At 60.6% G+C, this 44,996-nt stretch carries 37 protein-coding genes; 20 read left to right on the top strand and 17 right to left on the bottom strand.

The window, feature by feature from the left end; genetic code table 11:
* Positions 1-274: 274 nt before the first annotated feature.
* Together pdxT and pdxS are read right to left on the bottom strand one after the other, a co-directional pair.
* Complete coding sequence (pdxT, locus tag DW180_RS07975) at positions 275-862, bottom strand: pyridoxal 5'-phosphate synthase glutaminase subunit PdxT (RefSeq protein ID WP_118238338.1); 588 nt, start codon at positions 860-862, stop codon at positions 275-277.
* Positions 863-882: 20 nt separating this feature from the next.
* The gene (gene pdxS / locus DW180_RS07970; protein WP_118238337.1) at positions 883-1,773 is read right to left on the bottom strand and encodes a pyridoxal 5'-phosphate synthase lyase subunit PdxS; all 891 of its coding nucleotides are present in this window, start codon (positions 1,771-1,773) and stop codon (positions 883-885) included.
* Between the two features lie 145 nt (positions 1,774-1,918).
* On the opposite strand from pdxS, the gene DW180_RS07965 reads away from it, so the two are divergent.
* A complete protein-coding gene (locus DW180_RS07965; protein ID WP_118238336.1) occupies positions 1,919-3,334 on the top strand; it encodes a PLP-dependent aminotransferase family protein in 1,416 nt (471 codons plus the stop codon).
* A gap of 71 nt (positions 3,335-3,405) precedes the next feature.
* Here DW180_RS07965 and DW180_RS07960 read toward each other — a convergent pair whose 3' ends face one another.
* On the bottom strand, positions 3,406-3,969 hold the full coding sequence (locus DW180_RS07960) for a ferritin family protein (RefSeq protein WP_070097113.1): 564 nt from the start codon (positions 3,967-3,969) through the stop codon (positions 3,406-3,408).
* A gap of 254 nt (positions 3,970-4,223) precedes the next feature.
* On the opposite strand from DW180_RS07960, the gene DW180_RS07955 reads away from it, so the two are divergent.
* The 6 genes from DW180_RS07955 to DW180_RS07930 all read left to right on the top strand — a co-directional run bounded on the left by DW180_RS07955 (position 4,224) and on the right by DW180_RS07930 (position 10,302).
* On the top strand, positions 4,224-5,444 hold the full coding sequence (locus DW180_RS07955) for an iron-containing alcohol dehydrogenase (protein WP_118238335.1): 1,221 nt from the start codon (positions 4,224-4,226) through the stop codon (positions 5,442-5,444).
* 8 nt (positions 5,445-5,452) lie between these two features.
* A complete protein-coding gene (locus tag DW180_RS07950; protein WP_118238334.1) occupies positions 5,453-6,832 on the top strand; it encodes an aldehyde dehydrogenase in 1,380 nt (459 codons plus the stop codon).
* A gap of 425 nt (positions 6,833-7,257) precedes the next feature.
* On the top strand, positions 7,258-7,584 hold the full coding sequence (locus DW180_RS07945) for an HIRAN domain-containing protein (protein WP_118238333.1): 327 nt from the start codon (positions 7,258-7,260) through the stop codon (positions 7,582-7,584).
* 18 nt (positions 7,585-7,602) lie between these two features.
* The gene (locus DW180_RS07940; RefSeq protein WP_118238332.1) at positions 7,603-7,782 is read left to right on the top strand and encodes a hypothetical protein; all 180 of its coding nucleotides are present in this window, start codon (positions 7,603-7,605) and stop codon (positions 7,780-7,782) included.
* A gap of 66 nt (positions 7,783-7,848) precedes the next feature.
* Positions 7,849-8,394, top strand: a complete 546-nt coding sequence (locus tag DW180_RS07935) for a metallophosphoesterase (protein ID WP_118238331.1) — start codon at positions 7,849-7,851, stop codon at positions 8,392-8,394.
* Positions 8,395-8,544: 150 nt separating this feature from the next.
* A complete protein-coding gene (locus DW180_RS07930) occupies positions 8,545-10,302 on the top strand; it encodes a DUF2130 domain-containing protein (protein ID WP_118238330.1) in 1,758 nt (585 codons plus the stop codon).
* 79 nt (positions 10,303-10,381) lie between these two features.
* Here the strand turns inward: DW180_RS07930 and DW180_RS07925 are convergent, their stop codons facing one another.
* The 3 genes from DW180_RS07925 to DW180_RS07915 all read right to left on the bottom strand — a co-directional run bounded on the left by DW180_RS07925 (position 10,382) and on the right by DW180_RS07915 (position 15,245).
* Entirely contained in the window at positions 10,382-13,063 is a 2,682-nt protein-coding gene (locus DW180_RS07925) for an RNA helicase (protein ID WP_118238329.1), read from the bottom strand.
* Positions 13,064-13,372: 309 nt separating this feature from the next.
* Positions 13,373-14,212: a tRNA (guanosine(46)-N(7))-methyltransferase TrmB gene (locus DW180_RS07920; protein ID WP_118238328.1), complete on the bottom strand. Its 840-nt coding sequence runs from the start codon at positions 14,210-14,212 to the stop codon at positions 13,373-13,375.
* Positions 14,213-14,324: 112 nt separating this feature from the next.
* A complete protein-coding gene (locus DW180_RS07915; protein ID WP_158570965.1) occupies positions 14,325-15,245 on the bottom strand; it encodes a hypothetical protein in 921 nt (306 codons plus the stop codon).
* Between the two features lie 219 nt (positions 15,246-15,464).
* Between DW180_RS07915 and DW180_RS07910 the strand changes: the two genes are divergently transcribed.
* The 4 genes from DW180_RS07910 to DW180_RS07895 all read left to right on the top strand — a co-directional run bounded on the left by DW180_RS07910 (position 15,465) and on the right by DW180_RS07895 (position 19,969).
* On the top strand, positions 15,465-16,187 hold the full coding sequence (locus DW180_RS07910; protein WP_118238326.1) for a helix-turn-helix domain-containing protein: 723 nt from the start codon (positions 15,465-15,467) through the stop codon (positions 16,185-16,187).
* Positions 16,184-17,083, top strand: coding sequence for a DUF4097 family beta strand repeat-containing protein (locus DW180_RS07905; RefSeq protein WP_118238325.1), 900 nt, complete (start codon positions 16,184-16,186; stop codon positions 17,081-17,083). The genes DW180_RS07910 and DW180_RS07905 overlap by 4 nt, the downstream gene beginning before the upstream one ends.
* 102 nt (positions 17,084-17,185) lie before the next feature.
* Positions 17,186-19,090: an elongator complex protein 3 gene (locus tag DW180_RS07900; RefSeq protein ID WP_118238324.1), complete on the top strand. Its 1,905-nt coding sequence runs from the start codon at positions 17,186-17,188 to the stop codon at positions 19,088-19,090.
* Positions 19,091-19,969, top strand: a complete 879-nt coding sequence (locus DW180_RS07895) for a spermidine synthase (RefSeq protein ID WP_118238322.1) — start codon at positions 19,091-19,093, stop codon at positions 19,967-19,969.
* 27 nt (positions 19,970-19,996) lie between these two features.
* Here DW180_RS07895 and DW180_RS07890 read toward each other — a convergent pair whose 3' ends face one another.
* From DW180_RS07890 to DW180_RS07870, 5 genes are all read right to left on the bottom strand, one after another.
* Positions 19,997-22,441, bottom strand: a complete 2,445-nt coding sequence (locus DW180_RS07890) for a DEAD/DEAH box helicase (protein ID WP_118238320.1) — start codon at positions 22,439-22,441, stop codon at positions 19,997-19,999.
* Between the two features lie 116 nt (positions 22,442-22,557).
* Complete coding sequence (locus tag DW180_RS07885; protein ID WP_118238318.1) at positions 22,558-23,862, bottom strand: ATP-binding protein; 1,305 nt, start codon at positions 23,860-23,862, stop codon at positions 22,558-22,560.
* Complete coding sequence (locus tag DW180_RS07880; RefSeq protein WP_233545228.1) at positions 23,855-25,594, bottom strand: TerB N-terminal domain-containing protein; 1,740 nt, start codon at positions 25,592-25,594, stop codon at positions 23,855-23,857. The genes DW180_RS07885 and DW180_RS07880 overlap by 8 nt, the downstream gene beginning before the upstream one ends.
* A gap of 87 nt (positions 25,595-25,681) precedes the next feature.
* Positions 25,682-26,398, bottom strand: a complete 717-nt coding sequence (locus DW180_RS07875) for a DUF554 domain-containing protein (RefSeq protein WP_199411025.1) — start codon at positions 26,396-26,398, stop codon at positions 25,682-25,684.
* 118 nt (positions 26,399-26,516) lie between these two features.
* Positions 26,517-27,947, bottom strand: coding sequence for a hypothetical protein (locus DW180_RS07870; protein WP_118238316.1), 1,431 nt, complete (start codon positions 27,945-27,947; stop codon positions 26,517-26,519).
* Between the two features lie 39 nt (positions 27,948-27,986).
* On the opposite strand from DW180_RS07870, the gene DW180_RS10285 reads away from it, so the two are divergent.
* A complete protein-coding gene (locus tag DW180_RS10285) occupies positions 27,987-28,199 on the top strand; it encodes a hypothetical protein (RefSeq protein ID WP_233545226.1) in 213 nt (70 codons plus the stop codon).
* A 31-nt stretch (positions 28,200-28,230) separates the two neighbouring features.
* Here DW180_RS10285 and DW180_RS07860 read toward each other — a convergent pair whose 3' ends face one another.
* The 3 genes from DW180_RS07860 to DW180_RS07850 all read right to left on the bottom strand — a co-directional run bounded on the left by DW180_RS07860 (position 28,231) and on the right by DW180_RS07850 (position 29,723).
* On the bottom strand, positions 28,231-28,830 hold the full coding sequence (locus tag DW180_RS07860) for a hypothetical protein (RefSeq protein WP_089573324.1): 600 nt from the start codon (positions 28,828-28,830) through the stop codon (positions 28,231-28,233).
* A gap of 90 nt (positions 28,831-28,920) precedes the next feature.
* A complete protein-coding gene (locus DW180_RS07855; protein WP_118238314.1) occupies positions 28,921-29,430 on the bottom strand; it encodes a hypothetical protein in 510 nt (169 codons plus the stop codon).
* A complete protein-coding gene (locus tag DW180_RS07850; RefSeq protein ID WP_089573322.1) occupies positions 29,427-29,723 on the bottom strand; it encodes a hypothetical protein in 297 nt (98 codons plus the stop codon). The genes DW180_RS07855 and DW180_RS07850 overlap by 4 nt, the downstream gene beginning before the upstream one ends.
* A gap of 346 nt (positions 29,724-30,069) precedes the next feature.
* Here DW180_RS07850 and DW180_RS07845 point away from each other — a divergent pair, with 346 nt between their 5' ends.
* Genes DW180_RS07845 through DW180_RS07835 form a run of 3 tightly spaced genes read left to right on the top strand, consistent with a single transcriptional unit; the run spans position 30,070 to position 33,695 of the window.
* Positions 30,070-31,671, top strand: a complete 1,602-nt coding sequence (locus DW180_RS07845) for an FAD-binding oxidoreductase (RefSeq protein WP_118238312.1) — start codon at positions 30,070-30,072, stop codon at positions 31,669-31,671.
* A 2-nt stretch (positions 31,672-31,673) separates the two neighbouring features.
* Positions 31,674-32,489 carry an electron transfer flavoprotein subunit beta/FixA family protein gene (locus DW180_RS07840; RefSeq protein WP_118238310.1) on the top strand — a complete coding sequence of 272 codons (816 nt, stop codon included), beginning with the start codon at positions 31,674-31,676 and terminating at the stop codon, positions 32,487-32,489.
* On the top strand, positions 32,490-33,695 hold the full coding sequence (locus DW180_RS07835; protein ID WP_118238308.1) for an electron transfer flavoprotein subunit alpha: 1,206 nt from the start codon (positions 32,490-32,492) through the stop codon (positions 33,693-33,695).
* Here DW180_RS07835 and DW180_RS07830 read toward each other — a convergent pair.
* A complete protein-coding gene (locus tag DW180_RS07830) occupies positions 33,692-34,504 on the bottom strand; it encodes an HD domain-containing protein (RefSeq protein WP_118238306.1) in 813 nt (270 codons plus the stop codon). The genes DW180_RS07835 and DW180_RS07830 overlap by 4 nt on opposite strands.
* Here DW180_RS07830 and DW180_RS07825 point away from each other — a divergent pair.
* The 4 genes from DW180_RS07825 (at position 34,406) to DW180_RS07810 (ending at position 38,141) form a co-directional block, all read left to right on the top strand.
* Complete coding sequence (locus tag DW180_RS07825; RefSeq protein WP_118238341.1) at positions 34,406-35,323, top strand: AzlC family ABC transporter permease; 918 nt, start codon at positions 34,406-34,408, stop codon at positions 35,321-35,323. The two genes, DW180_RS07830 and DW180_RS07825, sit on opposite strands and share 99 nt — an antisense overlap.
* Entirely contained in the window at positions 35,313-35,636 is a 324-nt protein-coding gene (locus DW180_RS07820; protein ID WP_118094228.1) for an AzlD domain-containing protein, read from the top strand. Before DW180_RS07825 ends, DW180_RS07820 begins: the two co-directional genes overlap by 11 nt.
* Before the next feature lie 150 nt (positions 35,637-35,786).
* Entirely contained in the window at positions 35,787-36,809 is a 1,023-nt protein-coding gene (locus DW180_RS07815; RefSeq protein ID WP_118238304.1) for a 2-keto-3-deoxygluconate permease, read from the top strand.
* Positions 36,810-36,998: 189 nt separating this feature from the next.
* Positions 36,999-38,141: a diguanylate cyclase gene (locus DW180_RS07810; RefSeq protein WP_118238302.1), complete on the top strand. Its 1,143-nt coding sequence runs from the start codon at positions 36,999-37,001 to the stop codon at positions 38,139-38,141.
* A gap of 100 nt (positions 38,142-38,241) precedes the next feature.
* Here the strand turns inward: DW180_RS07810 and DW180_RS07805 are convergent, their stop codons facing one another.
* Together DW180_RS07805 and DW180_RS07800 are read right to left on the bottom strand one after the other, a co-directional pair.
* Entirely contained in the window at positions 38,242-39,177 is a 936-nt protein-coding gene (locus tag DW180_RS07805; protein WP_118238300.1) for a DMT family transporter, read from the bottom strand.
* Between the two features lie 99 nt (positions 39,178-39,276).
* Complete coding sequence (locus tag DW180_RS07800) at positions 39,277-43,023, bottom strand: phosphoribosylformylglycinamidine synthase (protein ID WP_118238298.1); 3,747 nt, start codon at positions 43,021-43,023, stop codon at positions 39,277-39,279.
* Positions 43,024-43,207: 184 nt separating this feature from the next.
* On the opposite strand from DW180_RS07800, the gene DW180_RS07795 reads away from it, so the two are divergent.
* Positions 43,208-44,770: a cation:proton antiporter gene (locus DW180_RS07795; protein WP_118238296.1), complete on the top strand. Its 1,563-nt coding sequence runs from the start codon at positions 43,208-43,210 to the stop codon at positions 44,768-44,770.
* Positions 44,771-44,996 lie beyond the last annotated feature (226 nt).

Raw genomic sequence — 44,996 nt, 5'->3', positions numbered from 1 at the left:
AACATCATTGTCGCAGCCCCGACCCGCGGTCACGAGCGGGGGCTCCTGTCTATTTAGTGCCCTCGGATTGGGTCATAGTGTCTGTCGGTACCAAGACATCGGCGTTGCCTTAATCCAGGTCTGTCAAAAAGTAGTCATTGGGGACGTTCTTAAACGACTACATAGCATGAGAGTGGACAATCTCCCGGTTTGAGCCTGCACTCAAGCTCAAAGTGGGAGATTATCCACTCTCATTTGTTCTGTGTCCGAAAATTCACGCTCGTTTCTACTCTGCCTACATTTGGAGGAAGAGCTCGTGGAGGCAGGCGTCGTCGTCGAGCTCGGGGTGGAAGGTTACGCCGAGCTGGTTGCCCTGGCGGGCGGCGACGATGCGGCCATCGACCTCTGCCAGGGCCTTGGCGTCGCCGTGGACCTCGACGATGCGGGGCGCACGGATAAACGTCAGCGGCACCTCACCGTCGATGCCGGCTACCTGTCCCTTGGTTCGAAAGCTGCCGAGCTGCCTGCCGTAGGCATTGCGCTCGACAAGTACATCCATGGTTGCCAAACGCGGCGTGCCCTTATCGTCATGGGCGGCAAGATCGCGCGCCAACAGAATCAGACCGGCACAGGTGCCCAGGACGGGCATGCCTTCAGCGATGCGGGCACGAAGCTCCTCGAGCATGCCCAACTCATCAAGCAGCTTGCCCTGAACGGTGGATTCGCCGCCAGGGAGGACCAGGCGATCAAAGTTCTGCCGCAAATCGGCCGCCTGCCTCAGCTCAATACAGCGTGCGCCAAGCTCGGATAGTCTTGCCTCGTGCTCGGCAAAAGCACCTTGGACCGCCAGCACGGCGACCGTTTGGTCCGCATAATCGCTCATGTGCGATCCTTTCTGCCGGACTAGCACCCGCGCTCCTCCATGATAATCTCGATCTCGTCGGCGTTGATGTCCACCATAGCCTCGCCCAGGTCCTCCGAAAGCTCGGCGATGAGCTTGGCGTCGGTGAAGTTGGCCACGGCCTTAACGATGGCGGCAGCGCGCTTGGCGGGGTCGCCGCTCTTAAAGATGCCCGAGCCCACAAAGACGCCCTCGGCGCCCAGCTGCATCATCAGCGCGGCATCGGCGGGGGTCGCTACGCCGCCAGCAGCAAAGTTCACGACGGGAAGCTTGCCTGTGGCATGGACCTCGCGGACCAGCTCGACCGGAACCTGCAGTTGCTTGGCTGCCTCAAAGAGCTCATCATCGCGTAATGCAACAATGTCGCGGATCTGCTTTTGGATTTTGCGCATGTGACGCACAGCCTGGACGACGTCGCCCGTGCCCGGCTCGCCCTTGGTGCGAATCATCGTGGCGCCCTCGGCAACACGGCGTAACGCCTCGCCCAGGTCGCGGGCGCCGCAGACAAACGGCACGTCAAACTGGGTCTTGTCGATATGGTAGACATCGTCGGCAGGGGAGAGGACCTCGGACTCATCGATGTAATCGATCTCGATGGCCTGCAGGACCTGCGCCTCGACAATGTGACCGATGCGGCACTTGGCCATGACGGGGATGGAGACGGCCTCTTGAATGCCCTTGATCATCTTGGGGTCACTCATGCGCGAGACGCCGCCTGCGGCACGGATGTCGGCCGGGATGCGCTCGAGTGCCATGACGGCGCAGGCGCCCGCCTCTTCGGCGATGCGTGCCTGCTCGGGCGTGGTGACGTCCATGATGACGCCGCCCTTGAGCATCTGCGCGAGCTCGCGGTTGAGTTTAACGCGATCGGCCTTGCTGGTCTGTTCTGCCATGGTTGCTCCCTTGGTTGGCATGTGTATTGCTTGACGGAACATCCTATCGGGGAGCTGGGTATGGCGAAATACTCAGTTTTCGAGATAATAGCAAGGTCAGACTAATGCCAGATTGAATGACTCGATAAGGTCAGGTGACAAACTCATGCTTGACTATAATTTGGAAAACCGCGGCGAAGCATCGCTCTATGAGTATGTTTACCAGCAAATTCGAGATGATATTGTAGCTGGACGTATTGCGGCGGGGGAGCATCTTCCGTCTAAGCGCGCCTTTGCCAGTCATCTGGGAATTAGTGTCATTACAATCGAAAATGCATATAGCCAGTTGCTTGCCGAGGGTTATATTTGCTCAAAGCCGCGCCGTGGTTACTACGCGTGCGAGCTTCCCGATGCACCGGTTTTGGCTTCGGCTGCGGAGGGCATCGACCGAGATGACGCCTCCGTGGGCCCCAGCGCGCATGATGTCAACGGACAGGTCGAGCGATTCGATGCGCTTTCTCCTTCCGCCTTGGAGGCGGCGCGGCTTTGGCAAAGCGCGCTACGGGCGACACTGACGTCCGAAGACGAACGTGAAATCTTTTCGACCGCGCCGGCACAGGGCACCGCTCGGCTACGACGCGCTATCGCTCACCATTTGCGTGGGACAAGGGGCATGAATGTCGACCCCGACAACATCGTTATCGGTGCGGGCGCCCAGTTGCTCGATACCATGTTGGTTCAGTTGCTTGGAGCCGACAAGGTGTATGCCGTTGAGGATCCGGGCTATCTGCTCCTGACGCGCATCTATCAGGCTATGGGTTGCGAAGTGCGTCATATCCCGTTGGACGGTGAAGGCGTGGACTTGAGTGCTCTGCAGAAAACCGGGGCGGATGTCCTTCACCTGATGCCGTCTCACCAATATCCGACCGGCCTTGTGACGAGCATTGCGCATCGCTATGCCCTGCTGAGCTGGGCCGCCGAGCAGCCGGACCGGTATCTCATCGAAGATGACTTTGATTGTGAGTTTCGCCTTGCCGGCAAGCCGATTCCCGCGCTCGCGTCGATCGATGCCGCCCAATCGGTCATCTACACCAACACCTTTTCAAAAAGTCTGTCGTCGGCCCTGCGTTTGGCGTATATGGTCCTGCCTGATGAGCTGATGGAACGGTTTAGGCGCAACCTTGGTTTTTACGCATCGTCGGTGAGTTCTGTTGACCAGGTCGCTTTGGCTCGCTTGCTGGAATCGGGTGATTACGAGCGACATGTGAATCGCGTGCGCGTGCGCGCTCGCGAGGCGCGCGATGGCCTGGCGGCGCTTGTACGGAAGGCATTTCCGGCGGGGGAGGTCTCGATCGAGTACGCAGACGCGGGTCTTTACTGCACCGTCGTCCTGACCAAGGATAATGCGGGGGAGAGCTTTGCGAAGGCTCTCGCTGACTCCCGTATTTCCTATATCGATATCGACGATTGCCTATGGGCGTCCGATCGGGCGTTGACTAAGAATGCGCCGTCTCGCGTTCTCATTCAATACGACGACCTGAGCCCTCATTCGCTCATCGTTCTTCAAGAACAGCTGCAATAAGCCCACGAAAAAGGCCCGAACCATGCGGTTCGGGCCTTATGAAGCTAGAGGTTATGTCTCAGGCGGTTGGCTTAGCCAAAGTAGCGCTTGAGCAGACCGGCGAAAGCCTTGCCGTGGCGAGCCTCGTCGCGAGCCATCTCGTGCACGGTGTCGTGGATGGCATCGAGGCCAGCGGCCTTGGCGCGCTTGGCAAGATCGGTCTTGCCGGCGGTGGCGCCGTTCTCGGCCTCAACGCGCATCTCGAGGTTCTTCTTGGTGGAGTCGGTCACGACCTCGCCCAGGAGCTCGGCGAACTTGGCGGCGTGCTCGGCCTCCTCGTGGGCGGCCTTCTCCCAGTACAGGCCGATCTCGGGATAACCCTCGCGATGAGCAACGCGAGCCATGGCCAGGTACATACCGACCTCGGAGCACTCGCCCTCAAAGTTGGCGCGCAGGTCGGCAACGATGTCCTCGGAGACGCCCTCCATCTTGGCGACGCCCACGACGTGCTCGGCAGCCCACTCGAGCTGGCCCTCCTCCTGCTTCAGGAAGCGAGAGCCGGGAACGCCGCACTGGGGGCACTTGAAATCCTCGGGCAGCTGGTCGCCGTCGAACTCTTCCACATAACCGCAAACGGGGCAAACAAACTTCATGATTCGATCCTTTCGATCGATGGCGATGGTGCGCTCGTCCGGTCCCGTAAGGGCCCTCTCCGGACGTGCGTCTTGACGAGTTCTATTATCCATAAATGAGACCGAATGTGAAGCCTATTAGGAATGATTTTTAATAAAACAATTTTCGGCATGTGAAGATGTTGATTGATTAACGATTTGCAAGCCATATGCGGACGCCGATGAGTACAATCGGTCGAGCAAATGTTGACCTATCAACAAATAAAGGAGTCTCCTTTATGCATCTAGCCCGTCGTGCCTGGTGCCGAACATATCAGACGGTTTTTCGCATCGCATTGCCGATCCTGCCCTATACCGAGCCGCGCATTTTGGAGCATGCCGAGGATGTGCCCGCGGTGCTTCAAAAGCGCTCGATCCAGAAGGTCCTTATCGTGACAGACCCTGGTATTGCTCGTTTGGGACTCACGGCATCACTCGAGCGTGCGCTTACGGCTCAGGGGATTGGCGTTACGGTCTATGCCGAAACGCGTGCGAACCCCACGGTCTCAAACGTGGAGGAAGCGGCATCCCTGTATCGCGAGAGCGCCTGCCAGGCCATTATCGGCTTTGGCGGCGGTTCGGCCATGGACTGCGCCAAGGGCGTAGGCGCACGCATCGCACAGCCAAATAAGCCCATCAACAAGATGCGCGGGCTGCTGCGGATTCATCGTCGCCTGCCGCTGCTCATCGCCGTTCCCACCACGGCAGGTACGGGAAGCGAGGTCACGCTTGCGGCAGTAATTACCGATGACGAGACGCACTACAAGTACCCCATTAACGACTTTGTGCTTATCCCGCGCTTTGCGGTGCACGACCCCGAGTTTACGCGCGGCCTGCCCGCCTCCATTACGGGGCAGACGGGCATGGATGCCCTGACGCATGCCGTCGAGGCCTTTATCGGCCGCAGCACCACGCCCTATACGCGCAAGATGGCGCGTCAGGCGGTGCAGCTTATCCACGACAATTTGCTCGAGGTCTATGAGCATGGCGACGACATGCGTGCGCGTCGCAATATGCTTTCGGCGGCGTATAAGGCGGGTATTGCATTTACCCGCTCCTATGTCGGATATGTGCATGCCATCGCGCACAGTCTGGGCGGCCGATACGGAATTCCGCACGGTTTGGCCAACGCGATCATCCTGCCGCACATGCTTCGCGCTTATGGTGACGCCGCCGCCCCCAAGCTTGCCGATCTTGCTCGCATGGCCGGTATCGCGCCGGCTAACGCGCAGGACGGTCTTGCGGCCGAGGCCTTTATCGATTGGGTCGACCGCATGAATGCCGCCTTGGGCATTCCCAAATATGTGACGGGTATTCGCCGCTCCGATATTCCGCAAATGGCGGCCCATGCCGATGCCGAGGCCAATCCGCTATACCCCGTTCCGCTTCTAATGGACCGTTTGGAGCTCGAGCGTATGTACGAGGTCGTCGCGGGTGGTATGTTTGAGGGCGAGAATTAGGAGGGCCCATGAACACCGAGGAAATTGCGTGCATCGTCGGCGATCAGCGCGCCTACTTTAAGACGCACGCCACGTTTGATGTCGATGCTCGACGTCGCACCCTCGTGCGCCTGCGCGAGGCGGTGCGGGCACACGAGACCGATATCGCCCATGCGCTCAAGACCGATTTGGGAAAGTCGCATGACGAGGCCTATATGTGTGAGATCGGCACATCGCTTTCCGAGATTCGTCATCAGATTGCGCATGTGGCTCGATGGAGTCGTCCGCGCCTGCGTCCGTGTGACCTCGCCAACGCCGTGAGTGTGTGCAAAACGCAAGCCGTGCCCTATGGCGTCACGCTCATTATGGCGCCCTGGAACTACCCGTTTTTGCTAACGCTCGAACCGCTTGCCGGCGCCCTTGCCGCGGGCAATACCGTGGTCATCAAGCCGAGCGCATATGCTCCGGCATCGAGCGCGGTGCTCAGGCAAATCTGTGAAGAGGCATTTGATCCGCGTCTGGTGACGGTTGTCGAGGGCGGCCGCGCCGAAAACGAAGCGCTGCTCGATGAGTGCTGGGACAAGATCTTCTTTACCGGTAGCGTTCCGGTCGGCAAGCTCGTCATGGAGCGCGCGAGCAAAAACCTCACGCCCGTGACGCTTGAGCTGGGCGGCAAGAGTCCCTGCATCGTGGATGCGACGGCAAACTTGAAGGTCGCGGCACGGCGTATCGCCTTTGGTAAATGGCTCAACGTAGGGCAGACCTGCGTGGCGCCCGACTACCTGCTGGTCGATACGCGCGTGCACGACGAGCTGCTGGGACTCATCAAGGAGGAAGCCCGTCGTATGTTTGGCGAGCACCCGCTCGACAACGAGGATTACGGTCACATCGTCAACGCCAAGCATTTTGCGCGTGCGCGCGGGCTGATCGATCCCGATAAGGTTGTGCTGGGAGGTACCGCGCGCGAGTCGTCGCTCAAAATTGAGCCGACGATCCTAGACGGCGTGGCCCCCGATGACGCCGTGATGCAGGAGGAGATTTTCGGCCCCATCTTGCCGGTGCTGACGTTTGAGAGCCTAGACGAGGCAGAGACGTTTATTGCGGATCGTCCGACGCCGCTAGCTCTGTATATCTTTAGCCAGGACCGTGCGGCTCAGCAACGCTTTGTGCGTTACGTGCCCTTTGGCGGCGGCTGCGTCAACGACACGATCATGCATCTGGCTACGAGCCATATGGGCTTTGGCGGCATGGGTGCGAGCGGTATGGGCCAGTACCATGGCCGCGAGAGCTTCGATACGTTTAGCCACAAGAAGAGCATCGTGAACAAGGTAACCTGGCTGGACGTGCCGTTTCGGTATGCGCCCTACGCAAGCTGGAAGCACAAGTTCGTGCGTATGTTTGTGCATTAGAAAAGATCGCGGGTAATACGAACAAGTGTTCCTATTACCCACATTTTGCGTTAGACTACTGCTATGGAGCACGGATGGGCCAACTCCCTTTAGAAGGGATTTGGTATGAACGTAAGCGATGTTATTTCGTTATTGGCGTTGTTGATCGCGGCTATCGAACTCGGCCTGTTTATCGGCCGAATGAAATAGCCGCCCCCGCGTAAGCGAAGACGGCCACTTCTCACGATGAAAACGTGTATCGGAGTTGGCAAGACCCGCTGCCACGGGTGCCATCCGTGTTCCTATCTTATCTGCAAGCGTCCCGTCGCGCAAGCGTTGCGGCAAGCGATTGAAAGACGCAGACAGGATGAATTTGTGTCCGCACGGGCCCGTAGACTTCTCAATAAGGTTAAACGCCGGGTATTCCGGCCGGTAGAGGAGCTGCCATGTACGAGCCTTCACGTGTTCTTTTGTCGTTTCATATTGCAGGATTTCAGTATGCCGATGGCGCCTTGGTCTTGGGCGATCTTAAAGCGGGCGATAAGCTGACGCTGTGTGCCGAGCGCGATAATCCCCATGATCCCGAGGCGGTTGCGATCTACTACGGCAACACCAAGCTCGGCTATGTTCCGGGAAACGAGGCCGGCCCGCTGTCCTTGATGATGTATTACGGCCATGGGTACGTATTTGAGGCCCGTGTGCAACAGGTTGCCCCCGAGCGCAGCCCGTGGCATCAGGTGCGCGTTGGACTCTATGTGGTGGATGCTCGCTAATCGGCAATGGAGGCGGTCATGTTTGATGGCGATGACCTGTTCGATCTGACGGACGACCCGTTTGAGTGGGATATGCTGCTCGACGATGATGAGCTAGAGCAGGACCGGAAGAAGCGGCAGGACAAGAACGCCCAGGGTGACGCGTCGAAAAAGAAAGACAAACACCGCCGAGGTCTGTTCGGCGGGCTCTTTGGCTAACCGACGCATCGCTGTGTCTGTATACTTAGCACGAGTTTGACGCGTTGCGAAATGAGGACATAGACGATGATGTGGTTTACCGCCGACCTGCACCTGGGCGATACGAATATCTTGCACGACATGGACCGGCCGTTTGGCTCGGTCGAGGAGATGAATCGCAAGGTCATCGATGCCATCAATGAGTGCGTGGCTGCGGATGACCGTCTCTACATCCTGGGAGACTTTACCTATCGTTTGCCCCTAGCGGATGCCGTGCACCTGCGCGAGCGTATCGAATGCAAGAACGTGACGCTCATCCGCGGTAACCATGACGGCGATTGGGAAGATCCGAACGCACCGCAGATTTGGGATGAGGTGCGCGATTATCTGGAGGTCGCTCCCGGTTACGCTAAGGGTCATCGCCTGGTGATGAGCCATTACCCCATGCTCAGCTGGAATGGCAAGGCGCGCGGCGCCATCATGCTGCACGGACATATCCATAGCAGGGGTGACCGCACCAACGCACGCAACCGCGATCGCGAGCGCCCCATTTTTCGCTACGATGTCGGCCTCGATGCCAACGACTACAAGCCCGTAAGCCGTGATCAGATCCTCGGCTTTTTTGGACTGTAATTCTCGAACCACGACACGAGCTACCGCAAAGGGGGCAGCCACCTTCGTGGTGGTTCTGGCGCCGTTGCCATTATGGCAGCGGCGCCTTTTTTGTCCGTGCGGCGCGGTAGAGTGTAGGCGGTTGAAATTTGCGTCCATCGAGGAGCTGCCATGAACGAGATCAAGTGCCCGCATTGCGGCGAAGTTTTTAAGGTCGATGCGTCCGGTTATGCGGATATCGTCAAGCAGGTGCGCAATGCCGAGTTTTCGCGCGACCTGGATGAGCGCGTGAAGGCGGTCCAGCGCGAGGGCGAGCAGGCACTGGAGCTTGAGCGCTCGCGCTCGACGGCTGCTTTGCAAAAGGCAGAGTCTCAGCGCGACGCTCAGCTTGTCGAGCAGAAGAACGCTGCAGCTCAGCAGCTGGCACAAGAGGTTGCCAAGCGCGACGCTGAGCTTGCCGAGCTGCGCGCCAAGCTCGAAAGCGCTGCCGCAGAGCGCGAGAGTGCAAGTCAGCGCGCGGCGGTTGAGGCCCGTTCCGATGCTCAAAAGGAGAATGCCGAGCTTCAGCGCGAGATCGACAATTTACGTGCGCAGTTGGAGCGCAAAGATGATGAAGCCAGGCTTGCCGAAGCGGCGGCACGCAATGCTGCTCAAAACGACCTGTCCGCGCGCGACGCTCAGATTGCCGAGCTGCAGGCCAGGATCGCCGCGGCGGACAAGGCCCAGGAGATGGCGCTTGCCGCCGCCGCGGCAGAGTCGCAGCGTGAGCTCGATGCCGCTCGCAGCGAGGCCGAGCGCGCGCTTACTGACTATCGCGCGAAGGTGCAAGAGAAGTTTTCCGCCGCAAAGGCTCAGTCCGAGCAAGAGGCCGAGGGCCTGCGTGCCCAGCTGCGCGAGCAGGAACTGATGGCAAAAATGAACCTGTCAGAGGCGGTCGCCGCGGCGGAGCGAGAGCGCGATGAGGCACGTGCCAAACTGACGAGCGAGCTGGCGGTGCGCGATTCTCGCGAGGAACAGGCCAAGGCAGCCCACGAGCTTGAGCTTGCGCAGGCCAAGCGCGTGAGCGACGAGTTGATCCGCTACAAGGATGAAGAGATTGAGCGCCTTAAGGACATGAAGGTTCGCCTGTCCACCAAGATGGTGGGCGAGTCGCTCGAGCAGCACTGCGAGACCGAGTTTAACCGTCTGCGCATGACGGCGTTTCCCAATGCGTACTTCGAGAAAGATAACGATGCATCCGAGGGCACCAAGGGAGACTTCATTTTCCGTGAGTGCGACGCGAGCGGCAACGAGGTCATTTCGATTATGTTCGAGATGAAAAACGAGAACGACGAGACCGCGACCAAGCATAAAAACGAGGACTTCTTTAAGAAACTCGATCACGATCGTCGCCAGAAAGGCTGTGAGTACGCGGTGCTCTGCACGCTGCTCGAGCCCGAGAGCGAGCTTTACAACGCGGGAATCGTGGACGTGAGCTATCGCTACGAGAAGATGTATGTGATCCGCCCGCAGTTCTTCATTCCCATCATTACGCTGCTGCGCAATGCCGCCATGGGTTCGCTTCGCTATAAGCAGGAGCTGGCGGAGTACAAGCAGCAGAATATCGATGTCACGAACTTCGAAGCCAAGATGGAGAAGTTCAAGAACGATTTCGGCCGCAACTACGAGATCGCGAGCCGCAAGTTCCAAACGGCAATCGATGAGATCGACAAGACGATTAGCCATCTGCAGAAAACCAAGGAGGCGTTGCTGTCCTCCGAGAACAATCTGCGCCTTGCCAACAAGAAAGCCGACGATCTTACCATTCGCAAGCTCACGTGGGGCAACAAGACCATGAAGGCGGCGTTTGACGAGGCACGCGGGGCTGCGGCAGAGACAAACGATGAGCCAGCCGAGGCGGATTCGTATGAGGTCGAGAATGCCGAGTAAGGCATAGCGGATAGTGCAAAAACGGGGCCGCTGGCGATAGTGCCAACGGCCCCGTTTTATTCCGTTCCAGTATGTTTGGCTAGTTCTCGAGCAGGTCCTCGATAAAGCCGACGCGGTAGTTTTTGAAGATTACCTCGCCGCCGTCTTGCGTGGCGTCCAGATCGACATCGCCCATGATGCCAAAATCGTGGTCGCCATCCTCGTCGGCAAAGATCTGGTGCACGTGCCATACGTGCGCGGTCTTCTCGTCGGACTCATCGATGGAAAACATCGCGGCACTGCGGGCGTCTCCGTCGGTGAGAATTTCCTCATGCTGCTCATGGTAGGCATCGAGGGCCTTTTGCCAGCGGATCTCGCTCATGCCCCAGTCGTCGTCGAGTTCGCCCAGGTCGCGAATGCGCTCGCGGGCGGCAAGGGTCACGCGGCGGAAGAGTGCGTTGCGCACCAGCAGGGTGCAGCCACGGCGGTCTGCCACGACTTCATCGATGCCCTGCGGCGGTGCGGCGTCGAGTGCAGCGGGGTTGCCGGCGTTCTCCCACTCGTCCACCAGGCTCGAGTCCACCGAGCGCACCACAAAGCCCAGCCACGAGATAATGTCGCGCAGGCGTTCGTCGCGCTTCTCGATGGGCACGGTGCGGTCGAGCGAACGATAGGCCTCTGCCAGGTAGCGCAGCAAAATGCCCTCGGAGCGGGCGATGCCGAGCTTTTGAATGTAGCCCTTAAAATCGCTCGCGCTCTCCAGCATATCGCGCAGGACGCTCTTGGGAGAGAGCTGATAGTCGTTGGCCCAGGGCACTTCCTGGCAGTACTTGTCAAAGGCGGCGTCGAGCAAATCCTCGAGCGGCTTTTCATACGTGACGTCTTGAATGCGCTCCAGACGCTCCTCATATTCAATGCCGTCGGCTTTCATCTCGGCCATAGCGCGATCGCGTGCTGCGCGCTCCTGTGCGCGCAGCACCTGCTTGGGATCCTCGAGCGTTGCCTCGACCATTGAGATCAGATCCATGGTATAGGTCTCGCTCTCGGGATCGAGCAGCTCCAATGCGGCAAGTAAGAACGGCGAGAGCGGCTGATCGAGCGCGAAGTCCTCGGGCAGATCGACCGTCAGTGCGTAGTCGATGTCCGGCGCGGCGTCAGCCGGAGCGTCGGGTGCGGGCGGCACTTCGGTGCGTACGACGACGCCGGAGTCGATGAGCGTGGCGAAGATCTCGTCGGCACGAACCTCGAGCTTTGCCTTTTCCTCAGGGGTCTGCAGACTCGTCTCGATGAGGTCGTGTACGCGGGCTCGGGCATCGCCGCCCTGCTCGACCACGCTGATCACCATGGAGTGCGTGATGCGCAGGCGCGGCTTGAGTGTCTCGGGCTGCGTCTCGATCAGGCGCTCAAAGGTTTGCTTGTTCCAGGTGACAAAGCCCTCGGGGGCCTTCTTCTTTTTAATCTTGCGGAGTTTTTTGGGGTTGTCGCCCGCCTTGGCCATGAGCTTGGCGTTCTCGATCTCGTGCTCGGGTGCCTCGGCAATCACCATGCCCTCGGTATCGAAGCCCGAGCGGCCGGCGCGACCGGCAATCTGATGGAACTCGCGGGCGCGCAGACGACGCATCTTGTAGCCGTCGAACTTGGTAAGCGCGGTGAGCACCACGGTGTGGATTGGTACGTTGATGCCGACGCCGAGCGTATCGGTGCCGCAGATGACGGGCAGCAGGCCCTGCTGCGCCAGGCGCTCGACCAGTAGACGATAGCGCGGCAGCATGCCGGCATGGTGCACGCCGACGCCGCATCCGAGCAGGCGCTTGAGAATCTTGCCAAAGGCCGTGGAGAAGCTCGTGCCCTTGGCGGCTTCCTTAATGGCCTCGCGCTGCTCCTTGCTGGCGATGCCAAAATTGGCGAGGGATTGCGCCGTTGCAAGGGCGGCATCCTGGCTAAAGTGCACGATATAGAGCGGGGCCTCGCCGCGGCGCATGGCGAGCTCGACCGTGCCCTCGAGGGAGGTCGTCACATAGTCGTAGCTCAACGGAACAGGACGCGGGGCGTCGACAACCAAGTCGCAGGTAGCGCCGGTGTGTTCCTCGAGCGAGGCGGCAATCGCGGTGACATCGCCGAGCGTGGCGCTCATGAGCATGAATTGCGTGTGGGGCAGGGTGAGCAGCGGCACCTGCCAGGCCCAACCACGATCGGGGTCGGCAAAGTAGTGGAACTCGTCCATGGCGACGCAGCCCACGTCGGCATCTTCGCCCTCGCGCAGTGCGTCGTTAGCAAGGATCTCTGCCGTGCAGCAGATGACGGGCGCCTTGGTGTTGATATGCGTGTCGCCGGTAATCATACCGACGTTATCGCGGCCGAGCACCTGCACAAGGTCGAAAAACTTCTCGCTGACCAGAGCCTTGATAGGAGCCGTGTAATAGCAGCGTTTGCCCTGTGCCATGCCCATAAAGAGCATGCCCAGCGCGACAAGCGACTTGCCCGATCCGGTCGGCGTGCCCAGAATGACGTGATCGCCGGCGGCTAGATCCATGAGGGCCTCTTCCTGGTGGTCCCACAGCTCAATACCGCGATTGCTCGTCCATTCAAAGAAGCGCTCGAAGGCCTGGTCGGGCGTGAGCCACGGTTCGGGCTCGCTGCCGTCCTCGGGCTCCCACCAGATGGGGGAGAGCGCACCGAGTGAGCCGAATTCGGCTTCGGTTCCCGTGCCGCCCGAGAATGAGCTGGCGGCGCCGGCGCCAGAGACGGTGCTGGCGGCGGTATCTATCGTGGTCTGTGCCATGTGTTTGCTTTCTCTCGCGATTGTCCGCCAACTATTATGGCGTAGCGTCGCATCGATGCGTTCGCAGGCAAGAAAATGCAGGAAATGGGCGTTCTGCCCAGCCGTTTAGTGTAGTCGCTAGCCAAGTGAGTAGACTTTTTGCGATATTGCGAGCACATGACTTTTGCGCTAGGGTTCTACCTGCGGTTTTATGTTTCGCTATGCGGGCTGTGCCTGGCTATTGCAAAAAAGTCTACTCACTTAGGTTTGAGGGCCGTTCGCTGGCGCCAATTTGCGCTTGTTTGCCGACGCCGCGACCATCAGAAGCCCCTAGGACTCCTGCGGTAAGCGCTTCTTGCCCTTGCGGGCGCGGTTTTTAAAGTTCTCGACGGCCTCTTCCATGCCGAGGGGCACGTAGGTGAGCTCATCGAGGTTATCGGGCAGGTAGCAAGCAAGACTTTGCTCCTGCATGCGACCCGCTGTGAGCTGTTCGTCGGTGGGCTGCGCGCCGGGTGTGGCACAAATGCCATAGACGACGGCACCCATCTCGCGCGTGCGGCATTCGTATTCGGTCTCGGGATGCTCGGGATGGTCGCGGCGGACGTCGTCGCTTACCCAAAGCGTGTCGTAGCCGGCCGCGGCAATCTGCCCCAGGGCGTAGTCGCGCAGCGGTTTGCTGTCGGTGCGCAGCGTGACGGTGGCGCCGGCTGCAAAGAGCGGGCGGTAGAGCATCAGATGGTCGACATGGACGAGCCGTTTTTTGGCGTACTTGGCCTTGGGCTGCGGCGTGGGAAAGTTGATGGTGATGGCATCGAGCTCGCCTGCGGCAAACAGCTGCGGCAGCGATGCGGCGCCTCGGGGCAGGACAAGTGCGTTGGACAGCTCCTGCTCGCAGATTTTCTGTGCGGCATAGGCGATGCAGATGGGCTCCTGGTCCATGCCGATAAAGAACGTGTTTGGCTCGCGGGCCGCGCGCTCTACAAGGTACGTTCCCTTGCCACAACCAAGATCCAGATGAAGGTGTTCGAAAGGCTTGCTGCCTGCGGGCGCACAGGCCTCGCGCCAATCTCCGGCATAGGCCTCGGGGTTCGTCTCAATCGCATCGGCGTAGCGCTCCAGGCGCTCCTCGAGTACAAAGTTCTTAGGCGTGCGAACGTGGACGGCTCCCATGAGGCTCCTTGGTCATAAGTATGGAACGCATGGCTGCACGTTCCGGTGATGGGTTAGAAGGGGGCGATTTGCCCAAAAGATGCGGTGCGGCTCAGCGACGAGTCGCTGACGCCTACAGACGCTTGAGAATCACATAGCGGTTGAGCTCGCCGCTGCGACCGTCGGCATGGAAGCGCTCAAGCTCGCGCACGGGGACCTCGCCGCTCTTGTAGAACGTACGGACGCCGCGCACCAGGTCGGTGATCTGCTGATCGTCAAAGTGATGGCAATAGCGGTAGGCGTGGCGGTCGTTTTGCCAGCCAATGAGATGGTCGCCGGCTTCAAACTGCGCGGAATCGTAACCCTCAAACGGCGGGGTGAGCTCGGCGCGGGCCTCGGCACGAACGGCCTTGCGCGCCATGCGCTCGTCGTTCATAAACTCCCAAAAGCTGATGGCGATGATGCCGCCTGGGCGCGTCTGGCGCACCAGGGCGTCGAGCACGCGTACGCGGTACTCGCACGACGGCACGTGGTGCATAAATCCAAAGCAGACCGAGATGTCGGCGAGCGGGGCGTCGAAAAGCACGTCGGGTGTCTTGGCGGGGTTGAGCTTCATGAGGGCGTCGAGCACATCGAGTTCCTGGAAGTGCAGGTTGGGAATGCGCAGGGCGTGGCCACGTGCATCGATGGCCAGGTCCTGACACGAGTCGACACCATAGAACTCAAACGGGCAGCTGACATCTGCCGAGGGGTTTGTGCCGTCGACGCCCTTGGCGGCAAGTGCGCCGCCGGCGGCAAAGTTCTCAAAGCGCATATTTCCGCAGGCAAGATCAAAGACACGGACGGGATGCTCGATCGTGGCGACGTCGAGCTGCCCGAGCGCGATATCCATGGTACGCACCCAGCCGGGCCACGGGGCCTGGCGCGTATCGGAGAAGGAGGCGGAGTGCTCGCGATAGAACGTGTTGTTGAGCTGGATGAGCGATGAGGCGAAATCGCGGTTCACGGCGCGGAACTCCCTCCGTTGGCGGTGCGGAATAAACAGTACGACCATACTACCGTTTACGCCGCAACGGGGACAACCGAGCTGTGGGTCATTGCTTTGTTTGGACACATTTCCGCAGCTCATATGTGCCCGCAACCGCCGGTTGTCAAAAATCTCACTAGAATAGGTGGCATGCTTTTGGCGGTGGCGGATAGATTTTTAACTGTGCAAGGCGCCTTAAAAACAAAAACGGTCCGGCGGCACGGCTGGCATCGCATAGGAGGAACCATGAATGTAGAAACTGCTCAGCGGCTCGCCGACCTTCGCCGCAGCAAGGGCTTTAGCCAAGAAGGATTGGCGCGAAAGCTGGGACTGTCACGCCAAGCGGTCAGTAAATGGGAGCGCGCGGAGAGCTCGCCCGATACCGAGAACCTGATTTCGCTCGCCAAGCTCTATGGTGTGAGTCTGGATGAGCTGCTCAATCCGAGCGATGAGATCGAGGACGATATCGAGTTTGAGAACGAGGACCGCGCCCGTCAGCGCGAGGCCGAGGCGGCGGAGCGTGCCCGTACCCACGAGGCGGCGGCACGCGCTACCGAGGCGGCAACGCAGGCGAGTGATGCTGCGGCCAAGGCGGCGCAAGCGGCAAGCTGGAGTGCACAGGCCGCCAATGCCGCTACGGCGCAGGCGACGAGTGGCGGTGCGGTTGGCTCGACTCCGGTGAAGGGTCCGTTCCAGTCGTTCCCGTATTGGGCTGTGTGTTGGCTGCTGTTCTTTTTGCTGATGTTCCCGTTTGGTGCCGGCCCCTTTGCCGCGCTGATCTTCTTTACGATTCCCATCTATCACTGGGTGGCGCGTGCACTCGATGGTGATTGGGCACGCGGGGATATTCAGGTTGGTTCGGCACCGGTGACGGCTAGGACTCAGGTGCAGGATGCTTCCGCTGCGGTTGATGCTGGCGTGGCTACCGCGACTACCGCTGACCCGATCGCCAAAGAGGGTGATGAATGATGAAGCTTTCGCATGAATCCAAGGTACGCTTGGGCGTTGGCATCGGAGCGTTCGTGCTCATCATCGGACTTGTCTTTGGTATTTCGCGGACTTTGATTCATTTTGATGGCCCGTGGGATCTCGACGATGTTGTACCCGGCTTGTCTGGTATGGACGATATGTTTGACGACGATGATCTCTTGGATAGTGGCAACTATTCCGCTCGGCCTCAGCAGCTTTCGAGCACGACTTTTGATGCCGATGAGTTCCGCTACCTCGATTTCGATATCAATGCGGCTTCGGTGGACGTCAAGGTTGTTGATGGCAACAAGGTTCGCGTTATCGAGCGGGGGCGCGTTGCCGAGGGTATGGATGCCTCCAAGGCCGCGACGCAAAACATCGCATCCGTCGAGGACTCGACGCTCAAGGTTTCCCAGTTTGGAAGTGACGACGGTAAGGCAATCGATCGCTCAGTTACGGTCGAGCTGCCGCGCCGTGTTGCCGAACATCTGAAGGGGGTCAACGCGCACGTGGGCTCGGGCGATCTGCAGATTGCCGGTGTCATCTGTGATGGTTTCGACCTTTTCCTGGGTGCGGGAGATGTAGAGTTTACGGGCAGCGTGACTGATGCGCTCAGCGCTGAGGTCGGTTCGGGCGATGTGACGTTCGAGCTTTACCAGGCCCCCGCGAAGTCGATGGACGTGAGTGTGGGCTCGGGCGATGTGGAGATGACGGTTCCGAACTCGACGGGCTTTAAGGCGAGCCTCACCTTGGGCAGCGGCGACTTCGAGAGCGATTTCCTTCCGCTTGGCTACGACGGCGAGACCATTTTGAATCTTGAATTCGATAACGGCGATAAGTCTGCCACGTATCGTTTTGAGGTCGGTTCGGGCGACATGTCGTTTGATCCGGAGTGATGGCTGCGGGCTGGTCCGCAAGCATAGATGCTTAGACGCGCTGTTTGATGGAGGCGCCGGAGCCGTGACGGGCTCCGGCGCCTTTGCCTTTACAATGGGGGCATGGAACAGATTATCTTGAACATACTTAAAGCCCTGCGTCGCGGCGAGACCGTAGACGACAAGGCACTCGTCAAACTGATACATGCCGAGGCGCGCCGTGAGGGTGCCGACAAGCGCGATCTGGCCAAGCGCCGCCTGCTGCCGTTCTACCAGCGGGTGAAGCGCGAGGAGCCGGCTCGTTGGGCTGGGTGGAATGTCGATGCCGAGCTGGAACGTCGACTGCTGCAGGCGCTGCGCATGAAGCCGCGCCGAACGGCCTCAGGCGTGGCGACCATTACCGTCATCACCAAGCCGTGGCCGTGCTCAGGCGATTGCCTGTTTTGTCCCAATGATCTGCGCATGCCCAAGAGCTATCTGCACGCCGAGCCGGCATGCGCCCGTGCGGAGCAAAATTGCTTCGATCCGTATCTGCAGGTGAGCGCTCGTCTGACCGCGCTTTCGCAGATGGGGCATGCGACCGACAAGATAGAGCTCATCGTGCTCGGTGGTACCTGGAGCGACTATCCGCAAGGGTATCAGACGTGGTTTATGTCGGAACTTTTCCGTGCGCTCAATGACGATGCCGTCGCCGGCGTGGCGGCTAATCCCATGTTGGCGCGCCCGGGTATCAGCCGTGCCGAGGCGGGGCGCTTGCTCGATGACGCTCCCGCCGATGCCCTGCCGCCGGTGGTGGCGGAGCGTCGCGAGCGCTACCGGGCTGCCGGCATTGCGACAGACGAGGCCGAGCTCGCGAGCGGTGTTGCAGGAGAGCAGGAGCGCGTGGATGTTGCTGTGGGCGGCTACAACCGCGCGGTGCGTTGTCTGTACGGCCCCGGTACGCCGTGGGGCGAGGTCGCCGAGTGGCAGACGGCCACGATGGAGGAGCTTGAGCGCCAGCAGCGCATCAACGAGACGGCGAAGCATCGCGTGGTGGGGCTCGTTATCGAGACCCGGCCCGATGCCGTGACGCCACAGGCCCTCACGCTCATTCGTCGCCTGGGCTGTACTAAGATCCAGATGGGCATCCAGAGTCTCGACCAGCATCTGCTCGATATCAACGAGCGTCGCATTTCGGTGGCTCAGATTGAGCGAGCGTTTTCGCTTGCGCGCCTGTTTGGCTTTAAGATCCACGCGCACTTTATGCTCAATTTGCTGGGTGCCACGCCCGAGGGGGATAAGCGCGACTACGAGCGCTTTATGACCGAAGGGGCCTTTATGCCCGACGAGGTCAAGGTTTACCCGTGCGCGCTCATCGAGGGTTCGCGCCTGGTGGGCTGTTATGAGCGTGGCGAGTGGCGCCCCTATACCGAGGACGAGTTGCTCGATGTGCTTGCCGACGACATCGTGGTGACGCCGGCGTTCTGCCGCATCAGCCGCATGATTCGCGACTTTAGCTCTGACGACATCATGGTGGGCAACAAGAAGCCCAACCTGCGTCAACTCGTCGAAAACCGTTTGGCGGCTCGTGGGGAAGGCGCGACGGTGCGCGAGATCCGCTATCGCGAGATCAGCACGGCGGGTGCCGACCTGGATGAACTGTCTCTTGATGAGGTCGCTTACGAGACGCCGGTGACGCACGAGCGCTTTTTGCAGTGGGTGACGCCGCAGGGCAAGATCGCGGGCTTTTTGCGGCTGTCGCTGCCCGACCATTCGTTTGTTGCCGTGCATGCGGACGAGTTGCCGACGACGCCGGACGAGGCGATGATTCGCGAGGTACACGTGTATGGCATGGCGGCACGCGTGGGGGATCAAGGCCAGGCGGCGCAGCATCACGGGTTGGGGCGTCTGCTCGTAGAGCGTGCGTGCGAGATTGCCCGGGACGCGGGTTATGCACGTATCAACGTGATTAGCGCGATTGGCACGCGTGAGTACTATCGCCATTTGGGTTTTTACGACCACGGACTCTATCTGCAAAAGGAGCTCTAGATGAACAAACCGAGTGTTTCTGCTGGCGTCGTTGCCGGCGTTGCCCTGGGAGCTGCGGCGCTTGGCGCGGCCGCCGTCGCTGTTCGCGCTGCCTGTCTGCAGGTCGCGAGGACTCGCAATGGGTTGGCGCGTGTGAAGCGCGTGCACGATGAGAGTGGCGACGAAGTCCGCGTGTTGGTGCAAGGCGGCGTCTACCAGAGCGCGACCTACGTTGGCGAGCGTTGGGCAGAGCCCGTCTTTACGTACTATCGTGCGTTTGACGACGTGTTTGAGGCCGAGGATGCGATGCGCGACGCTTATGGTCACGGTATCAACCGTATGCTTATGCTAGGTGGGGGCGGGTTTGCCTATCCCAAATATGCGCTGGTGTCGCACGAGGGCTTGCGCATGGACGTCATTGAGTACGATGCCGAGATTACGCGTCTGGCGCGTCGTTGGTTCTATCTGGACGAGCTGGAGCGCACGGTGGGTGACCGCTTGCGGGTGATTACCGCTGAGGCTCGCTCGTATCTGGGCGTGACGAGCGTTGGGCATCGTCGCTACGATGTCGTCGTGAGCGATTGCTTTGGCGGTGCCGAGCCCGTGCGCGAGCTGGCGACGATTGAGGCGCTGCGCTTGGTGCGGGGCAGCCTGAACCCCGGCGGTATCTATGCCGCCAATATCGTGAGTGCAAACGAGGGGAGCGATGTGACGTTCCTGCGCGATTGCGTTAGCACGGCGCTCGAGGTGTTTGCGCATGCCTGGGTGGTTCCCTGCGGCGACGCGGAATTTGGCGGCGAAGAGAACTACCTGCTCATCGCCAGCGACGGTGACTACACCTTTGCCGACGCCGTGCCCTTCGACGCTGACTTCCTCGGCACCGTCCTTCACGACAAGTAAGTCTCCCCGTCCCAAAAAAGACTGGTCTTAGGCGTGGTCGCGCCAGCTGAGGACGCGCTGCTTCATACCCTCGATGTCGAGCACGCCTTCGGCGAAGCCTTTGCGCACGAGCTCCTCGGGAACGTACTCGTCGTAGCGATCAAAATAAGGCACCTCGCCGGGATAGACGAGCTCGATGGGGTCGAAGTCCTTCTCGGCCTCGGCGGCGAGCACCTCAAAGAATGTCTCCTCGTCGGCCTTCATCTTGAACTGCATAAAGTATGGACGCGACGGATCGAGCCCGCGAAGGCCAAGTTCCGCGGCGCATTTAATCTTGAGCATACGTTCGAGTGCCAGAAAGGCGTAGCTGCCCAACCAGGGGAAGAGCACCCAGGTGTCGCCACCCAGGTTGATGAGCGGCTTAGTTCCCGCGCCCGAAATCTCGGCGGTATGACGAGCCTGCGCCAAGCGAGCCCGTGCGTTACCCATAAGGTACGGATATGCTGCGTGCTCAGTGAGCGCTTGGCGCATGCGCTCGAGCACATGCGTGTTAATGTCGCCGGGGCAGTCGCCAAAGTAGGCCGGCACCCGGCCTTTGACCTGCGTGGCAAAGACGGTATGGCGCTTCCAGTCCACTTCTTCGACAATCCAGCAATGGCCGGCGATGGCAATGCGCTCACCGGGCGGGGGCGGATTGACGATCGTGCCCAGCTCGGCCGATTCGTTCCGGACGGTAAACTCCTCGTTTTCCTGGAACACGGCGTAGAACTTAAAGTTGTTGATGATGCGCTCGCCCGCGAGACCCACGATGAGCCCGCCGCCTTCGGTGACCTGGATATGGTCGATCTTAATGAGGTGACGCAGCAGCACGCGATAGTCATCGGCCGAGATGCGATGGAAATAGCTCAGTGTGAGCACGCGCTGGGCAAGTTCGGCCGGCGTGAGTTCGCCGGTGCTGGCGAGGGTCGACATGGTCTGGTGATAGAGCAGACTGTAGGGGAGTCGATCGAGTTCAGGCGGCTCGACCCATTTTTCCTCGCGATAGAGTTGTACGAGCGCGATGCCCTGCAGGAGCTTCCAAGGAATGGTCTCGGGCATCATCGTGCGCGGCTCGGGTTCTTCCTCGCGCATGACAAACCACATCTCGGGCGGAAGGTCGCGACGGCCTGTGCGCCCCATGCGCTGCAAAAAGGAGCTGACGGTAAACGGCGCGTCAATCTGGAAGGCGCGCTCCAGGCGGCCGATATCGATACCGAGCTCCAGCGTAGAGGTGGTGACGGTTGTCTGCGCCTGCTCCTCGTCGCGCATGAGCTCCTCGGCCGTCTCGCGCAGCGATGCCGAAAGGTTGCCGTGGTGGATGAGAAAGCGGTCGGGCTCGTGTCGACTTTCGCAGTAGCTGCGCAGCATGGAGCACACGGCCTCTGCCTCCTCGCGCGAGTTGGCAAAGACCAGGCACTTGCGGCCGCGCGTATGTTCAAAGATATAGCCCATACCGGGGTCGGCGTTGTCGGGTGCCGTGTCGGTGGGGTTGAGAAGCGCCTGCTCGGCCGCTCGTGGGATGTCGACTTCGCCCTCGGGGGCCGAGGAAGTGCGACGGTCTTTGGGAGCGGCCTTGCCCCGCGCCTGCTCGCGACGTTGACGGCGTTCTTCCTGTGCAAGCTGTCCGCTGTGGCACATGTCTTGTCCGGATGCGGGCAGCGCCGCGGGCGCCGCCGTCTCAATACGCTCGCAAGTAAGCACCTCGGCTTCTTGTGGACCCGTGCCTACGAATTCTCGTTGCTGAGCCTGGGGGCCAGAGTTGTAGAAGTGCTCCATGGAGATGCGCCACATGCGGCGCGGTTCCTCAAAGCGGGGGATAACGCAGTCGCGCCCCGTTCCCTGTGAGAGAAAAGCGCCCGTGCGCTCGGGGTCGCCGATGGTGGCCGAAAGGCCAATGCGGCGAGGCTGCACGCCGGCCATGCGCGAGAGTCGCTCGATAAGGCAGAGCGTTTGCCCGCCACGGTCGCCGCGCATGAGCGAATGGACCTCGTCGATAACCACGTAGCGCAGGTCGCAGAACATGCGCGGGATCGCCATGTGCTTGTGGATCAGGAGTGCCTCGAGTGATTCGGGCGTAATCTGTAGGATACCGCTCGGCTTTTTGATGAGCCTAGCCTTGTGCGATTGCGAGACGTCGCCGTGCCAATGCCAGACGGGGATGTCGGCTTCTTCGCACAGGTCATTGAGACGGACGAACTGATCATTGATGAGCGCTTTGAGGGGGCCAATGTAGAGGGCGCCTACGCTCGCGGGTTGGTTCTCCCAAAACTCGGTCAGGATGGGAAAGAAGGCCGCCTCAGTCTTGCCAGATGCCGTAGATGCCGTCAGGAGCACATTATCTTGCGTGTTGAAGATGGCATCTGCCGCCGCAACTTGGATGGAGCGCAGGCTCTCCCAATCGTGGGAGTAAATGAAATCCTGGATAAACGGGGCATATCGGTCAAAAGCGTTCATGGGACCTCCTCTCATCAACGGGCCGATCAACACAACGGGCAGCGGCTCGATATCTTGCAACATCGGCGTTTGCCCAGATAAAACCTACCAAAATAAACTTGTCCCTTTTTGGCAGGTTAGATGGTAAATTCGGCGAAGTTGCGGTCGCCGCCTGCGGTGCCGGTGTCGCCTGTTGCGGCTGCCGGCGCCAGCGCGTCGCCACCGACGCTTTGCAGCAACTCGGCCACGTTGGCATCGGGGTTCTGACACAGGATATCGAGCAGCTCGATAAAGTCACGGATGACCTCACGCGGCGTCAAATGCGTATCGGCTCCCACGCGGCCGAACTCAATCTTGAGGAAGTCCACCAAGTCGTTCTCGGTAAGCGTGGGCGTCCAGCCAAAGTAGCCGGCATGGATCTGCATGAGCTTTTCGATGAGCACCAGCAGCTCCTCGTAGGTGAGCGGCTGCAGGCGGATGATGGGCGCGAGCATGTCTTTGAGATCATCTCGCGCAAAACGGCCCTGAGCGAGACGGCTCCGAAGGGCCTCGTAGGAAAAGACGCCGCGGCGGCGGTCCTCGATAGAGGTCGGCGTGCCACCCATGATCACGCCCAGGTACTGCGCTTTGCCCTGGAGCGTGTCGTTGTACATGGTCAGGATCTTCTCGTAGTTATATTGGCGCGTGATCGCGTTGGGAATCTTGTACAGATTCACGAGCTCGTCGATGAGCACCAGCATGCCCTTGTAGCCGCTGCAGACCAAAAAACGTGCGATGAGCTTGACGTAGTCGTACCAGTCGTCATCGCTGATGATGGTCGAGGAGCCCAACTCGGCGCGTGCCTCACTCTTGGTGCGGTATTCGCCGCGAATCCATTTGGTCACGCGACTCATAGCTTCTTCGTCACCCTCCGAGACGGCCGTGCGATAACGGCGGAGCATGCGGGCAAAGTCAAAGCCGTGGACCATCTCCTCGAGCGGGGCCAGTTGGGCATTGACGGCAGACTCGTCGGCCTCGGCACACGAGGCGACCCAGCGGTCCAGGATAAGGTTGAGCGCGCCGCCCTCGGGGCGCGTCTTGGTCGAAATATTGCGGATGAGCTCGCGGTAGGTGGCAAGGCCCTGGCCCTGGCCGCCCTGTAGGCGGCGCTCAGGGGAAAGGTCGGCATCGGCGACCACGAAGCCCTCGCCCATGGCATGCGTTCGGATGGTCTGGAGCAAAAAGCTCTTGCCGGCGCCATAGCGACCGACCAGGAAACGGAAGCTTGCGCCGCCGTCGGCGATGAGACTTAGGTCGGTGAGCAGGGCGCGGATCTCGACCTCGCGTCCTACGGTGATGTAGGGAAGGCCAATGCGCGGGACAACGCCGCCCTTGAGCGAGTTGAGAATGACGGCGGCGACGCGCTTGGGCACACGGGGTGCTGCGGATGCGGTATCACTCATGGTCTAAGTATCCTCTCACGTCTGCTTCGTAGTCCTCGATAATTTGCGGTCCTGCTGAGCCAAATTCAATAACGGTGTCGCCCACCAGGTCAAAGAGCGCTTCGTTGATGCTATCGACGAGCATGTCCTCACTCTTGCCCGACTGTTCCACCGCCGATGCCGTCTGTGCTGCGTTTTGCTCGAGTAGTGCTCGAAGATAGGCGTCTGCGGCGGGGTCGAGTACGGACGCGGTGTCGGCGGGCGCGGGCGTTGGCGCGAGGAGCGGGGCTACGACGCCAAACTGTTCGGTGGAAATGGTTGGCTCGTCGGCTTCGTTGCGCTCCGTGGGCACCGTGACCGCCTCGGCAATCACGTCGGACGCGGGCTTGGCTTCCAGCTGCTCGGAGCCCGCCACGTCAACCTGTGCGGGCGCATCGTCCTCGCGCTCCTCGTCGATCAAAAGCGCCTCGCGCGTTTGCGCGGCGGCGCTCCGAATGTGCCCCAGCTGACTCAGATCGATATCGATCTTGACGGGCTGATGTGCGGCATCCCATGAAAGCCATGCCGTGATCTCGTCATCGATAATCTTGGCCAGATATTTGGGGACCTTTTCTTCCTTCAGGGGATGGGCGGGGTCCAGGGCCAGGCGCAGGCGTTGGTCGCAGGCGCGCATCATCTCGCCAAGTTTGCTGCTCTTTTGTCTGCTGCCGTGAATCCGCATGCATTCCCAAAAACCGTTTTGGCAACGGTAGATATGGATGGGGTCCAGACGGTATTCGCAGTCCTCGTGGCGCTCGGGCGCAAAGAATACGGCCGAGGCAAACATGGTGTAGGGCATTGCCGTCTCCTCCCCAAATAAACTTGCCACGATGCCGGTCTTTCGGTGCGTGTCATAGTAGCGCGCCATGCGGACATACACGGCGCACGCCACGTGGCGCAGATCGCGGTGGTGGCTGCGGTCGAGCCGCGAGCTACTTAGGTTGTACGTGGAGAGGGCGTTGATGGCGGCCATGAGTCGCTCCTCGCGCACCTCATCGGGCGGAAGGGGGAGCGCGGGCTCGGAGGTTTTGCGACGCTTAGGGGTCTGGCCGGACGGTGCCGGTACAAGGTCTCGTGCCGCGCGCCGCAGTTCGATAAGGGCGTTATCGAACATGACGGTTTTAGAGTCGCGAAGCAGCTTGGGGTCGAGCCCGTGGAACACGGCGTAATCTTGCAGCCACACGCGCGCAAACCGGTCGATGCCGGGCTCGAAGGCGCGATAGACATCCCAAAAAGCCTTGATCTTGTTAAAACCATCGAGTGGATTATCTACGCCAATGCCGCAGATCAGCTCATAGAGATACAGAAAGGCAAAGGACGTAGACGTTTCCTCGACGGTTCCGCGGCGCACTTGGGCACGCCAGGTAAAGTAGCCGCGCAGTTGCCGGTCGCTCATGGCGTTGTAGGTGGGAAAGTACGACTTAAAGGTGCCGTTGTAGGGACAGTCGTCCTCAAAGCCGGCCATCAGCAGGCCCTGGCGGTAAAAAAGCTCGGCTTCCGAAAGCCAGCGGCCCGCACCGCCCTTGGGGTCATCCTGCCAGCGCGATATCTCGCGCATTTTACGGTACTGGTCGGGGAGGAAATTCTGCATCTGTCGCCCGGTTTTGAGAATCGGCTCGTCTGCGTAGGTTTCGTTTGAGAAGCGGGCGGACTGATGGGTCCGGGCCTCGGCCATAATGCGCTCGATGAGCATCTTGATGTCCTGGTCGGCCACCGCTCCTCCTCTCGAACGCAGCTACGGTGACCTCATATCATAGCACAGCATCAAACAGATGTTCGAGATACCGCTACGTAGATAGATTTAGAACAGGAGGGCGTAGATGACGGCGATGATGACGGAGGGAAGCATATTGGCAGTGCGGAAGGTCTGAGGACGGATAAGGTTGACGCCGACGCAGAAGATGAGCATGGAGCCTACGAGCGAAAGGCTGTCGAGGGCTGCCGTGGTCATGATGGGGGAGAGTGCACCGGCAAACAGCGTGATCGTCCCCTGGAACACGGCGACGGGCAGGGCGGAAAAGATGCAGCCGCGGCCAAGTGAGGCCGTCATGGTGCAGACGATGATGCAGTCCAGTGCGCCCTTGAGGGCAAGCGTTGACCAGTCGCCGAGCAGGCCGTCCTGAATCGATCCCACAATGGCCATGGCGCCGATACACACGGTGAGCGAAGTCGAGACAAAAGCGTTGGTGAACTCGTTATCGCCCTCGCTGCCGGTTTTGCGCTTGAGCCATTCGCCAAGGTTCTCAATGGCGGCTTCCAAGTCGACGGCCTCGCCGATGAGCGAACCGAGCGCAAATGAGACGATGAGCATGGTGGTACCGGTGGTCGACAGCGCCTTTCCATCGATAAGGAGCATCTTTTGCATGGTGCCGCCAAGGCCGATAAACAGGACGCACAGCCCCGACGCTTTCATGAGCGTGTCTTGGATACGCGGTGTGATAAAGCGACCGCCCGCTAATCCCAAAAGACCGCCCGCAACTAAAAGGACAACGTTGATGATTGTTCCCAAGCCCGGCATGAGCCCTCCTGTATTGATGCCAACGTGGCAATCGTAGCAGAATGGAATGCGAGACACATCGCGACTCATCTAATACGTTATATAAGTGGTATTAGCAACGACGCGCAGTATTTAAGCCTCAGGTGGTTGTCGGGACATAGGGATAGTGGTCAAAGCGCAGTGTCATAAGCCGCTGTGGGGATTCAATAGCCGCGGCGATGATATTGGCATCGCGGGTACGATCAAACCCTTCGAGTTCGATCTGATACGAGATGTCTTGCATAATGTCCAGACGTCGCCAGGCTAGGAGTGTGTCGCCATCGAATTCCAAGGTCTTGCCTCCGTCTGGGGCAACGGCGTATAGGCGCAATTTAGCGGTGGTTGCAGGGTCGACAACCGTGACCTTTTTAATTTCGTTTCGAGTATTCTTGGCGCCCAACAAGGTGAGCAGTGTTGGGGCCACGACCTCGCCCGATGGCAAAAAGACGACTTCGATGGATTCAGGAAATGCGATGATGGCCGACTTGCGGACGGGCTGATTGGCGGCGGCAACTTCGATGCTTGCAGCGTCGATGACCTCCGTGTGGTCGAGCGCGGCAAACACGCAGCAGTTACCTTCATCGATTTCTTGAGGATCAGCAAGCCCCAGACTGTCCGCGAGCTCGGGATCGTTTTGATCGGTAGCGGGCTCATTCGGTGCTTCGAAAGAAGCTGGGACGCTGTTTGTCGGCGATGACGTGTCGCCCGCACCCGCTTCCTTGTCCGCACTCTCTTCTTGTATGGTTGCGTTGATGGGTTCGTCGTTTGAGGGGAGCGTCTTGGCGTCAAGCGCGGAGGGGAGAATTCCGATGGCTCCGGATCCGTTCCACTCCATTTCGAGAAGCGCCGGGTCGGCAAGAATGCGTTGCCTGCTTTGCGCGTGGGCATCGATTTCAATAGGGCCTGCCTCTATCCCTCGTGTAAGGCTGAGTGATCCGGCTGGCTTCTCGAAATGAGCGTCTGTATCTTTGGTGCTGGCGGCGTAGAACAGCAGGGACGTTTCTCCCGCCGCGATGGCATCGGTGCCGGCTTTGGCCAGCCGCAACGATGCCGTGAATGAGAGGGTGGGCTGCGTGTCGTCTGCATTCGCGGCGGCGCAGCCCAGACATATACCGCCTCCTTTCTCGAAAAACGCACCGTCAAAGGCGACCTTCGCTCCGTTCGCCGAGTCATCGACCGAAGCGATGTCGATGCGCAGCTCTAAATTGCATGGATCGCCATCTGCATCGAGCACAACCGAGCGCCACGTGCAGACGGCGCACCCCGCCTGGGAGCCGTTTACCTTGTTCGAACGATTGATATCCACGACTATCGAGCCGTCCGTATTACGACGAAGGCATCCCGAGGTTGAGATTGCGGCCTGTGCAATCGAAAAACGCTTACACGCAATGGCGCTCGACGGATTTGGTGCGGAGCTTAGGGCTGCTGGTAAGGAGTCTGCCATGACGGGAGTCGCCCAAGCGGCGACAGGCGTTCCGGTTGCGAGCGCGCCGCAGAGTGCGACGACGGGCAAAAGGTTCTTCGATGCCATGGGGTCTCCTTAGCTAATTTAGTGCGGCCTATCCGTGTTTTGTTTCTGGCTGTGTTTGATGTGCAGACCGAGGCCGGCGGTCCCCGCGCCTGCTGCTGTGGCACCTACTGCCAAGAGCCATCGTCTGTCGCCTGTCTGCGCCAACGGTTCCTCGCGGTCGCCGCGGTCGAGTTCCGAGAGATCGACCGTCACTTGCGTGGCGGCCTGTGCCTGTTCTTGCTGGGCAAAGGCCATGGCTGGCCCAAACGCTAGGATGCTGACGGTGGCGGCCAGGGCGATAGCCTTATGCCGTGTGCGCACCGGGCTCGACCGTCCAGGTGATCGTTGCAACCTGATCGCCTTCGCCGGTTACGCGGAAGATGTCGCGCGTGACGCGGGCGACGTTTCCGCTTGTCTTGAGCTTAATTTTGTCCGTGCCGCCGGCAATGCCCTGGTAGCCCATGTCGAAGGCTGCATTCTTGGAAAGATCGAGGCCCGTCTCCTGCATTGCGGCGCTGGCGTTCTGGAGTGCGCCGTCGGGGCCGACCTTAAAGTCGATGGAATTCTGCGCGGTTCCGGCCTTGGCGTCGGCGGCAATGGTCCAGGTGTTCATGGCGTCGATCTTCATGTTGGTGACATGGATGCCGTAGGCCGAATGATTGTCGATGGTGGTCGCGTCTTCTGAGGGGCCCTGAAGCGTGCCGTCGGCCTTGGCGACGAAGGGAATAACCGTCGGAACTTTGAACTCTACGTTGTCGATCTCGGTCCTGACCATTACTTTCGTGGTTCCAACGCGCCCGGCTGCCAGAGCTGGCGTCGGGGCGGCGCCCATTGCGAGCGCGAGCGCGAGCCCTGCGCCCACGACGAGCGCTCTGGCTCCGTTCATGTTCCTGGTGATGTCCATGGTCGTTCCTTTCTATTCGCCGCGGGCCGTCCCCGCGATGATTGGACGAATGCTGGTGAATTGCGTGCGGTGCCGCGTCGGCCGAAAAAGCTAGTTCTCGGCTTGCTCAACCCGTACCCTGACACGTGTCGGATTGCCGTGGCTGTCGAGGGTCTTGGCATCGAGTGCCTGGATCTCGATGTATGCCTCGCCTTCTTTGATGTCGCCGGCGGGGCACGTCTCGATTGTCTTGCCGGTCTCGACCACACCGGATTCGTACATGGTCTCGTCGTTTTGGATGACGCGGAATCGCTGGGGAAATATATTGTCTTGGACGTTTTGCACGTTGACGCGCAGCTTGCCGTCCTCCTGTAGCTGAGCGACCGGCGCGACCGAAATCGTCATCATGTTGTCGCGGACGATGGCATCGAGCTCATCTTGGATTTCTTGGCGCGATTTACCCTCTGCCGTCGTGACTGAGGCGCCCGCTTCGGGCACGGGCTGCGACTGCCAGGCGTATAGCCCTACGGCGATGAGGGCGCAGACGATAGCCAGGCAGACAACGACGAGTTTCTTGCGACGCCCCAGTCCTGCAAGGCGGGGCGGCTTCTTCGCACTCATGCGGCGTCCTTGGTGGTGTAGACACGTGCGAACGTGGACGGGTCCGCTCCAAAGAGCATGTGAAGCATCAGGCGGCGCGAGTAGATGAGCTCGTCAAAGTCGTGAGGGAGCTCGATGTCGTGGATACGTGCGATGTGGTGGGCGAGCGCCGAGAACGACTCGGGGTCGCAGATAACATCGGTGGTGACGTGGTAGACCGCCGTATCGGGGAACGCCTCTTCGTCGAAAGGCAGGAGATAGGGATCGTCGTCGACCTCGATGGCGACGCCGTACTGGGGCCAGTAATATGCCATGGGAACCTCCCTGCTTCTGGGGCCAAAACTTCTATCGGTTTTGGCTGTCGACGCCGACCGTATCAGCCGCTACTTGACCAATTTCTGACCAAATGCTTGACGGATTGACATCTCCGCAGGTAAAAGGTGGAAAAAATTACTTCAACTTTTTTCGAGCGACAATCGAGCGGTCGGCGACGGCGGGGCGATATGTGTCAAAAGCATCGTCTGCCGAGGAAGCCTTGCCGTTCGCCGAATTGCGCAAACGTAAAAATCGCCAATTATGGAGACGGTTTCGAACACGTCGACGAAACGATGCGGTAACATCTACCTGCAAACACTGTAGTTAGATAAAGGGGGAGTTCGCGTGTCTGCAACCATCAAACCCTTCACCGACGAGTTCGAAGAGTATGGCCGCGACGAATCTCGCGCATCGGGCGAAGCATCGAGCATCTCGTTTCCGACAACGGAAGACGAGGTCCGTGCCATTTTGGAAACGCTCCATGCCGAGCGTGTCCCGGTAACGGTTCAGGGCGCCCGAACCGGCCTTGCCGCCGGTGCCGTGCCCCACGGTGGGCATATCCTCAATACTTCCCGTATGAATCGCTACTTGGGCCTTCGCCGCGATGAACAAGGCCAATTTCTGCTGCGCGTGGAACCGGGCGTTGTGCTCTCGGAGCTGCGTAAGCAGCTGAGCAAGAAGGTACTGCCGACCGCTGGTTGGGACCAGGCATCGCTTGAGGCCTACGAGGAGTTCCAAGAGTCCCCCGAGCAGTTCTTTCCCACCGATCCCACCGAGGCATCTGCCTGTCTGGGCGGCATGGCGGCATGCAACGCCTCCGGTGCCCGCAGCTACGCTTACGGTCCCATGCGCCCGCATGTCACGGGACTCCACGTCGCGCTGGCTGATGGCGATTTGCTTGAGCTTCAGCGCGGCGAGGCTTTTGCCCAGGGCCGCCACCTGTCGCTCGTGACGGCAGAGGGTCATACATTCGAGCTTGATCTTCCTGACTACACCATGCCCAAGACCAAAAATGCCTCGGGGTATTTTGTTGCGGACGATATGGACGCCATCGATCTTTTTATCGGTGCGTGCGGCACGCTCGGCGTCATTACCGAGCTCGAGATCGCCCTGCAGGCGGCACCTTCGGTCGTATGGGGTGTGAGTTGCTTTTTCGATGGCGAAGACAAGGCCGTGTCCTTTACCGATTCCGTGCGTCCCGTGCTGTCCCATGCCGCCGCTATTGAGTATTTCGATGCTGGCGCCCTGGATATCCTGCGTCGCCAGCGCGAGCAGTCGACAGCGTTTGCCTCGCTGCCGGCGCTCGACGACGAGGCAAAGGTCTGTGTCTACGTGGAGCTCGACTGCGATGACGAGGCGCAGGCGACCGAGGAGCTGTACCACTTGGGATGGGTGCTGGAGCTTGCGGGTGGCCGCGACGATGCGACATGGGTCGCCCGCACCGAAGTCGATCGCGAGTGCCAGCGGTTCTTCCGCCACGCGGTCCCCGAGAGTGTCAATATGCTCATTGACGAGCGTCGCCGCATCGACCCCACCATTACCAAGCTGGGATCGGATATGTCGGTGCCCAATGCACGCCTTGCCGATGTCGTGGCCCTCTATCGCCGCACGCTGGCCGAAAGCGGGCTTGAGTCTGCTGCCTGGGGACACATCGGGAACAACCATCTGCATGTGAACATCCTGCCGCGCGACGCGCAAGACTACCGTCGTGGTGGAGAACTCTTTGCCCAGTGGGCTTCCGAGGTCACGGCCATGGGCGGTGCCGTTTCTGCCGAGCACGGCGTCGGCAAGATCAAGGCGGGCTTCTTGGAGACGATGTACGGCCACGAGGCCATGGTCGAGTCGGCGCGTCTCAAACTCCAGCTCGACCCTGCCGGCCAGCTGGGTCGCGGCAACCTGTTTTCGGAGAAGCTCTTGGATGAACTCGTCCAGAAAGGGGGCGCGTGAAGATGAGTGATTTCCATATGGTGGTGTGCGTCAAGGCGGTGCCCGGAAGCACCGAGGTCAAGATGGACCCCAAGACCAATACTATCGTGCGTGATGGCAAGCAGGCGGTCATTAATCCCTTCGATGCAAGTGCCCTCGAATGTGCGCTAGCGCTGAAGGACGACTTTATCGGCTTTGGCATGGACGTGCGTGTGACGGTGGTGTCGATGGGCATCCCCGCGACCGAATCGCTGCTGCGCGACTGCATCGCCCGCGGTGCCGACGACGCGCTGCTGCTGACCGACCGAGCCTTTGCGGGTGCCGATACCCTAGCCACCACCTATGCCCTCAAATGCGGCATCGAGGCACTCGATGAGGACTTTGACCTGCTCATCTGCGGCAAGATGGCAGTGGACGGCGATACGGCCCAGATCGGCCCCGAGCTGGCCGGCGCCTTTGAGATCCCCTGCGTGACCGACGTGAGCTGTGTGCAGAGCGCGGGATTTACGACGTGTGGCTCGCTGGCGCTCGTCCATGGCTGCGATGCCGGCGAGGAGACGGTGTACCTGGAGATGCCGTGTGCGATGACGACCGCCAAGGAGATTGGCCAGCTGCGCATGCCGAGTATTGCCGGTATTCGCGCGGCCGAGGATGCAGACGTGCGCGTGGCCAGCGCTGCCGACGTAAACGCCGATCCCTCGCGTTGCGGCCTTGCCGGATCACCGACGCAGGTCGTGCGCTCGTTTGTGCCCGACCGTGACCAAACGTGCGAGGCCGTTGAGGGAACGGCGTCCGAGCAGGCGGTAAAACTTGCCAAGATTATCGAGGGGATGGCATAGATGAGCGGGCTGATTATCGATAGCGAAGCCTGTATCGGCTGCGGTCGCTGCGTTCGCGCCTGCGCCTCGGGCGGCATTGTGGTGGAGGGCGAGCGCCCCAATCGCTGTGCCCGCGTAACCGACGGCTGTATCCTGTGCGGCGGGTGCGTCGACGCCTGCCCCGTCAACGCCATCTCGATTGAGCGCGACGAGGCCGCCGGCGCGGCAGACCTTGACGCATATCGAGACATTTGGGTCTTCGTGCAGACTGACGAGCGCGATGCCATGGCTCCCGTGGCCTACGAGCTTATGGGCAAGGGGCGCGAGCTTGCCGATGCCCGCGGCTGCCGTCTGGTGGCACTGGTCGGCATGAGCCCCGAGGGCTCGCTCGGGGACCTGGAGCATCTGATTTGCGCCGGTGCGGACGAAGTTCTGGTCTGTCGTGACGAGCGCCTGCGTCAGAACGACGCGGAGGTCTACGCCCGCTTGATCTGCGATTTGGTGGCCGAGCGCAAGCCCGAGGCCATTCTGTACGGTGCGACCGCCTTTGGCCGCGAGCTGGCGCCTGGCGTTGCCGTGCGCCTGCAGACGGGCCTTACGGCCGACTGCACCGTGCTTTCGATGGATACGGAAACGGGCCTGCTGCAGCAGACGCGCCCGGCGTTTGGCGGCAACCTGATGGCCACCATCATTTGCCCCAACCACCGTCCGCAGATGGCAACGGTGCGCCCCGGCATCTTTAAGGCGCCCGAGTTTGACTATGGCCGCTCCGGCACGATCACCCAGGTGATGCTTGCGGAAGACGTTAAGGCCCGTGTCGAGATCTCGATTCCCGCCGAGGAGTGGGGGCAGCAGGCATCGATTGCCGACGCCGAGCGTCTGGTCGTGGTGGGCCGCGGCATCGGCTCCAAGAAGAATCTGCCCCTGATGCGAAAACTCGCCGATGCCCTGGGTGCCGAGCTTGGTTGCACGCGCCCCGTGGTGGAGGCCGGCTGGCTGGAGTATCGCCACCAAATTGGCCAGACGGGTGTATCGGTCTCGCCCAAGCTCCTCGTGAGCATCGGTGTCTCGGGTGCTATCCAGCATCTCGCCGGCATCGGTGGGGCGGAGTGCATTGTCGCCATCAATGAGGACCCGGATGCCCCCATCTTTGGTGCCGCCCAGTACAAGGTCGTCGGCGATGCCGTTGAGATCGTTGAGGAGCTGCTGGCTCAGCTCGAGTGCTAAGCGCTTGCCAGCCAGCGGCGCAGCTCGTCCTTAAGGCGGCTCCAGGTTGCCTGCGCGGCGGGGTCGGTAAAGGGCCGCGTAATGCCAAAGGGCGCGTCGAGCAGGCGGTAGATATCGCCCTGCTCGCGCGCCAGCGCGCGGCTTGCCGGATAGACGAGCTCAAACATAAAGCAGATAAGCCCCACCAAGAAGTCGGCGGGCTCATCGCGCTCATCGCGCGTGACGCAGCGGTGCTCGTTAAAGGCGGTAAGCGCCGGTGTCGAGAAGTGGCTGGCAAGAAACGTGTCCTCATCCACTTTGAGGATGGTGTCGACGGTGCTGTCGGCGATGGTGCGCATAATGTCGATCTTGTCGCCATCGCGCACGATATCGCAGAAGCTCCGTGTGCGCTCGTCGAGCTGTGCGGGTAGACGGAAATCGCTGTGATAGGCAATGCTCGCTCGGATGAGCTCATCTTCTGCCGGGTCATCGATAAAGTCGCGGATGCTCGTTACGGCGGGTGCATCGGCGGGATTCTCGCCAAAGAGGACCTCGACGCCCAGTGTTGCATGGCTCATGCTCTCGGCGTCCTTAAAGGTGTCCCAACGCCGCAGCTGCTCAAAGCGGCCCATATCGTGTAGCAGGCCGCAAAGCCGCGCCAAGTCAATATCTTCTGACGACCAGCCCTGCTCGCGCGCTACGGCATCGCATGCCTCGGCCACGTGGTGCGTATGCTCGATTTTGAGCGCGATGCGTGGGTTGGTGGCGTCGTAGGCATCGGTGTAGCTTTTGAAGGCCGCGCGCGCCCGGTCTCGATCGATAGCTGTCATAATGACTTCCTAAAAAGTTGTGTCTTTCGATCCGGTGGCAATTGTAGGCGAACTTTATTGCCACCGGTTGATATTTCTGCTGCGTTGCGAGGCGCGCTGCAGACGACTTACCAGAATGGGAGTGGCATGGTCCTTAGGATCTTTAAAATCGTCTGGCCAGTGATGCTTACCTATGTTGCAATAGGCGCGCCGTGCGGAATGATCATGGGGCAGACGGGAATGGAGCCCTGGATGGTCTTTGCTCTGAGCGGCACGTTTGTGACGGGCAGCGGCCAGTTTATGATCTGCAACCTGTGGCTGGCGGGCGTGCCTGCAGCATCGATCGTCGCGAGCGTTGCTGCCATCTCCTCGCGCTTTGCGCTTTACTCGGCATCGATCGCGCCGCATCTGACGGGCGCCTCGAAGCGTCAGACGCTGGCTGTTGCCGCGACACTTACCGAGGAGGCATATGGCATCTCGCTTGCCAAGTTGGTTGAAGGGGAGGATTGGGGTCCGCGCGATTCCTTTGTGCTCAATGTGATCCTTATCGCAACATGGGGCGTATCGTGTACGATGGGCGCCATCGTCGGCGCCGTTGTCGATGTTCCCACCGCCATTGCAGCCTTTGTCTGCACCTCGCTCTTTATCTGCCTGCTCTTTTCGCAGCGGCTGTCGCGCGGCAACGTTGTCGCGGCGGTTTCGGGCGCGGTGTCCGTCGCCGTATGCAAGTTCTTGGGCCTCGTGAATATTGCCGTGCCGGCAAGCGTCGTGGTCGGCATTGCCATTGCGCTGGCGTGCGATGCTGTATTTGACGGAAGAGGTGCCCGCGATGCCCGTTAACGAGTTCTTGGTTCTGTGGCTGTCGTCGTGGGCTGCTATCGCGTTCTTTCGCATCGCGCCGGCGTTCGCCTTGCGCGGGCGGACCCTGTCGCCCCGCATTACCGAGGCCCTAGGCTATATCCCGCCCGCTGCCTTTGCCGCGCTGGTCGCCAACGACTTGGTGAGCCCCGGCGCGTTCGACGCGGGACTCTGGCCTGCCTTGGTTCCCTGGATTGCGGCCGCCGGCGTCGTGGCGGTGGCAATCAAGACAAAATCGATGTTGTGGTGCTGCGTCTCGGGCATCGTGTTCTATATCGTCTTGAGTCTTATATAGGGGTGGCGTCGCGGGCGCCGAATCTCGTTCCATCCCAACTTGTCGGATTTTTCACCGAGCTGGTCTATTTCTTCTGGTACCATGGTCAAACTTTACTGTAGCAAAGCGTGACGTGGGCTTTTGTATCCCGTCAGCGAAAATGGGGGTTTCATGGCACAGGAAGCAACCGCCAACGAGCAAAAGAAATTCAAGGTCCCGCGCATCCCGGGCGACATCATGATCTATCCCATGATCGTCGGTCTTTTGCTCAACACCTTCTGCCCGCAGGTTTTTGAGATCGGCGGCTTCTTTACGGCTGCCTGCCGCGGTGGGTCCAATACCATCGTCGCCGCGATCCTGCTGTTTGTGGGCGCCGGCATCAGCTTTAAGTCCACGCCGGGCGCCATCAAGACCGGCATCGTCGTGCTGATCCCCAAGCTGGTCGTCGCAGCGGCTCTCGGCCTGGGCGTGGCATATTTCTTTAACGACAACTTCCTGGGTCTGAGCTCCGTGTCTATCATCGGCGGCATCACGTTTTGCAACATGGCGCTCTATACGGGCATCATGGGCGAGTTCGGCGATGAGTCCGAGCAGGGCGCCGTCGGTATCCTGTTCTTTACGGCCGGCCCCGCCGTCACGATGATCATCCTCGGTGTTTCCGGCCTCGCCAACATTCCCATTGGCACCATTATCGGCTCCATCTTGCCACTCGTTATTGGCATGGTTTTGGGCAACCTGTTCCCGTTTATCAAGAACCTGCTGGTTCCCGGTGCCAATCCCGCGATTGCCGTCATCGGATTTCAGCTCGGTGCGTCCATGAGCCTTTCGAGCTTCATCGCCGGTGGCATTTCGGGCATCCTGCTGGGCCTCATCACGCTCTTTATCGTCGGTCCCATTACCTTTGCCTTCGAGCGCCTGTGTGGCGGCAACGGTAAGGCGGCTGTGGCATGCTCCACCATTGCCGGCACGGCCATGACCACGCCGGTCGCCCTCGCCGAGGTCGCGCCGCGCTACGCCGAGCTTGCACCCACCGCGTACGCCCAGATCGCCACTGCCGTTATCATCACGGCAATCATGGCTCCGATTCTGACCGGCTGGGTCGATAAGAAGTTCTGCCACGGCAAAGAGGATCTGTCGGCCGAAGGCGTCGAGGCTATTGAGGAGGCCGTCGCGACCGACATCGACGGCGAGTAATCGTCGACGCGAGTCAATCAAGCCGGCGTGTGCAATTCGCGCCGTTCGAGTGCCCGAACAAAAGCTGTCTTGCAGTGACGTTCGGGCGCTCTGCTATTATCCCCATTGCCCCTGCGGAATAGGGGTGTTTATTGCCCAGACACGAATCGGGCGATTCTGGCCACTTGGATATTGAAGGGATGGCGTCTAGTGGTTAAGGCACTCAAGATTGAGATATTCCTGCTATGCATGATTGTTCTTATCGGGCTTGCCGCGCGAAGTCATCGCTCCTTGTTCTCGAGTACCCAGCAGCTCTTGTTTAGCATGCTCGGCTATACCTCTGCTGCCTACATTTTCTTCGATATGATCTGGACGCTCTCGGACGGCGTGAGCACTCCTGTAGGCATCACGGCCAACTGGATTTCCAACGCGGTCTCGTTTTCGCTGTTCGCCATCGCGTGCCTCATTTGGTTTTTCTATTCCGAGACAGTGCAGGGCTCTCGCCTTTTGACCGCGCGCTATAGGGTTGCGATCGTGACGTTGCCAACCGTATTGGTGGTCGTGCTGGCATTTACCAGCTACTGGACGCACACTATGTTCTATATCGATGCGCAGGGCGTATATCGTCGCGGAGCGCTTTATATGATTCAGCCTATCGTGAGCTACTGCTACATCATATATACGTCCTTGCATGCCTTTATTCAGGCTCGAAAAGTCGAAAGCCTGCAAACGAAGGCCATTTATCGCACCCTCGCCTTTTTTGTGGTTCCCGCTCTGGTGGGCGGTACCTTCCAGGTTTTGTTTTCGGTACCGGGCCTTTGTGTCGGTATAACGCTGAGCATCCTGCTGCTCTACATCATCTATCAGGAGCAGCTGATCTCGACCGACCCGTTGACTGGCCTCAACAATCGCAACCGTTTTGAGACCTATATGCTGTCGCTCTTTTCAAATGTGGATCAGGCCGAAGATGTATATCTGCTTATGATGGACGCTGACGGCTTTAAGCAGATTAACGACCGGTATGGACATGTTGAGGGCGATCATGCCCTCCAGGTCATATCTGCTACGCTCAAAGAGGTCTGCTCGGCGTCTGGTGGCTTTATCGCACGTTATGGCGGCGATGAGTTCGTGGTGCTTCAAAAGGCGGCGGCGGAGCAGGACATCGTGCGTCTGTGTGCGGCAATCAGCGACGAGCTCGCACGTGCCGAGGTTCCGTATCTGTTGCGGATGTCCATCGGCTACGCACGGGTCGGTGATGGTGTCGATACCTGGCAAGACTTGCTTCGCGCTGCCGACGCGGAGCTCTACCGCGTCAAGGCCGAGAAAAAGAAGTCCGGCGTCCAGATACGCTAGAAAAAGGGGCACACGCTTGCGTGCATGGCGGCCCTCGGCTCTCCGATGTACTCCATTAAACTAAAGTATATGAATCCCCTCTGCTAATAAGGGCAGTTCGTTAGACCTTTTTGGGTTTGTTGACGATGATGATGCCGCCGCAGACCAACAGTAGGGCAACGATGACGGTAACGGGGCTCGTGCCAGCGCCCTCGTCGAGCAGCAGTGCGCTCAACAGCACGCCAAAGACCGGGTTCATAAAGCCAAAGACCGAAACGCGGCTGACGGGGTTGACGGCGAGCAGGCGGGACCACAGCGAGTACGCGACGGCGGAAATGAGTGCCATATAAATGATGAGCGCGATGGCGGGGGCGATTTCGGTGGGGGACAACGTGCCGCCCATCAAAAACCCGATGGCGGTAAGGACCACGCCACCGACTAAAAACTGCCACCCGGCAAGCAAGACGCCGTCGTGCTCGCGCGAGAAGATGCCAATCAGGCAGGTCGAAAGGGCACCCGCGACGGTGGAGGCTAGGATAAAGCCCTCTCCGTCGAGCGTAAAGCCAAAGGTGCCGTCCGCGCCCGAAAGGTTGACGAGCGCGACGCCGGCAAAGCCCAGCATACAGCCAAGCACCTTGGCCGTATCGAGCTTCTCGGTGCGAAACGCCAGGGCGGCAAAGAGGATTGCGAGGAAGTTGGCGCTGGCTTCAATGATGGAACTCGACATAGCGCTTGCATGGGAGAGACCAAGGTAGAAAAAGAAGTACTGGCCGATGGTCTGGAAGAGCGACAAGATGCAGATGGGCTTGATATCGCGGGCTTGCGGAACGAGTGGACGGCGCTGAGCCGTGCTCATCCCAACGATAACCAGGGCGCCGGCAAGCGTAAAGCGCAAACCTGCGAAGAGCAGCTGCGAGGCGCTATCATGCGCGGGGATGCCAAACAGCTCGTAGCCGATCTTGATGCAGGGGAAAGCCGACCCCCAGAGTGCGCAGCAGACGAGGCAGCCCAGGATGAGTCCGGGCAGGGTGGCGAGATACGGCTTGCGGCTTTCCATGATGTCCTTTCTGTATGCGCGAAGCAAAAAAGAACCCGCCACCGGGCGTGCCGGTGGCGGGTGTTGTTACCCGAAGGGATTGTACCCGATGGGAAAGGTTTAGGCGAAGTAGGCCACGCCGCTCTCAAAGATCGGCATGAACTTATCGCCAGGGACATGCTCGGGCACGTTGCGGTACAGGTTGTCGCCGCGACGCTCGGCATGGCCCATCTTGCCCAGAACGCGGCCGTCGGGGCTCGTGATGCCCTCGATGGCGAGTGCGGAGCCGTTGGGGTTGACGGAAAGGTCCATGCTCGGCTTGCCGTCCTCGCCCACGTACTGCGTGGCGACCTGGCCGTTTGCGATCAGCTGGGCGAGCACTTCGTCATTGGCGACAAAGCGGCCCTCGCCGTGGCTGATGGCGACGGTGTAGGGGTCGTCCAGGCTGCACTGCGACAGCCACGGGGACAGGTTGGACGAGATACGGGTGCGCACCAGACGGCTCTGATGGCGACCGATGGTGTTGAACGTCAGCGTGGGCGCATCGGGCGTGGCGTCGACGATGTCGCCGTAGGGCACCAGACCGAGCTTGATCAGGGCCTGGAAGCCGTTGCAGATACCCAGCATCAGGCCGTCGCGGGCCTTGAGCAGGTCGCGGACTGCCTCGGTGACCTCGGGAGCGCGGAAGAACGCCGTGATGAACTTGGCGGAGCCATCGGGCTCGTCGCCGCCCGAGAAGCCGCCGGGGATCATGACGATCTGGCTTGCACGGATGCGGCGGGCAAGCTCGTGGGTGCTCTCGGCGACGGCCTCGGGCGTGAGGTTGTTGATCACGAAGGTGTCGGCCTCGGCGCCGGCGGCACGGAAGGCGCGGGCGCTGTCGTACTCGCAGTTGTTGCCGGGGAACACGGGGATTACCACGCGCGGGCGGGCGATCTTGGCGCCGCCGTACACGTGGATATCCTTGGCACGGAAGTCGATGGTCTCGACCTCGGCGGTCTCGCCGGCGCTGCGGTAGGCAAAGACGCCCTCGATGCCGCTCTCCCAGGCCTCCTGGAGCTCGGAGAGCTCGATGACCTCGGAGCCGGTATCGATGACATAACCCTCGACGGTGGTGCCCAGGGGCTCGACGACAACGCCGTCGGCGACCTCGGGCAGCTCGGCATCCTCGGCGAGCTCGACGATAAAGCTGCCATAGAGCGGGGTGAAGAGGCTCTCCACGTCCACATCCTCGGCAAGCTCGATACCGATCTGGTTGCCGACGCACATCTTAAAGAGGCTCTCGGCGCCGCAGCCATAGCCGGGCGTGGAGACGGCCAGGGCGTCGCCAGTGGCGGTGAGCGCCTCGACGGCGTCAAATGCGGCGAGAAGCTGCTGAGCATCGGGACGGTAGTCCTGGCCATAGGTGGCGGGGGCGATGCGGACGACGCGGTGCGTGAGGCCCTTGAACTCGGGGGAGACGGCGCGGGCTGCCTTGCCCACGGCGACAGCGAAGCTGATCAGGGTCGGCGGAACGTTGAGCTCGCCGGCCTCGTCCTCAAACGAACCGCTCATGGAGTCCTTGCCGCCGATGGCACCGGCACCCAGGTCGACCTGGGCCATAAGGGCACCCAGGACGGCTGCCATGGGCTTGCCCCAACGCTCGGCTTCGGTGCGCAGACGCTCAAAGTACTCTTGGAAGGAGAGGTAAGCGCGCTTGTGCTCAAAGCCGGCGGCAACGAGCTTGGCGATGGACTCGACCACGGACAGGTAGGCGCCTGCAAACTGGTCGGCCTCCATCAGGTAGGGGTTGAAACCCCATGCCATAGCGCTCGCCGTGGTGGTCTCGCCGTCCACGGGGAACTTGGCGACCATGGCAGAGCTCGGAGTGAGCTGCGTTTTGCCACCAAAGGGCATGAGCACGGTCGCGGCGCCGATGGTGGAGTCGAAGCGCTCGGAAAGGCCCTTGTTGGAGGCGACGTTAAGATCGGTGACGAGCGAGGTCATGCGTTCGGCAAGCGTGGTGCCGGCCCAGCTGGGCTGCCACACGCTGCGGGCGCAGACGTGGGCGACCTGGTGCTTGGGCGCACCGTTGGAGTTGAGGAACTCGCGGGACAGATCGACGATGGCAACGCCGTTCCAGGCCATGCGCATGCGCGGCTCGGCGGTAACCTCGGCGATGACGGTTGCCTCCAGGTTCTCCTCGGCGGCGTAACCCATGAACTCCTCGACGTCATCGTCGGCGACGGCGCAGGCCATGCGCTCCTGGGACTCGGAGATAGCGAGCTCGGTGCCGTCAAGGCCGTCGTACTTCTTGGTCACGGTGTCAAGGTCGACATACAGGCCGTCGGCAAGCTCGCCCACGGCGACCGAGACGCCGCCGGCGCCAAAGTCGTTGCAGCGCTTGATCAGACGGCAGGCGTCGCCGCGGCGGAACAGACGCTGCAGCTTGCGCTCGACTGGGGCGTTGCCCTTCTGGACCTCGGCACCCGAGGTCTCGATGGACTCGGTGTTCTGGGTCTTGGAGGAGCCGGTGGCGCCACCGATGCCGTCACGGCCGGTGCGGCCGCCCAGCAGGATGATCTTGTCGGTGGGGGCGGGGCATTCGCGGCGCACGTGGTTTGCCGGGGTAGCGCCCACGACGGCGCCAACCTCCATGCGCTTGGCCACGTAGCCAGGGTGATAGAGCTCGTTGACCTGACCGGTGGCAAGGCCGATCTGGTTGCCGTAGCTGGAGTAGCCGGCGGCAGCAGTGGTCACGAGCTTGCGCTGTGGCAGCTTGCCCTCGAGCGTCTCGGAAACTGGGACGGTGGGGTCGCCGGCGCCGGTGACGCGCATGGCCTGGTACACATAGCTGCGGCCCGAGAGCGGGTCACGGATGGCACCGCCCACGCAGGTGGCGGCACCGCCGAAGGGCTCGATCTCGGTCGGGTGGTTATGGGTCTCGTTCTTAAAGAGGAACAGCCAGTCCTGGTCCTCGCCGTCGACATCGACCTTCACCTTGACGGTGCAGGCGTTGATCTCCTCGGATTCGTCGACATCGGTCATGACGCCGGTCTTCTTAAGGTACTTGGCGCCGATGGTACCCATGTCCATGAGACAGACGGGCTTAGCGTCGCGACCGAGCTCGTGGCGCATCTCCATGTAGCGGTCGAAGGCCTGCTGTACCACGGCGTCGTCGATCGTCACGTCGTCCAAGACGGTGCCGAAGGTGGTGTGGCGGCAGTGGTCGGACCAATAGGTGTCGATCACGCGGATTTCGGTGATGGTGGGGTCGCGGTCCTCATCGCGGAAGTACTGCTGGCAGAAGGCGATGTCCGCCTCGTCCATGGCAAGGCCGCGCTCGGAGATAAAGGCGGCAAGGCCGGCCTCGTCGAGTTCGCGGAAACCGTCGAGCACTTCGACGGGCTGGGGCTCGGGGGTCTCCATGTACAGCGTCTCGGGCAGGTCGAGTGAGGCGATGCGGGCCTCGACGGGGTTCACCACGTAGTGCTTGATGGACTCGAGGGCGGCTTCGTCCAGAGTGCCCGAGATCATATAGACCTTGGCGGAGCGCACGGCGGGGCGCTCGCCCTGGCTGATGAGCTGCACGCACTCGCTGGCGGAGTCGGCGCGCTGGTCAAACTGGCCAGGCAGGAATTCGACGGCAAAGACGGCACCATCGCTTGCGGGGAGCTCGTCGTAGGTCACATCGACCTGGGGCTCGCTAAAGACGGTCGGCACGCAGGAGCGGAAAAGCTCCTCGTCGATGCCCTCGACGTCGTAGCGGTTGATGATCCTCAGGGCCTCGATGCCCTTGATGCCGAGAATCTCGGTCAGCTCGCCCTTGAGCTGCTGAGCCTCGACGTCGAACCCGGGTTTCTTCTCCACGTAGATACGAGAGACCATTGGTTCCTGCCTTCCTGATCGGTTGGGCGTACGGTACGGTATGCGGCAGCGGTCGGTTTGCGGGGCGGGCCTCGCAGTCGCCTTGAGCCACATGTTTGTAAACCTCACTATGATACGACAGCTCGCGGCGCGTTGAGGACGGCGAGGGTGCTACAGTGAAGCGCAAACAAGAGAAAGGCATCACATGGCATTCGTTTCGCTCGCCATCATCGCGCTCGTGGCCTTTGCAAGCCCCTTCATCGCCTCGGCGATTCCTGGAAAACCCGTTCCCGAGACGGTCTTTTTGCTCGTGCTCGGCGCAGTGCTGGGACCTCATATGCTCGGCGTCATCCATGTAGATACCGAGGTCTCGCTTGTGTCCGAGCTCGGTCTGGCCTTTTTGTTCTTGCTTGCCGGCTTTGAGATCGATCCCAAGAGCATCACGGGCGTCGAGGGGCGCTACGGCTTGGCGACGTGGGTCGTCACGTTTGGTATCGCCTGGCTTGCCGTGCGCTTTACCCCGTGGTTCTCGGTCAGTCATTTCGACGGTATCGCCGTGACGCTTGCCCTTACTTCGACGGCGCTCGGCACACTCGTGCCCATCATGCGTGAGCGCTCGCTCACTGGCACGCGTGTGGGCGACTCGATTCTCGCGTATGGCACCTGGGGCGAACTTGGACCCGTGCTTGCTATGTCGGTGTTGCTGTCTGCCCGCACTGGCATCCAAACGCTCGTAATCCTTGGCTTGTTTGCGGTGGTTTGCGTGTTGCTGGCCGTGGTTCCAAGCCGCTCCAAGCGCGTCGGCAGCCGCTTCTTTGCGTTTGTCGAGGAACGTGCCGATACCACGTCGCAGACCTTCGTGCGCCTGACGGTGCTCATCCTGGTCACGCTCGCGGCGTTCTCGGCCGTCTTTGATCTCGACATCGTGTTGGGTTCTTTTGCCGCCGGCTTTGTCCTGCGCTATATCATCCCCGAGGGCAACCATACGCTCGAGACCAAGCTCGACGGCCTGGCCTACGGCTTTTTGATTCCGGTGTTCTTTACCGTATCGGGCGCAAAGATCGACCTGACGGCCGTGGCGTCGCGTCCCGGGCTGCTCGCGGGCTTTATCGTGGCGTTGTTGATTATTCGTGCCGTGCCCATTCTTATCTCTATGAGCATTTGTCCTGCGACGCGCGATGTCTCGGCGTATGGCCGCATCACCGTGGCGCTCTACTGCACCACGGCGCTGCCGATCATCGTTGCCGTGACGAGCGTTGCCGTCAACGCGGGTGCGCTGTCGCAAGACATCGCGTCGGTTATGGTTGCCGCCGGCGCCATCACGGTGTTCTTGATGCCATTGCTCGCGCAGCTCTTCTACCGCGTGGTCGACGCCGCACCGGTCGCCGCCGTGGCAGAGGTTGCCGAGCATCCATCCGATGCGCTCGATATCCTGCGCGCTCACCACGATTTGGCGAGCCTGCTCGCACGCGAGCACGAGCTGCTGACTTCGCATGGCCATGGTCGCGTATTCGAGGGCCTGCCTACGCTCGATACGATTGCCGAGCGTCTTTCTGCCGAGGCGGCGAGCGGCCACATCGATGCCCGCATCGTGGACGCGGCGCACCTGCTTGCCGATAAGACCTATGGAGACGAGGTCGACCCGTCCGAGCTGACCCAGCGCGAGCGTCGCCGCTTGGAGCGCGCCAAGCTCGCCGTGCGCGAATACCGCCGCCGCATGCTGGAGCTCTATGCAAGAGAAGAAGCCGAGGACGACGACGGTAAGTAGTCGATACTCTCTCGGGGAAGCCGCGTCCCGCTTTGAAGGCTCGGAACGGGATGTGGTTTCCGCGGGCGACCTGTTGCGGAAACTGCATCCCGGAATGGGCGCCCAGAGTGGGATGCAGTTTCCGCGAGAGGCCCGTTGCGGAAAGTGCATCCCATTCTGAGCCGGAATTATGGGATGCAGTTTCCCTTACAAACAGAACAAGGCGCGCTGCCTGCGGTTGATGCAG

This window comes from Collinsella sp. AM16-21 (assembly GCF_003471905.1).
Lineage (GTDB): Bacteria > Actinomycetota > Coriobacteriia > Coriobacteriales > Coriobacteriaceae > Collinsella.
The sequence above is the reverse complement of the archived record's forward strand: the minus strand, read 5'-3'. Positions and strand labels throughout refer to the sequence as shown.

Coding starts and splice junctions, on each gene's coding strand:
- pdxT (WP_118238338.1), bottom strand. CDS start 862: ATGAGCGATTATGCGGACCAAACGGTCGCCGTGCTGGCGGTCCAAGGT.
- pdxS (WP_118238337.1), bottom strand. CDS start 1,773: ATGGCAGAACAGACCAGCAAGGCCGATCGCGTTAAACTCAACCGCGAG.
- DW180_RS07965 (WP_118238336.1), top strand. CDS start 1,919: ATGCTTGACTATAATTTGGAAAACCGCGGCGAAGCATCGCTCTATGAG.
- DW180_RS07955 (WP_118238335.1), top strand. CDS start 4,224: ATGCATCTAGCCCGTCGTGCCTGGTGCCGAACATATCAGACGGTTTTT.
- DW180_RS07950 (WP_118238334.1), top strand. CDS start 5,453: ATGAACACCGAGGAAATTGCGTGCATCGTCGGCGATCAGCGCGCCTAC.
- DW180_RS07945 (WP_118238333.1), top strand. CDS start 7,258: ATGTACGAGCCTTCACGTGTTCTTTTGTCGTTTCATATTGCAGGATTT.
- DW180_RS07940 (WP_118238332.1), top strand. CDS start 7,603: ATGTTTGATGGCGATGACCTGTTCGATCTGACGGACGACCCGTTTGAG.
- DW180_RS07935 (WP_118238331.1), top strand. CDS start 7,849: ATGATGTGGTTTACCGCCGACCTGCACCTGGGCGATACGAATATCTTG.
- DW180_RS07930 (WP_118238330.1), top strand. CDS start 8,545: ATGAACGAGATCAAGTGCCCGCATTGCGGCGAAGTTTTTAAGGTCGAT.
- DW180_RS07925 (WP_118238329.1), bottom strand. CDS start 13,063: ATGGCACAGACCACGATAGATACCGCCGCCAGCACCGTCTCTGGCGCC.
- DW180_RS07920 (WP_118238328.1), bottom strand. CDS start 14,212: ATGGGAGCCGTCCACGTTCGCACGCCTAAGAACTTTGTACTCGAGGAG.
- DW180_RS07915 (WP_158570965.1), bottom strand. CDS start 15,245: ATGGTCGTACTGTTTATTCCGCACCGCCAACGGAGGGAGTTCCGCGCC.
- DW180_RS07910 (WP_118238326.1), top strand. CDS start 15,465: ATGAATGTAGAAACTGCTCAGCGGCTCGCCGACCTTCGCCGCAGCAAG.
- DW180_RS07905 (WP_118238325.1), top strand. CDS start 16,184: ATGATGAAGCTTTCGCATGAATCCAAGGTACGCTTGGGCGTTGGCATC.
- DW180_RS07900 (WP_118238324.1), top strand. CDS start 17,186: ATGGAACAGATTATCTTGAACATACTTAAAGCCCTGCGTCGCGGCGAG.
- DW180_RS07895 (WP_118238322.1), top strand. CDS start 19,091: ATGAACAAACCGAGTGTTTCTGCTGGCGTCGTTGCCGGCGTTGCCCTG.
- DW180_RS07890 (WP_118238320.1), bottom strand. CDS start 22,441: ATGAACGCTTTTGACCGATATGCCCCGTTTATCCAGGATTTCATTTAC.
- DW180_RS07885 (WP_118238318.1), bottom strand. CDS start 23,862: ATGAGTGATACCGCATCCGCAGCACCCCGTGTGCCCAAGCGCGTCGCC.
- DW180_RS07875 (WP_199411025.1), bottom strand. CDS start 26,398: ATGCCGGGCTTGGGAACAATCATCAACGTTGTCCTTTTAGTTGCGGGC.
- DW180_RS07870 (WP_118238316.1), bottom strand. CDS start 27,947: ATGGCATCGAAGAACCTTTTGCCCGTCGTCGCACTCTGCGGCGCGCTC.
- DW180_RS07860 (WP_089573324.1), bottom strand. CDS start 28,830: ATGGACATCACCAGGAACATGAACGGAGCCAGAGCGCTCGTCGTGGGC.
- DW180_RS07855 (WP_118238314.1), bottom strand. CDS start 29,430: ATGAGTGCGAAGAAGCCGCCCCGCCTTGCAGGACTGGGGCGTCGCAAG.
- DW180_RS07850 (WP_089573322.1), bottom strand. CDS start 29,723: ATGGCATATTACTGGCCCCAGTACGGCGTCGCCATCGAGGTCGACGAC.
- DW180_RS07840 (WP_118238310.1), top strand. CDS start 31,674: ATGAGTGATTTCCATATGGTGGTGTGCGTCAAGGCGGTGCCCGGAAGC.
- DW180_RS07835 (WP_118238308.1), top strand. CDS start 32,490: ATGAGCGGGCTGATTATCGATAGCGAAGCCTGTATCGGCTGCGGTCGC.
- DW180_RS07825 (WP_118238341.1), top strand. CDS start 34,406: ATGCTCGATTTTGAGCGCGATGCGTGGGTTGGTGGCGTCGTAGGCATC.
- DW180_RS07830 (WP_118238306.1), bottom strand. CDS start 34,504: ATGACAGCTATCGATCGAGACCGGGCGCGCGCGGCCTTCAAAAGCTAC.
- DW180_RS07820 (WP_118094228.1), top strand. CDS start 35,313: ATGCCCGTTAACGAGTTCTTGGTTCTGTGGCTGTCGTCGTGGGCTGCT.
- DW180_RS07815 (WP_118238304.1), top strand. CDS start 35,787: ATGGCACAGGAAGCAACCGCCAACGAGCAAAAGAAATTCAAGGTCCCG.
- DW180_RS07805 (WP_118238300.1), bottom strand. CDS start 39,177: ATGGAAAGCCGCAAGCCGTATCTCGCCACCCTGCCCGGACTCATCCTG.
- DW180_RS07800 (WP_118238298.1), bottom strand. CDS start 43,023: ATGGTCTCTCGTATCTACGTGGAGAAGAAACCCGGGTTCGACGTCGAG.
- DW180_RS07795 (WP_118238296.1), top strand. CDS start 43,208: ATGGCATTCGTTTCGCTCGCCATCATCGCGCTCGTGGCCTTTGCAAGC.